The sequence below is a fragment of the Bacillus sp. WP8 genome (assembly GCF_000800825.1).
Classification (GTDB): Bacteria; Bacillota; Bacilli; order Bacillales; family Bacillaceae; genus Bacillus; species Bacillus safensis.
Map to the genome: position 1 here is coordinate 3,393,713 of NZ_CP010075.1, position 57,671 is coordinate 3,451,383.

The window sequence follows — 57,671 nt, forward strand, 5'->3', positions numbered from 1 at the left end:
CGCCTCTGATCTATCCAGCTATATGACTGGAAGTGTTGTCACAGCAGATGGCGGTTACACCGCTAGATAAAAAGGAGTGCTTTCATTGAGTAAAAAAACCGTACTTGTCATTGCTGACTTAGGAGGATGCCCGCCCCATATGTTTTATGAAAGCGTGGCGGCATCTTATCATATCGTTTCTTACATCCCGAGACCCTTTGCCATTACAAAGGGACACGCTGAACTAATAGAAAAATACTCCATTGCCGTCATCAAAGACCGTGATTATTTTGAGACACACCCTTCTTTTGAGCACCCTGATTCTATTTACTGGGCACATGATGATTATTTGAAATCAGAGGAAGAGGTGGTGGATGACCTAGTCCGTGTGGCTTCCTTTTTCAAAGCTGATGCCATCACCACCAATAATGAATTATTCATTGCACCAATGGCAAAAGCCGCCGAACGGCTGGGGCTGCGCGGCGCTGGGGTAAAAGCAGCTGAAATGGCGCGTGATAAAAGCCAAATGAGAGCTGCATTCAACGCTGCTGGTGTCAAAGCGGTGAAAACTCAGCCTGTCACCACTTTAGCTGATTTCCAGCAAGCTATTGAACATATCGGGACACCGCTTATTTTAAAGCCTACATATTTAGCAAGCTCGATTGGCGTGACCCTTTTTCATGACAGAGCCGGCAGTGATGATCTCTTTTTAAACGTACAGTCCTATTTGCAAACCATTCCCGTCCCAAACGCTGTGACATATGAAGCACCATTTGTCGCTGAAACGTACTTAGAGGGGGCTTACGAGGATTGGTATCAAGAGGGTGGCTATTCTGATTATGTCAGTGTAGAAGGGTTCGTCGTGGAGGGAGAATATATCCCTTTTGTCATACATGACAAGACCCCTCAAATCGGTTTTACAGAAACGGCTCATATTACTCCCTCGATCCTAGACAATGAAGCACAGCAAATCATCATTGAGGCAGTTAAGAAGGCAAATGAAGGGCTGGGACTTGAAAACTGTGCGACCCATACAGAGATCAAGCTCATGAAAAATCGAGAAACAGGACTGATCGAATCCGCAGCTAGATTTGCTGGCTGGAATATGATTCCGAATATCAAAAAAGTGTTTGGTGTGGATATGGCCAAGCTGCTGATCGATGTATTAGTCGATGGAAAAAAAGCGAATCTGCCAAAAGAGCTGCTTTCTGGACATACGCATTATATAGCAGACTGCCATTTATACCCTCAGCATTTCAAAGAAAGCGGACACATACCGGCAGAGGCCACACATATCACCATTGATCATGTCCATATTCCGCAGGATGCTTTAGTTGGAGATACTGTGATCGTCAGTGAATCCGTCCCATCTAAAGGCACCTTTGTGGATCTCTCTTTATTTGAAGCCTTTAATGGCATCGTGTCGCTTGAATTAAAAGGGTCATCCTCACAGGATGTTGCCGCATCCATCCGCAACTTACAGAAGCAAGCTGCCATTCAGTTAATGGATGAATTAGTGAAGGGATAGAAAGAGAGGGTAATGTGGTGAAGATCTTACCATCTAACGTGATTGAACGGCTGCCAGAACAGAAATTTGGAACCGTCTTTGAGAAAATTGCGCATAAAGCACAAAACGGGGCGAACATCATCAACCTTGGGCAGGGAAATCCTGATCTTCCGACTCCTGCACATATCGTAAGCGCGCTTCAAGAGGCAGCAGGCACTTTAGAGTTTCAGCAGTATGCACCTTTTAGAGGCTTCGACTTTTTCAAGCAAGCCATTGCAGATTTCTACAAAAAAGAATTCGAGACTGAGATAGACCCACAGAAAGAAGTGGCCCTTTTCAATGGGGGGAAAACAGGCCTTTATGTCATGAGTCAGTGTCTGCTTGACCCAGGGGACATTGCCCTCGTCCCCGATCCAGGATACCCAGAATATCATTCTGGGATCTTGATGGCAGACGCAAAGCCCTACTGCATCAAACTTGAAACGAAAAATGGCTATTTGCCGAATCTCTCTTCAATTGATCCGGAGGTGCTCAAAAAGGCAAAGGTTCTTTTCTTAAATTATCCGAATAACCCAACAGGTGCTGTGGCAAATGATGCATTTTTTGAAGAGGCTGCTGATTTTGCATCGGCTCACGGACTGCATGTCATTCATGATTTTGCCTATGGTTCATTTCATTATGAGCAAAAACCAGTAAGCTTTCTGAAAGCTCCTCTTGGAAAAAGTGTAGGAGTAGAATTATATTCTCTATCCAAAACATTTAATATGGCAGGATGGAGAGTCGCTTTTGCTGTAGGTAATGAGGACATCATCCAAGCCATTAACGCCTTCCAAGATCATGTGTTTGTCAGTATGTATGGCGGATTTCAACAAGCCGCAACCGTCGCCTTGCAAAGTGATGACCATCACATTCAATCATTAAAAGAGGTCTACCTTGAACGAATTCACTTCTTCATCCGTCAGGCAGAAAAGCAGCTAGGATGGTCCATCGAACGTCCAGCTGGCGCCTTTTATTTATGGGCTCCAATCCCTGATGAGTTTGAACATTCTCATGCATTTGCAGACTATTTACTCGAACATACCGATGTCGTTGTCACGCCCGGGGGGGTGTTTGGAGCACATGGAAAACGTCATGTCCGCATCTCAATGGTTGCTCCAATTGAACAGCTTGCCCTGTTTATCGACCGGCTTCGCATCCTTCCGATTCGCTTTAATCAAAAAACCCGCATCTAGCGGGTTTTTTTGATGCTATATACTTTTCATCGCTCCACCATCGACAGATATTTGTTGTCCTGTAAGATAGGAGGCTTCCTCTGATGCGATAAAAGCGGCCAATGAAGCCATTTCACTCGCTGAGCCCACTCGTTGCATTGGAATTCCTGACGCTACAGCCTGTACAGCTTCTTCCCGCGATAATGCCTGTTTACGCATCATGTTTCCGATAAATTGTTCATACCGATCTGTAGCAATAAAGCCTGGGTTTAAACAATTCACTGTGATCCCTGAAGATGCAAGCTGTGTGGCAGCATTTTTACTAGCATTGATAATCGCTGCATTCATCATACTGTTCGTAAACATTTGGTCACCAGGTTCCTTCCATAGGTTCCCGACAATTTGAATGATCCGGCCATATTCATGTCGTTTCATCATCGCTGCTGCACGCTTCATCGTATCAATGTACGCAATGGCTTTTTGAGAAAATGCTGCCATCATCTGCTCGCTCTCACATGAATCAAAGGTATCTGGCTTTCCCCCCGGAATGTTATTAATCAACACATCCAGTCTGCCAAACTCTTTTTCTATTTCCTCAAAAGCCTCAGCCCGCACCCCTTCATCTGACATGTCGCCACAGAAAAGAGCCACCGGCTCCTTTGTTTCTGCCATACGCCCAATGTCCTGCTGCGCTTCTTCTAGTGAGGATTGATTTCTAGAATTGATGATGATCTTTACATTATCTTGAGCGGCAAGCTTAATGGCGATGGCCTTTCCAATCCCTGTACTTGCTCCTGTTACAAATGCAATTCTTTTAGACAAACTCATCCACATCCCTTTTCTTATCAGCTTCGTATATATACATAAAATGACACATATAGAATGTATTTCAACAAAAAAAGACCTTTCTCCTGCGAAAGGCCCCTCGTTCTCTATTTAAATGTCGTTTCCCAATCAAACCCGATCATTTCGTCATTCCAGGCGATTCGCTTTTCATCTGGGTTTTTCGGGTCATACGATTCTGTTGTGAAATACACAATTTGCAGCGGCGTCTCACCTAATACACGGTAGCCATGCGCGACACCCTTTGGTATGAGAAGCAGCATCGGATTGTCTTCCCCCATATAATACACATCGGTTTGCCCCTTTGTGGAAGAGTCCTCACGCAAATCATATAACACGACCTGTGCATGACCTGCGGGGAAGAACCAAACGTCGTCTTGTTTTTCATGATAATGAAAGGCTTTGATCACGCCTGGAAAGCTTTTCGACCATGACGCCTGACCAAAGCGTTTCAGCATCGGTTCATCATCTCGAATGAGCTCTGCAAAAAAGCCGCGGTCATCACAATGTTTCATGAGTTTTTTCGTTTGAACACCATCAATCATGCTGATGCCATCTCCCTTCTTTCTGCAAGTATTCGTGAAGTGCATCCTTCCAATGCCTCGGCTGCCAGCCTGTGGCTTCAATCGCTTGAAGATCTAAGACAGAATAGGCCGGGCGTGGCGTTTGGAAGCCATACTCTTCCGTGGAAATCGGCTCAATTGTGGCGGACAAGCCGCTTTTCATCACAATTTCTGACGCAAAATCAAACCAGGAACAGCTTTCTCGGTTACTGACATGGTACACGCCTGCCTTCTGATCAAACAAATGAATCAGAGCCTCGGCTACATCCTTTGTATAAGTAGGAGACCCTATCTGATCGTTCACAATGCGTAAATGATCCTTCGTTTCAGCAAGCCGAAGAATGGTATTCACAAAATTACGCCCCTCATGTCCGTAAAGCCACGAGGTACGAATGATTTTCACTTCGTCTGATACAAGCTGAATCAATTCCTCACCAAGCTTTTTACTCTTTCCATAAATGGTTTGAGGATCTGCTTGTGCATCGATTTGGTAAGGGGTGTCCGCCTGCCCGTCAAACACATAATCTGTACTGACATGTAACACATCAGCCCCTGCGCGCTTTGCTTCTAATGCTGTATAGTAGGCGCCAATGCCATTCACAAGATACGCCTTTTCGGTTTCTGTTTCACATTGATCAACAGATGTATAGGCTGCTGCACTGACAACAATATCAGGCTGATAGTGTCTCATCGCATGTCTGACCGCTTGCTGGTCTGCGATATTGAGCATGTTCCTCGTTAAGGCAATGACGGTCATGTCTTTTTCCTTGAGCTGCCTGCTCAATTCTTTCCCTAATTGGCCGCCTGCACCGGTGATTAAAACTTTCATCCGTCACCCTTCTTCGCTCTGATCGTATTTGGCTCGATACCAATTGATCGTTTTTTCGATACCTTCTTCAAATGACGTCTCCTGCGTCCAGCCGAGCTCGCCTTTTAGCTTACTGGCATCAATGGCATACCGTCTGTCATGTCCTTTTCGATCCTGAATAAACGCAATTTGATCATGACTGATTCCGAGCTGCGATAAAATCGTTTTGGTCAAATCGAGATTTGTTTTCTCATTGCCGCCGCCAATATTGTATACCTGCCCCGCTGTGCCATTTTCGAGCACCTGCTTCACAGCTCTCGCATGGTCCTCTACATACAGCCAATCGCGAATTTGCTGGCCGTCTCCATAAATCGGGATGTTCTCTCCATTGACTGCTTTTCTAATAATGGTCGGGATTAATTTTTCCTCATGCTGATACGGTCCGTAATTGTTGCTGCATCGTGTAATCATCGCGGGTAATTGGTGAGTGTGGATATAGGATTTCACAAGCAGATCTGAACTCGCCTTGCTTGCTGAATAAGGATTATTCGGTGAAAGTGGTGTTTGTTCTGTGAAAGCAGGATCATCTGGCTCCAAATCTCCATATACTTCATCTGTTGAAATATGAATGAGCTTTTTCGCCTTTCCTTTTAAGACCGCTTCAAGCATACGATACGTTCCGAGGACATTTGTTTGAATAAAAGGCTCTGCTGATTCAATGCTGCGATCAACATGCGATTCTGCCGCAAAATGAATGATGGCATCATAGACTTCGTCAAATGCTTGATCCAGCTCATGCTGAAGGGTGATATCCCCTTGAATAAAACGAAAATGAGACAACTTTAATAATTCATCCATCTCCTCTGGATGGCTGGCATACGTTAATTTATCAAAAACGGTGAGCCGGACATCTGTATCCTGAAGCAGCAGCTTCACAAAATTCAGTCCGATAAAACCCGCTCCGCCTGTAATTAAATAAGACTTCGTCATTCGGATCCCTCTTTTTTCTTCATCGTTTCAAACATTTTCGCAGATGCTTGGTGGAGAGATTCATGTGTTCCTGCATCAATCCACCACCCTTTTAACATATCATAGGTCAGCTGGCTATTTGAGATATACAGATTGTTCACATCTGTAATCTCTAATTCGCCTCGATCTGACGGTGAGATTCTCTCAATATATTGAAAGACGTCCTGGTCATAAAAATAGATGCCCGTGACGCAGTAAGATGAGCGCGGATACTCCGGCTTTTCCTCTATTGATAAAATTCGTTGGCGCGAGGCATCAATTTCTGCAATGCCAAACCGCTTTGGATCTGCCACTTCTTTCAACAAAACCTTGGCTCCTCTTTCTTGCTGCTGAAAGGCTTCAACAAAAGGGTTTAGTGAATCCTCAAATACATTATCACCAAGCATCAGCACAAACTTCTCCCCTTCTACAAAGGGCTTTGCATAGGATAAACCGTCTGATATCCCAGACGCTTCAGGCTGTACCTGATATACGATGTTCATCCCCAGTTCCTGATCACTTTCAAGCAGCTTTTGAAACAGCGGGATTTGTTCTTCTTGTGATATGACCATCACATCTAAAATGCCTGCTTCCTTCAATTTGAACAATGACCAATAAATCATTGGATATGGACCAACCGGCAATAAATGTTTATTGAAAATCTTCGTTAAAGGCGCCAGTCGTGATCCCTTTCCTCCTGCTAAAATAACTCCCTTCACATCTACACATCCTTATGTTCTTTTTGGTGATAATTCATGAGGTGTATAAGAATGTTTTTCACTCGTTCAGTTCCTTTTCCATCTATGAGTGTCCGTCCATTGAGATGAATGCTTCTGCGGAGAAAATAGCTGCCGGACAGTCTTTCCACAGCACGCCGAATATCTTTTTCATCCACAAGTTCACCTAATCCAAGATGGTGACAGGCTCCCTTTTGCGCAAAACGAGCGGCTGTCACTGCTTGGTGGTCTACTTGTGAAAGGACAATGCTGGGCACTCCGATACAAACTGCCTCGTATAACGTCATCCCGCCAGCCACTATTGCCAGATCGGCTTCCGAGAGACGCGCAAGTAATTGATCTGTATGACGAATGAATTGAATATGCTCAGCCTCTATTTGTTCTTCAATGCGAGAGGCTTTTCCTGTAACCGCTAAAATGTGTAGGTGGTCAGCTTCGAGAAGTGCTGATACAGCCTTTGATAACAATCCGCGCGGGTCACTGCCCCCAAGGCTGATGACCACCTTTTTGCATTCTTTTCGAACCTCATATGTGTCTTTTAATCGGCTTATCTCTTGATCTAACAATAAATAAGGTGTTCCATCAAAATATGCTGTCCCATCTACTTGCATGTGATTTTCGTCCAAACCGCCATAAATGCCGTTCACGACAGCATCGGCAAGCTGACACGCTTCTGCTCTATTTTCTTCGAATAAAACCAGCCTTGCAGAGCCGGTGGATGCTTTGATCAATCGAAGAAATTGGAGATCACAATCAAGTACATCAATCAGCAAAAGATCAGGATTCAGCTCTTTTATGTCCGGTTCCATCTGAAGGAATGCCTTCGACTCCTGCACCAAATGAACGTGCCAATCTGGACCTGAGAGCATTTCTACACAGATCTGTTCATTTGTATAGAAATATAAGTCGTTTCCTTCTTGAAGCAGTTGATTTGCCAGCCGTTTCATTCTGACAACATGCCCCATTCCTCTTAAAAACCCGCCATACACAACAATCATGATTTTCTTGTTCATTCAGCATCCTTCTGTTTCACAAATTGATTCAATCGAACAATATCGGGGTCTTGTTCGCAAATGATGATGAGTTCAGCCGTAGGCACATCAATGGAGCCGCCAGCTTTCTCTAGTAAACGGGTCGCAAACTCATAATCTTCTTCTGTATCAATCGTGAATCGATAAGCAGGATATGCAAGTTCTTTGGGCGGTGTGAATAATTGCAGATGAAATTGCTCAGGATGCTTTCTGATATAGAGCGTGACATGCTCACGCTCTGGCTGCGTAAGGGGAAAATTGTCGATTTTACTTAAAATCTGTGCGTCGATCATTTCCCCGGAAATACCGAGTGGTGTGCCAGTCGTATACGTGTAATCAGCCTTCTCTTGTCTATGTTTTTCAAGCATTTTCGACAAAAGGGCCGGATCTATAAATGGGTTATCTCCTGTTAAACGCACAATGATTTGCGGTTCAAAATGACGGACAATCTGCGCAAATCGCTGCAATACATCTGTCTCACTGCCACGAAATACTTTATATCCCTTGGAGAGACAATAATGAGCTAGCAGATCATCTTCTGCCTCAACTGTTGTGGCGATCATGAGGTTCTGCGTTTTGTGATTGTAATGATCTGATTGCTTTACCCGTTCAACAATCAGGTCGATCAGGGCCATACCGCCGATCGGTTTCATCACCTTTTTTGGCAGCCTTGTTGAGCCCATTCTCGCCTGTATGACAAAGAGCACATCATTAATCATTTGGCGTCTCCTGCGTGAGTACATCTTTCCACGAAACTCCTGTATGGGCTGGGATATCTCTGACAGCCTTTGCGCCAAATAAAATCGCCATATACCGCGGATGCAGACCTTGGCTTTTTTGTCCTGGACGTAACACAGCTAGATTTTCTGCGGTCAATGTCTCGCCCTTCGCAATGCCTTTTGTCGTAAAAATGCCTCGATACGCAAATTCACGAATCTTGCCTTCAATAGCTGTTGTCGTTTTATAAGAACTGCCAAGGAGCTCTTCTGGCACTGAATGAGTGTCAGCTTCTTTTAGATTCCGCTGATTTTCTGCCGCTCGAATATGCTGAACCATTTCCTTCAATTCATCAGGATCAAGAGCAAAGGAATGATCAGCCCCAGGTAACGTTTTATCCACTGTAAAATGCTTTTCAATGATTGCTGCCCCAAGCTTCACAGCGGCCACTGGCGCTTCAGTCGGATGCTCACTATGATCAGAAAAGCCAATGACTGCATCGGGAAATGCCGCAGCTAATGTTTGAAGCACTCGCAGATTCGTGTAAGCTCTAGGTGCTGGATACTTTGCTACGCAATGCATGATAGCGACCTGCTGATTTTGCTCGCTTGTAATCGCCTCATATGCTTCATGGACATCTGAAATGGTTGCCCCGGCTGTTGAGAAAATAATGGGCTTTTGAAAAGATGCCGTGTGACGCATAAGCGGCAAATGATTGATTTCATAGGATGCCAGTTTGAAAGCCGGCGGATCAGTCTGATTCAATAGATCCGCAGATTCTTCGTCACACACTGTGCTTAAAAAAATCAGCCCTTTTTCCGCGCAGCGTGACAATAACACCGGAAGCCATTCTGGCGGCAGCTCCATTTGTTCTACTAAAGAAAAAATGGACACCTCTTCTCCCTTGGCTGTTTCATACAAACCCGGTTCCTTTTGATACATCCGACCAGCTTGAAACATTTGAAACTTCACCGCATCGGCACCTGCTTCTTTTGCCACATCAATTAAAGCAAGTGCCTGATCCAGCTTTCCATCATGGTTAATGCCTGCCTCTGCAATGATAAAGACAGGCGCACCATCCCCCACTTTGCGATCTCCGATATAGAAATGCGCCATCTTACCTCTCTCCTTTTTTCGGCCACACATGGTAATACAAGAAGGCATTTTTTGTTCTAAAGCCCAGCTTTTCGTACAGCTGAATCGCGGTTGTGTTATGCATCTGAGTACCGGCAGACATAAACCGGTGCCCTCTCTCATACGAGGCTTTTATCATCGCCATAACCAGCTTTTTTCCGATCCCTTTTCCTTGTACATCTGGTCTAATGGACAATAAATCAAGGATCAGTTCGTCGCCCTTTGTTACACCTTGAATCAATCCAATGACTTCACCGTTCACCTTTGCCGCGAGATTGATATCTGCACGTCCGAGTAAATTATTTCTCATCCATTCCTGAAAAAAATGCTGGACGACATTCTGATCTAGAAAAGGATCAAGTGCATACCGGCTTTTCCCAAAAGCCTGATGAGCAAGTGACACCGCCTCATCGTATTCCTTTTCATCTGGCAGACTGATGACCACATCTTCACCTGTTGATGGCATTTTCATTTGAACAGGCGGCGCCTCAAGACGAGTGAGCCCGCCTACATAGTACACATGTGACAGCCTTTGGACGATGCGGTTTTTTTCAAGATCAGACGCTTCAAGACGTAAAAAGAAAAAATCGCATTTTTCTGTTCTCATCCAATTGATGAAACGCTCCATCAATTCTTGAAAAGCTGACGCTGACTCCGCTTCTATAAACTTCACATGAAAAATATGCTGATCAAAAATGCCGCTTTCCCATTTTGACCATTCATATAACAGGACCGCTTTGAGCTGGGCGCCATTAACAAGAGCAAACTGCTTGAATTCGTTCATTTGTTCCGCTTGTTGGCCGTATTTCTCCAGCCAAGCCGCCAGCACCTGATCATCGATGGAATGAACGACCTTCATGATGATGCCTTCTGTTCTTTTAAAATAGACAGCACCGCTGTGATAACATCCTGCACATCTTCATCTGTCATACTTGGATAGAGCGGCAGTGAGAGCGTCTGCTTGTAGTATGCGAGTGACTCAGGGAAATCCTCTGGTGAATAGTGATATGTTTCTTGATAGTATGGGTGCAGGTGAACAGGGATAAAGTGAACACTCGTGCCGATTTTATATTCCTTTTGCAGCTGATCAATCAGTTCATCACGCGTGATGAATGCTTCTTTTGGATTTACTTGCAGTACATACAAATGCCATGCATGTCTTCCTTCTTGATGCACAGGCGGCAGGATCAGGCCCGCTTCTTTTTGAAAAGCCTGATTGTATTCTTTCGCAATCTGTTCTCTCCGTGCCTGCATGTCATCTAGTCGGCTTAGCTGAACAAGCCCTAACGATGCCTGCACGTCAAACATATTCATTTTATAACCAGGTTCCTCGACCTCGTAATACCACGTTCCTTTTTCTCCATAACGATTCCACGCTCCCTTGCTCATCCCATGGAGCGCTAGTCGTCTAATTCGAGCCGCAAGCGCATCATCATTTGTTGTCAGCATGCCGCCTTCACCAGTCGCTAGGTTTTTCGTTGCATAAAAGCTAAAAGCGGTCGCATCCCCAATCGATCCAACGGGCTGACCATGGTACGTTGTGTAAAGAGCATGGGCAGCATCTTCAAGTACAAATAGATCATACTTTTTGGCAATCGCTAAAATCCGGTCCATATCGCACGATTGACCAGCAAAGTGAACAGGGACAATTGCTTTTGTATGTGGTGTTATGGCCGCTTCTATTTTCTCTGCATCCAGATTGAGTGTTGCTGGATCAATATCGACAAATACAGGCGCTGCTCCCGTATGGATGATTGTATTTGCTGTTGCGCAGAATGTCAGAGGTGTTGTAATCACCTCATCCCCAGCCCCAATCCCTCTTGCCTTTAACGCTAAAAATAAAGCAGCCGTACATGAATTGACTGCGATCGCATGTTTTGCACCGGTCAGCTGCTGAAATTCTTCTTCAAACTGTCTTACTTTTGGTCCAGTTGACAGCCAGCCGGACTTTAATGTTCCGATGACTTCATCGATTTCTTCCTGTTCAATGAAAGGCAGAGCATAAGGAAGAAATTGTGCTCTCTTTTTTCCCATATCGCTTGCACACCCCTATCTTCATCTCTGAAAATCCACACCAGTTTTTGTTTTGAGCAGAGAAAGCAGAACATCGGTAGATCGCGCATGCGGATAGTGTTGTTTAATGAACTGAGCTCCTTGCTGCTTTGCCAGCTTCATCTCTTGTTCATCCGACAAAATACGAATGGCTTTCTCAGCTAGTTCAACAGGGTTTTCCATATGATAGCTGCCAAGCGACTCGTAATATGGGTATCTTCTGCCTTCTGTCATTTTCCCGATCAGCACACTCTTTTCAAAAAGCATGGCTTCAAGACCAACTGTTGATGTGAGCGTAATCACGATATCCACATATGGCAGCAGGTCATACAGGTCAATTTCTTTTTTAATCAACTTCACATGATTTCCCGCTCGTTCAATAGACACATAGTCGTTTAATCGATTTCGAGCAATTTCCCAAGGATGCGGCTTCATGATCAGCTGAATGTCTTTCCGTTTGGCAATCGTTTTAAGAACATCATCATAGAAGGCTTCAGAAAACGGCTGCGTTGCCACAAGCACGGTCTTTTTAGCCGGACTGAAGTTCAATTTACGAAAAATGAGATCCTGTTGAAGCGGTGTTCGCTCCTTCACCAAATCAAACCTCGGATGACCTGTGATTTCCACCTGTTCCGGCTGACAGCCTTTGTCTACATACCAGTCCTTTTCATACTTTCCAAACACCCCATGGCAAGTCGTGAAAATCGGTAAAAAGGCTTCGTCTCCCATAAGCGCGCCGTGCTGAAGACAGATACTCGTCAGCTGGCGTTTCACTGTTTGCAAAGCGAGTACGCGGCTGTAAGCATCCTCCGTCGTTCCAACAATAACAGCTGCAATCGGCTGCATTTGAAACAGCACTTCTATCTGGTCAATGACATCAATAAATTGCACAATGTCCTTCCGCAATTTTTCTCTAAAAAAGACATTGCCAAAGACAGGGTGGTGAGCGTAAGGTTTAAGGAGAGCATTTGCTTTTTCAATATATTCAGCGTGAGCTTCTTTATTAACCTCTCCAGTTAATTCCGGCTTACTGATAACAGGTAATCCGAAATAATCTGCCTTCTTCCAGCGAGCAAGCACCACCGTTTGGTTTGGATGGAACCGCTTGTAATTTTGTTCAGTAAAACGCAGGTGTTCAAAGTGAAGCAATACCTTTCCATTCGCCGGGCGATAAGCGATACGCTTGATCTGCTGCTTATGCTGATCAAAAAATGGCTGAATCTCTTCCGGTAATGGACAATCGGTTGTCAGTTCTTGACCAAATGCTTCATCTTCCATGCGTTCCCTCACTTCAGGACTGATATATTGATAGAAATTGCTGATCAACCCAAGAGGAATTTCCTTGTAGGACAAATCTTTCATCAGATTCACATACTCAAAGTACACCTGCCAATAATGATGAATATAGTGCGACATTTCAGGTCACCTCCCATATTTTTGTTTTAATATACTGCGGAGATCCCAGCAGGTAGACTGCTCGGGAAGTGCATGAATAAAGGCACTTTTCTCTTCTGCTGCCAGCTGATAATGAATCGACTGTTCTGTGATGTAATTTGTATCTAATATTTCATCAAAGGGATAAAACGGATAAAAATGATTTAATCGAAAAAAGAAGCGGGCATCCCCTATTCGATAAAAATGCGGACTCTCGTCCCAGTAGGACCCAAATTCATCATGAATTTTTGATAAGATGGATGCACGATGCACGACAGAGCAATGATCTATGGCGCAGGGAGCATTCCATTGCACTGTTTGCGCCGGCCGAATCATTTCCTTCACTGGCTCTTTTTTGCTATTTAAATAGATAACTTTAGAACTAGAATAGACAATATCTTTACCTGGATGGGCATCTAGATAATGAGTGAGCTTCTCTAAACGGTCCAGGGCGTAGACATTGTCATCTGTGGCATAGGAAATATACTCACCCTTTGCCAGTTCTAATGCCTGATTAATCAGCACGGCATAGCGAGTTTTCGCTGTTCTCTCTTCCAATGTTTTGACACCGCTTTGGATAAAGTGAACGCGTGGATCTTTGCGAAACGGTTCAATAGCAGCAAGGGTTTTTTCGTTTGATCCATCATCCATGATAAAAAGTTCAAAGTCTGACAGCGTCTGCTGCAGGACCGCTTCAATCGATCTGCCGACGTAAGCCGCCTTGTTGTAGCTCGTCATAATGACAGTTACTTTTGTCAAAATTATCACCTCGGTCTCTTTCAAACTATGTTTATCATATGTGTCTCCTCTTAAAGAGACTGTAGAGTGACCTATTTTTTATAAAATTGTATTTTTTTATTGATCTTTCTTTGAAAAACGTGAACTTTTTGGTAATATAAGTAATCATTTATGTGTATTAAAGGAGTAAAGAACATTGGAAGCTATGAAGAATGATCACTCCCAAGAAGAGGAAGTAAAAGGATTTTTTCGATTTTTTAAAATTTTCGTCGCGACAAAAACGATTATTCGCTCATATCGACATTCCAATATACCAATTTGGCTGATGATGCTCCTTGCAAGTATCGCCGGTACGGGCTGGATCTACGAAGGGTATTTTAGCGAGTATATGGGCAATCATATTCCATTCCCTTTTATTCTGTTACAAGGAGCGGGTTATGGTATTTTGGCAGGCAATATGATTCTATTTTTCGGTGCCCTCATCATCAAGTGGTTAGGGCGTCTCTTTTTCGGCTGTCAAACGGCGTATCGAGATATACTCAAGGCCTGCACACTGACGGTCTTTTTCCCTTCTGCTTTATTTGCACTTACTTGGATTTCCACTGTTGGGATGCTCGGTCCGTATACGTTTGTTAAAATCACACCATATTTAGATCAGCATTATGAAGTATGGTATTATATCGATCTTTTGACTCTTACGGATGTATATGCAAAGACGTGGATATTTGGAATGGCTGTTTTAGGCATTGTCGCTGTGATGAAGCTCAGATTATGGCAAGCCTTCATCATTGTGATCACACCGCTTGCCGCGTTTTTTCTCATCGTGACACTTTTATTTGATGTTCAGCACGCTGTAAACTGGATCATGTAAAAAGGACGAGTACCGATAGAAGGCGAAGGTTTGTCTAAACACTGAGGAATTGCGCAGCAGTTCCTTTTTTTCGTTCAATGTACATATTCTCCCCTCCTGTCTCATAGTGTGAAAGAGAGAAAGAATGCTATGGAAACAACAGGCGCCTAAACGCCTTCTGTTTAGAACACCATGAGGAAAGAGGAGGAACGTTATGAAATTGAAAAATCAATTTGGGCAAGGTTCGGGTTTCGAAGGTCAAGATTTCCGCCAGCAACAATTTGGAGCAAATCCGTATCCTGCGCAGCAGATGGGTTATTCAGTCCCTCCCCAAACGCAGGGTCAAATGCAAGGACAAATGCAGCAGGGGTTTTCACCAATGCCGTCTACCGGCACTTCACAAGGAGGCCAAGGAACGCAAGGCGGCGGTCAGCCATATCAAATTCCTTCTGGACCGATTTATCAGCAAAATGTCACCGGACAGCTGCCTCTTGAGCAGTCCTATATTGAAAATATTTTACGATTGAACCGCGGCAAGGTAGCCACGATTTATATGACGTTTGAGGCGAGTAAAGAATGGAATTCGAAGATTTTTAGAGGCGTCATTGAAGCTGCAGGACGTGACCACATTATCATTAGTGATAACAAAACAGGAACACGATACTTACTATTAACAATCTATCTTGATTACATTACGTTTGATGGAGAAATTCAGTACGACTATCCATATTCAATGTCAACATATTCTCCGAGATAACGACATACATGGCAAAAGCAAGGCTCAGGTGCCCTTGCTTTTTTCTTTTGTCTAGGTTTTTGTCACACCTCTGGGGCGCGGCTCATAAGATGCCTAGTAGTTTTTATCAAAAGCCTAGAGGTGACATCAATGACTGTTGAACTGGATTATACATCACCAAATGTGAAATTTTCATACGATCTGAATCAAAGCCCCCTTGTGAAATACGATCAGCATAACCTGATTAATGTGTTAGGAAAAAAACAATTAAACTCATTGGATCAAGTGTCCCTGCTGGATATATATTTGAGTAAAAGCAAAGTCGTAGAGCCTCATTATCATCAAAATGCCGCAGAGCTTGTTTATTGTATAGCCGGTTCTGCTGCCGTATCGATGCTGAATCCATTTACAAAAAAACTGCACACCTACACCATTACACCTGGACAGGTGGCAAACGTGCCTCAAGGCTGGTGGCACTATGAAGTCGCTCTCCAAGACAGAACTCATTTGTTAGCCATTTTTAACGCATCTACACCTGAAGTGATCCTAGGCTCAGACCTTCTCACCCTCACCCCTTCTCACATCATGGCCCATACTTATTGCATGAACGAAACACAATGGAAGCAGGCGACAAAGCCTGTGAAACCAAGCGTGTTTATCGGACCATTTTGCCACCGGGAGGAGGAGTCTCAAACGCACCCTGTCCCTCCTTCTCACTACGTCCCTTATTATCAAGCACCACCCAATTATACTCCTTACTGGAGTTAAGAAAAAAACCGATGCCCCTATGAGAGCATCGGTTTTTTACCTTATAAATTTTTTGCTGCTGCAATGACAAGCATGATCCAAGAGGCGATAAATGCTACTCCGCCAATGGGAGTAATGGCACCTAGAATCTTCACCTGAGTCAATGCCAGCACATAAAGGCTTCCTGAGAAGAAAAGGATGCCTGCAAGCATCACCCAGCCAGCGGCAGGAACCAAGGAGACACCTGACAGCTTATCTGCAAGAAAAGCGACAACAAATAAGCCAATGGCATGAAACATCTGATATTGAACACCTTTATTCCATATTTCTATATATTTTTCAGGGATTTTCCCTTCCAGACCGTGCGCACCGAAGGCTCCAAGGCCTACAGCAAGCATGGCGTTAATGGCACCTAAAATGAAAAATAGTTTCATTCGTCATTCTCCTTATTCGTCAATTATGTTTATCATAGCGCGGGTGAAGGGCGACATTCAACTTTCCCTTTACGTTGACACGAGATTGTCGGATTTCTTTTTCTTTCGTAACAAGACCTGATCGACAACAATCGCAATGAGCGTGCCTAGAACAAGACCGTTGCTTAATAATGAAATGAGCACAGGATGCATTCCTTTCAAAGCCCCCTGAGGCACAAACATCGCCCCTACGCCTGCTAAAACGGCAATCCCAAGAACAAAGCGAATCCGCGGAATTTCTTCTTTCTCATATTGATCAAACTCCGACATCGCAATCCCAATCATGGAAGAGAAGACCACAAAGTTTACAGCAAGCCCCACAGGTGATGGCAATGCAGAGAAAAAGCTCATGAGCAGCGGAAACAAACTAATGAGAACAATAAGCAGACTTCCTATGAAAAAAGGCTTTCTCGAAGGAATTTTGGTTGTCTGGATAAATCCTGCTGCCCCCGAAATAGGTACAGGCGCAATCGCACCGATCAGCCCGCTTAGTAAATGACCAAATGCTGCGACAAAACCGGCAGGACGTGCTCTCTTCCGCTCACGCAGTTCACCAAATGCCTTCACTGAGCTTTCCACAATGCGGATACTTGCCAGCATGTTCACAATGAGTAAAATCGTTATAAAAAAGGACGTGACAAGCAATCCACTGTCAAAGACCGGCATACCGAATGGAAACAGCTTCGGAAACTCGATGATTTTCTCTGGAATTCGAACTGGCTTCGCCAATCCGAGTAGAGCAAATAACAGCCATCCGCCTGCAAGTGCGAATAACACAGAAAACTGCCTCAAGTAATGCCATTTTGAGCGGCTGATCATGAAGGTGAGGATAATAATCAAGATCGATAAGCAAAAGACAAGCCCGTCTACTTGATTTCCTCGATACCCGATCCCCATCAGCCCTTTCATGATTGGCTGACTTAGCTGCACAACAAGCAGCAGCAGGTAAATGCCTGTGACGACTGGCGTAAATAAAGACGCGAGCCAATTGATGATTTTAAATAGACTAAAAATAAAAAAGAAAATAGCACTAAAAATTAAAGCCCCTTGTAATGCTTGCAAGGTTTCAGGATACGTCGCAAAGATTGTTCCTGTCATGCCGGCATAAAGGGTATACACACCCCACCAAAGCCCTGCTGGACTTTCATTGATCGGCAGCATATGGCCGCATAAACACTGCACCATCGCCACAAGACCAAGTGAAAAGAAAGTACTTTGAATCAGCTCTGCCGATTGTACTTGGTTCAATTCAAATGCTTGTGCAATCGCAATTGGTACGGCAATAGAAGCTGCGATAAAAAATGCCATCCACTGAATGGCGCCCAAAAATAGTTTCAAACCGATCACCTTCCCTTTGTCGTGACAAGACCATTAAAAATCAAAAATAGAGTCGCCGTTCCCGTCCTTCTCTTTTTGACCCTCATCATTTTGCTGAAATTTCTTCGCGCCACTTGTGCCCATGAGTTTCTCCAGCATGGCTTGATCTGTAGACACAGATGGCGCTGATGGTGTATGTATCGATGGAGGTGGTGAGATGACTGGCGACTGCGGCATTTGCACCTGTGATGGTGCGTCGAGAATGACATCACATAGTGAAGAAATCGCTGCCACTTGACGTTTCACCTCTTCATCATTTCCACTTTGTTTTGCTTTTTGAACCGCTTCCTCCATTTTTTGAAGCAGGCTTGATATATGAATATTCAAGGGTAGACCCTCCAATCTAAAAAAATCTCTTTTCAACATTATTTTACCAAATGAACAAACCAAATGGGTTCATTTTTTCAAAGCAGTGCGCTCACGCCTCTCTTAATTGACCCGTCACCTTTATTCACACATAATAAAAGAAACAAAATCGTCTATGAAAGGATTAAATCATGAACAAGCTCACAGATCTATTTCAGAAACAAAAAGTCTTTCAGAAGCCGGCAGTTAAAGAACGCATCCGCATTCTTCAAGACTTAAAAGCAGCAATCAAACAGCATGAGAAGGATATTTTACAGGCCTTAGCCCATGATTTACATAAATCCGAACAGGAAGCCTATACAACGGAGATCGGGATGGTGTATGAAGAAATCAATCATACCATCAAGCACCTTCACAAATGGGCGAAGCCAACACGCGCGAAAACACCGCTGACTCATATCGGATCGAAAAGCATGATCATCAAGGAGCCCTATGGAAGTGTGCTCATCATTGCTCCTTGGAACTATCCTTTCCAATTGGCCCTTTCTCCATTAGTCGGCGCGATTTCTGCGGGAAATGCCGTGATCTTAAAACCGTCTGAGCTGACCCCGGCAGTCTCACAAGTTATCAGCACTATCATCAAACGTGTATTTCAAGAAGACCATGCGGCTGTCGTAGAGGGCGGTGTCGATGTCAGTACAGAGCTGCTGAAGCTGCCCTTTGATTATATCTTCTTTACTGGTAGTGTGGCAGTCGGCAAAGTCGTCATGGAAGCCGCCGCAAAGCATTTGACCCCTGTCACACTTGAGCTTGGCGGAAAAAGCCCTTGCATCGTCATGCCTGATGCCGACATCAAGCTGGCAGCGAAGCGGATCACCTTTGGAAAATTCACTAATGCAGGGCAAACCTGCATTGCACCAGACTATTTGCTCGTTCATAAATCCATCAAAGAGAAACTTTTGCGAGAAATGACGGCCTGTATCCGTGACTTTTATGGTGAACATCCCGAAACACATCCGCACTTCGGAAAAAATGTCAGTCAGCGTCATTTTGACAGACTCACACAATTTCTCTTAAATGGAACGATCGTCACAGGTGGACAGCGCAATGAACAGGAGCTCAAAATCGCTCCGACCATTTTAGACGACATCACTTGGGAGGATCCCGTCATGCAGGAGGAAATTTTCGGGCCGATCCTGCCTGTCATGACCTTTGATTCTCTGCATGAGGCAGCGCATATGATCAAAGCAAGGCCAAAGCCGCTGGCGCTTTACTTATTTACAACAAATAAAGACACAGAATCGTATATTCTAGACAACCTCTCATTTGGCGGAGGATGTATCAATGACACGCTTATGCATGTCGCTACACCTTACCTGCCATTCGGAGGCGTCGGCGAAAGCGGCATGGGACGATATCATGGGAAGGAAAGCTTCTTTACTTTTACGCATGAAAAAAGCGTCCTGCGCCAAACGAACCGCTTCGATTTTTCCTTCCGTTACCCAAAAGCGAAAAACGGACTCGACTTGGTCCGCAAATTTTTAAAATAAACAGGACGAAGGGCTCTCCCCTCGTCCTATTTTCATTCAATATCCTTGATACACCAATTGATTTCTTCGAATCCCATTTGCTTTAAATACGTGTTTACCTTTGAAAACGGCCGACTGCCAAAAAAGCCGTTTCTTGCAGAAAAAGGACTTGGATGAGGTGACTCAATGATGTAATGCTTGTTTTGATCAATGCGTTCTTTCTTGTTTTGAGCATGTCTGCCCCATAACACAAAAACGACGGGCTGATCACGTTCATTCAGCACATCAATCACGCGGTCTGTCACACGTTCCCAGCCCTTGCCTTTATGCGAATTCGCCTCGCCCTTTCTCACAGTCAGTACAGTGTTTAAGAGCAGCACACCCTGCTCTGCCCAGCTGACAAGTGAGCCGTGGTTTGGAACAGGACAGCCAAGATCATCCTTTAGCTCCTGAAAAATATTTCTCAAAGATGGCGGGTGTTTGACGCCTGGCTGAACAGAAAAGCTTAATCCATGTGCCTGCCCTGGGCCATGATAAGGGTCTTGTCCTAAAATCACCACTTTGACCTTTTCATATGACGTCAAATGAAGGGCACGATACACGTCATCTGGTTTTGGAAAAACGGTCTGCGTGCGATATTCTTCCTTCATCCATTCACGTAATTCCTGATAATACGGCTGTTCAAATTCACTTTTCATCACAGCCCACCAGCTATCATTTAAAAATGGCTTCATTGTGGTTTTCCTCCTTCTACTTGCTGCGCTAGTCTGGAGATCATCGGTTTTCCATCCCACACAATCTCACTCTCTGATTCTCGCTTTTTCATCGCTGGTTCTTCTAATAATATAGCAAAGTTCGCTGTTGGCAGGTCGCCTAAATCATGCTTTTCACTTAAATCATCTAGGTAGTTCTTCCTTGTTTCACCAAGATCACTAGACTGATTTCCACCGCCGTCAAAAAACGCATAGATCACGCTGGCAGCTGGTACTCGTTTGACTCGGGCATGCTGTGATACACGCAAAAAGAAGTCCCAGTCCCAATAATGATGCATCGCTGGATCAAAATAGCCAATCTCATCGTGTATAGAGCGTTTGTACATACTGCCGGAAGGAACATATGTAGAAAAGACACGCATATCCTCAATGTCCGCTGTATAAGCAAACAAACGTCTCGACAACGGGAAACGGGTCGCGCCTTTTTCTTCAAATGACACAATTTCTGCATCAGAAAAGACAAAATCGGCATCTTCCAACGCCTTGCTCATGCGTTCGATATGACAAGGTGTGAAGTAATCATCGTCGTCACTCAGCATGATGACGTCGCCTGTCAGCTCCCGGACCCCCACATTTCTGGCATTCACATGCTGGACATTCTCATCTAAATGAATCAAGCGGATCGGAAGCTCAGGGTAAAGTTCCTGAATGATGTCGACTCGCTCTCCCGCATCATTGACGACGACAATTTCAAAAGGCTGTACGGTTTGTCTTGAAATGGATTCAAGCAGCTCACACAATGCACTGAGCCGGTTATGTGTCACAATTAATAAGGAAATCTTCATATGCAGCTTACTCCTTTAATAGATTCGTCTTTTTCCATTAAAACATAAATTGGGTTTCTTCTCATGATATAAAAGGCGGTTTGATTTGACGGGAAAATGGGAATTTTTGATGAAAAGGAGTGATGATCATGGAATATATCACGGCTGAGAATAGTAAAGAAGCGAAACAGGCCATCGACCACTTTCATTCATCGGGTTCAACAAAGGACGCTGTTTTTGTTTTTGCATACGACCCAGAACGCTCTGATACCGTAACGGAGTATACAGACGCCAAAAGCATGACTGCGGTCGATCAAGGGATTTTGGATCAAGTTGCCAATGTCATTCGCACCCGGGATGATGAACTGATGGCCAAAATGATGTCAGTTGGCGCCGATCAAGAGTTAGCTTTAACCCTTTTAGACGAACTGAAAAAAGGGAAATTGGTGATTTGTAAAAGGTAAGAAAGAGAGGCGTTCCGAAGAGAGGAACGCTTTTTTATGCCGTTTCATTGTGATAAATGGAAAAGCTGATTATAATAAGGGATAGAACAATAACTGTTACACATCACATTGGAGGTTCAGCAACTATGTCTATGAATAAAGCACTCACCATCGCAGGTTCGGATTCAAGCGGCGGTGCAGGTATCCAAGCAGATTTAAAAACGTTTCAAGAAAAAAACGTCTACGGGATGACAGCTTTAACCGTTGTCGTTGCAATGGACCCTCATAATCATTGGGATCATCAGGTGTTTCCAATTGATACGGCGACGATTCGCGCGCAGCTCTCTACCATTGTTGAAGGCATTGGTGTAGATGCACTGAAAACGGGTATGCTCCCAACCGTCGACGTGATCGAGCTTGCAGCTGACACCATCAAAACATACGACCTAAAAAATGTCGTCATTGATCCTGTTATGGTTTGTAAGGGTGCGAACGAAGTCCTTTACCCAGAGCACGCGGAAGCATTGCGCGAGAAGCTCACGCCACTGGCAACCGTTATTACACCTAACCTTTTCGAAGCAGGTCAATTAAGCGGAATCGGCGAGATCAAAACGATTGAACAAATGGAAGAAGCAGCAAAACGCATTCACGAACTTGGTGCAAAATATGTGGTCATCACTGGAGGCGGTAAGCTAAGCGAGGACAAAGCCATCGATTTGCTTTATGATGGACAAACCTTCGAACGCCTTGAAACAGATAAAATCGACACAGAATACACACACGGCGCAGGCTGCACATTCTCAGCAGCAGTCACAGCTGAACTAGCGAATGGATCAGACGTGAAAGAAGCCATTTATGCAGCAAAAGAATTCATCACTGCTGCCATCAAAGGCTCTTTCCAGCTAAACGAATACATCGGACCAACAAAGCATTCTGCTCATCGTTTTGACAAATAAAACAGAAAAAAACCGATTCGCCTTGTTAGTAGGTGAATCGGTTTTTTGTTTATCGAAAGCTGCGTCTCTGTGCAAACAGCCAATCGGTTAAGCCTGGCGTCTCATAAGCAGGCGTCCATGATGCATGGTCATATCCATACTTGCTTGCGTACTCCGTATAAAGCGGATTTCCGCCTGCTTTTTGAATAGCTTGAATTGTATTTCTCGCATAGCTGATAGGGATAATGGAATCATCTTCTGCATGAAATGCCCATATCGGCTTGTGTGCTAAAATTCCTGCCTTGCTTGGATCTGCACCCCCCGCAATAGGAATCATCGCTGCAAACAAACGAGGATATGTGATGTTCAACTGGTACGTGCCAAATCCACCTTGTGATAAACCCGTCGCATAAATCCTTTTCTGATCAATCTGATAAGAAGTTAACACATGCTGAAGGACATCATAAGCTTTGTGTAAATCCGGTGAAAATTGAAACACGTTTGTCAGATCGATTTCATTTTGCAAATTTCTTGTTAATGCAAAGCCTCCATCCACAGCATTTCGCGCCTGAGGGGCTAATACGTACGAAGGATGTTTCTTTTGGACTTCAGGGGAAGCCCATAAAACTGCACCATCATTCGCAAGTAACTGCTTTTGATTGTCTGTTCCCCTCTCACCGCCTCCATGTAAGAACAGGACGAGAGGATAGGCTTTACCCCTCTTACGATTTTTTGGAATATACAGCCGATAAGGCATTCCTTTGTATTCGAAAGATAAAAAAGATGTTGCTATGTCCTCTCGTGTGACAAACCGATAATTGTATGTAGACGTGGAAAGGCGGTGACTTTTCTTGTAAACGCTTACTTTTAAAGTCGTATCAGTTTCGATATGTATGGGCTTTTTGTACAACTGACTTTGAGTTGTCGGCTGGCTGCCATCTGTTGTGTAATAAAGAGAAGCTTTTTGAACGTGAGAATGCAGAGCTACCTCTTGTGAACGATAATATTGACCAGACGGGACTGAAGCAGTTGATGCAGCATACGACGTATGATTTCGGGCAGAAGAAATGGAAGGAAAAAGAAAACTCATAGAAAATAGGACAATCATAAAGGTGATCAGGCATTTCTTGGTTGTATGGTTCATATCGTTCCTCCTGTACATGCTCAGATGAATTTTTATTTATTATTTATCATGACAATAAAAATGTCAACGCTTTCATTTAAATTTCTGAATAATCTGACCGAAACAAAAAAGCATACCCGCAACCGAGTACACTCTTTTATCCATACATGAATGCCTATTTTTGCTGATCGGACTCTTTCGCCATTTTTCGAATAAAGGCTTCGATGGATTCAACAAATAAAGCATATTCTTTCATTTGTTTATACGTATCTGACAGCTTCTCTTTCACTTCTTCCTGCTCTAAAGAAGGTTCACCGAGAATAGATTGAACTTGAATGAGCAATTCTTTATATTCTTCACGTTTATCTTCAACATGATCTGCCATTGTCTCCAAGCGTTTTCTAGTCGTCGGCTGCTGTTTTGAATTCAAGTAAACAACCCCTTTTTTGTCCTACCGCATTTGGATAAACGTCAGCCTCAGCTGTATATATTTTAAAATGATACCATAATTCCACCTGTTATCATATATGTAAAACGTCATCAAACCGCTTATGGCCAACCTTGTATATACACGATATAGACCTTAAGATACAGGCTGATTTCACTAGAAAAAAGCAGATCATTGATCTGCTCAGATTGTAGACAAATTATTTTTCAAGCCGGATTTCCCCTATTTCCTTCTGACTCTTGAAGGCAGTTCTTTTTTGCTCAAATTTCATAGCTAATACTAATATGAAAGCTATTATTAAAATAATACTTAAGAAAATCAAACCGGCTTGCATTTTTCCTGTAGCATCTTTTAGCCATCCAACTGCATAAGGGCCAACAAAACCTCCTAGATTTCCAATTGAATTAATCACTGCAATTCCAACAGCTACTGTGGCCGGACTCAATATCATAGTGGGTAATGACCAAAAAGGACCTTTAAAACAATACATGGCTGCCAATGATATGGTGATGAAAATCATTGCAATAAATGGATTGGATACCATTCCTACACTGAGTAACGTTAAACCAGCTACGAGTAACGGTAAAGCTGTGTGCATACGTCTTTCACCAGTGCGATCTGAGCGTCTTGACCAGTAATTCATGACGATTGAAGCAATAATGTAAGGGATTGTAGCAATGAAGCCGATCTGGGTGTTTGATAAATAACTAGATAAGCCTTTAATAATTTGGGGCATCCAATATCCAACACCCAGTGTACCTGCAGTATATACAAAGTAAATTAAGGCGAGGTACCACAGTTTAGGATCAGTCAAGGCCGTCTTATGACTAGTTGTTTGTTGGCCTTTCTTTTCTCGTAGCTCCTCGTCCTTTCTTAATTCTGAAATCAACCAATTTTTTTCTTCGGCTGTTAGCCACTTTGCCTGTTCTGGCCGGTCTGTTAAGTAGAAATATGTAACAAACCCTAAAATAACAGCAGGGGCGCCTTCGATAATAAACATCCAACGCCATCCAGGCACATTCATCCAATGAATATGATCAATAATTAAAGTAGAAACGGGAGCCCCTATAATATAAGAAACGGCGATTGCTGTCATAAACATCGCAATTGTACTTGCTCTTTCTTTAGCTCGGAACCAATAAGTAAGGTATAGAATAATACCTGGAAATAGACCTGCCTCTGCTATTCCAAGAAGGAATCTAATGATATAGAGCTGGGTAGCATTCTGAGCAAACCCAGTTGCCATAGAAATAATTCCCCAAGTAAAGAGTATCCTAGTAATCCAAACTCTTGCCCCAAATTTTTGCATTAAAATATTACTTGGTACTTCAAAGAGAAAATAACCAATAAAAAAAATACCTGTCACAAGACCAAACATTTTACTTGTTAGTCCTAGTGCTTCATTCATTTCCAATGCAGCATATCCCACATTTGCCCTGTCTAGATAAGAAATAATATAGAGTAAAAATAGTAACGGGATAATTCTTCGTGTCACCTTTCGAATCGTCTTCTTTTCGAAATTCAATTGAGAATTTTCCAATCAAATTCCTCCTTTTAAAAAGAAATTTTGATAACGCTTACATTTATCTAAAAAATAAAGAGATACTCTTACGCTTCTGTAAGATGTCTAAGAGTATCTCCATTTACCCTTCTGTTGTTTCCTCAAGACAGCGAACAAAATGAAATATATCTTCTTTCATCGTGTCAAAACGTTTATTTCCAACTAGAAACGCTCTCAATATCTGGTATACCGTTAAATATTAAGTGTTTCGGTTGATAATTAATGTTACCTAACACCGTTTCTCCATCTACATCAGGAAAAGCAGTCTCAGTAGAAGTAGAATCCAGAACCACAAGGTTATTTGGAGTAAAAGTAAAATCGTCAATTCCTAACAATTTAGGAGCTGTTACCAGAACGGTTCTAAAAGCTTCATCTAGAGACAGTCCACCTACAATCATTTTAGAAATGATGTAGCTCATGTTATAAACAGGGTGTTTTCTCCATGACGCGCTTGTTAAATCTGAACTGATCGTATCTGGTTTAATTCCCTCAGCTAAGCATTTATAAAAAACATTCCAATTAAAGTGTTTTCTACCGTGACCGATATCTAATACTATCCCTCTTTCTACTGCAGCTAGAAATTCTTTTTTTACCTTCCCGGCAGTATTTAACACGTTTCCATCCCTTCCTTGAAATGGATGAGTGAGAATGTCCCCTTTATTAAAATATTGTGTTACCTCTTCAATATCTAGTTTAGTTTCAGTTAAATGAACCATCATTCGTAAATCAGTTCGATCGGCTGCTTCTCTTGCTAAGCGTAATAAAGACCGGTCAGTCGTTATATCTACCTGACCTAAGCGAATCTTAATTCCTAATAAACGATCATCAGCTAAAGATGCAACTTCAACAATTCGATCCAACGAAATACTTTCTGGCTTGGTTGGGTTAGGGTTGGGATGATTGGTTAGCCCTTCTGGTAAGGCTGATAACCAAGAACGAACTGTTAATGGGCTCTTTTCCCAATAACGATTTGCTTCCTCCCATCCGTCATAGCCAAAAGTACCTGCGTCCCCAACTGTCGTTACTCCTGAGGAGAGATATTGTTTATCTTTCACACCAATCTCCGCTCCAGGTGCCCATAAATGACAATGAAAATCGACTAGTCCTGGTACAATTACGCTAGATTCAGATAAATGAATATCCCTATCATCCTCATGAGTAACTGTTATTCTTGTAGACTTATTTGGAATGAATCCCTTTTCTGACCAAATAGAACCGCCTTTAAAATTCCATACTCCCATGCAAATACACCCCTTAACTTCATATTGATATAATAGATTCGTTTATTTATTTGTTAACAATAGCATCTTCTTTACATGCCTTGATAACATCCAACCACTGTGCTAAATCACTGACCAATATACACTTCTCTTCTTTTTGGGAAGTGGAACAATCAACTAAGTGGTTCATTTCCATACACAAACCAATAAGACAGCGCTTTCAAAAATAAAATGAATGACGCAACCCCAATCCCCAAAGGATTATCACGCACCTCAAAAAAATTTTTATGATTTATCCTATGTAATAAAAATTACTATTTTTTATATAAAAGTAATGTTTATTACCAACAATTTAAATGTATGTTATCACTCATACTTAATAAAGTAAATCTTTTTTATAAAGAACAGCAGATAAAGTAAAACGAACAGTGAAGCAAATGGGAAACGATCGTTTTCCGGAAAATATAATGGAATTGATGGCGAGGGATATATAGACGTTGTGATTACCATTGGTCCAAAAGCAAAAAAACAATGAAAATAAAAATTCCACTTATGACAGTGGAATAAAATGAGGATGCGGTATTGGGGTACCCAATTTCCCGCACCTCGCTTATCTGATAGAGAAATGTATTCATCAAACCTTTCTATCAATCGTGCAGACGGCTCTGAATCTCCTTTTTTTATATGACGTGCTGTTTTTGGTTACTTTTAATTTCAAAACATATTGATCATCACTTGTAGGGTTCGGATCAACGACCTGCTTCTTTTTGTAAATGCCATGTCTTCAATGTCAGCTTTGTTTCATTTCTTCCACTGATGGAGATTGATTTATTTCCCGGGGAAGGAAAGTAACGTGCAGTAAAAACTTCTCGGCCTCCGTTTACAAAAATCTCAATCGACGATGCATCAATAAAGATATGCAGGTCGTGTAATTCCTCTATGACCGCTTCACGAACTTCTTTTGATCGATCTTCAAATCGATCCCGTTCTAATGTCAGCTTCCCTTCCTCTTTATCATAGATGATCCGTGCAGCTGCACGGATACAGCATTCAAACCCTTTCTGTGTGTCAATTTGATCAATGAATACCTCTGCGCTCGTAATATCATCTACAGGGATAGAATGAACAGAACGTTTAATATGAAAAACATGCTCTTGTTCATTGGTCCGCATGGATTGAAGTTCACTTACTGGTTTTTGAATGAGATGTCCGTCATCATCTAAACGGAGCTCTCTCGGGATCGTGAGGCAGTGTATCCATTGATAAGAAATCGTCGGATGATGCTCTTCTCCTTGATCAGGCACCCCCATCCACCCGATTAAAAGACGTCTGCCTGATTCGTCTAAAAAGGTTTGCTGCGCGTAGAAGTCAAAGCCGCGATCCAGCTCCTCAAACGCTCCATGCGTATATTGATAAGTATGATCATCCAATCTCCCAACAAAATAACCTGATTGATGGGTATTGTGATATTTTAAACCATCCGGCTTGAGCCCTTGCGGTGATACAATCAATACATCTCGGCCGTCTAACTCAAACAGGTCTGGACATTCCCACATAAAGCCGAAATTGTCTAAACCATTCTTTCCACTGCCTGCAATCGTGCCTTGAAACGTCCACTTCTCTAACGTATCAGAGGTAAACAAAACAAGGTGTCCTTTCAGGTCTAAACTTTGTGCACCAAGAACCATGTACCACTGTCCATTCCTCTTCCATACCTTTGGATCTCTAAAATGGGCAGTGAAACCTTCCGGCAGCGTTGCCACGACACCTTTTTTCTGAAAGTGAATGCCATCCTCTGAAACAGCTAAACATTGATACGTCTCACGGTTCCCTTGTTCATCCCGAACGTTTCCAGTGTACATCACATGCATCTGCCCATCGTCTATAAATGCACTGCCAGAATAACAGCCGTTTTGATCAAACCAATCACTTGGGGCAAGAGCGGCTTCTTCGTGATGCCAATTCACTAGATCTGTCGATGTGTAATGACCCCAGAATTTTGCACCATGTCCCGTTTTGAATGGCTGCCACTGATAAAAAACATGATAAATTCCTTTCCACTGAATCAGTCCATTCGGATCATTTAAAAGACCGACTGGCGGCATTAAATGAAATTGCTGCCGGTACACATCCTTTTTAACCAAATGCTCATAGTTTCGAATACGTTCTGCTATCTTTTGACGAAGTGCTGCGTCAGTTGTTGTCATGACTGTGACCACCCCTTGATTATTTTTCGACTTCTTTTACTTTAAAAATGATGGTGAGAATAAATGAAACAGCAACAGCGATTAACATACCAATCACATAATTGACCACATTTTGAACACCGAATGGTGCTGCAATCGCAATCATCGGAATGCCTGTTAAACCATAAGCATTGGCGGCTACCTTCGTGAAAACGACAAATGCCCCGCCCAATGCGCCCCCGATCATCGCCGCAATAAATGGTTTACGGTAGCGAAGGTTTACACCGAATATAACAGGCTCGGTAATTCCTAAAAAAGCAGAGAAGGCAGCAGGAAGGGCAATTTCTTTTGTTTTTGCACGCTTGGCTAAGAAAAAGACAGCCAATCCTGCCCCGCCTTGCGCGACATTGGACATTGCCCAAATTGGCAGCAAATAGTTACGTCCAATATCATTCAGCAATCCTGCCTCAATCGCATGGAAGCTATGGTGAACCCCTGTGAGCACAATTAAAGAGTATGCACCGCCGAAAATGAGTCCTGCTAAGAACCCTGCATGGTCATAAATAAACGTCAGCGCATTCGAAATTCCTGTACCAAGCATTCTTCCAAGCGGGCCAACTGCAATAAACGTCACAAATCCAGTTACAATCACCGTCACAAATGGGGTCACAAGTAAATCAATACTGTTCGGAACGACCTTTCTTAAATTCTTCTCAACAAGACACATGATATATACGGTCAATAACACTGGAATAACCGTCCCTTGGTAACCAAGAAGAGCAATATCAACATTGAATAAATGCATATATTCTGGTTTTGCTTCCGTCAAACCCCACGGATTAAGCAGATTCGGGTGAATCATAATTCCCCCAATGACGGCTCCTAAATACGGATTTCCGCCAAACTCTTTCGCTGCACTGACCCCAATTAAAATCGGCAAAATGATAAAGGCTGCACTTGAGAACATATCAAGCATTTGGAAGACCGCAGAGCTTGGGTCAGCCCATTTGAAGGCTTTCATCATTCCTAAGAGACCCATTAATAAACCGCTTGCCACAATTGCTGGAATGATCGGTACAAAAATATTCGATAACGTCTTTGCAAAACGCGCAAGTGGATTCATTTTTTGTTTCACTGCTTCATCATGGCTGACAGGCTTTTGTTTCTCGTCGCCTGTCTCGAGACCAGTCTCACGAGCAAATGGTTCATACACTTTGTTGACAGATCCCGTTCCGAAAATGACCTGAAATTGTCCTGAACTTGAGAAAGCCCCCTTCACTCCTTCAAGTTCTTCAATAGCCTCTTTGTCAATCAAATCCTCATTTTTCACCACCAATCTGAGTCTTGTTGCACAATGTGTGGCACTGATGACATTTTCCTTGCCGCCTAACAGACTTGTTAATTCTTTGGCTGTTTTTTGATAATCCATGATGTCTCCTCCTTTTTTAAAGCAAAAAAGACCTAAAATTCACCAACGAGCAAAGGACATACACGTCCCCTCGTTACGCAAATTTTAGGTCTTGCCTGCCTGACAGTCACAATCCCGCGATATCAAATTTTGATGACGCTTTCATCATAGTATAAGACTGTGACATGCGTCAACCTCTTTTTTCAAATCCAATGACCCATATACACTAATAAGAGTAGTGTGCATAAAAAAAAGCCTGCATGCAGGCACGATCATTTTAAACCAATTCGGCTTCCTGCAGACGCTGGACATGCAGCGTGATGTAGCCGATCTCCGATTCAGGGAGATGAAGTCCATATTCATCTTTTAACAAATCAGCGAGTCCAAGTGCACACCGGTAAGCCGTATCATACTTTGTTTGGATAAAAATCAGCATGTCATCGTCCATGATTTGAAATGCCTCATTCGATTCCAACCTGCCTAATGCATACCTCAAATGTGTCACAAGCCGCTGATAGGAAATACTATCCTCATCAATTGAATGCTGAAAATAGCTTTCAATATGCTCGATCATTTCTTTGATCATCGTTGTATATTTTACGGTCTTTTTCATGGACTCCGTATTCATTTTGGCCGTATGAATATGAAGTGCCACATATCCTGCCTCATCGTCCGGCAGTTCGACCCCAAGCCGCTCCTTTACATAACGAATAGCATACTTTCCAATCTCATATTCCTGCTTATATAAGACTTTGATCTCACCAAGCAATTTATTATATAACACAATGCCTTTTTGAAGGCGTTCAATGGCGAAGGACAAATGATCAGTCAGTGATATGTGGATGTGATCACTGAGCGGCATCATAAGTTTACCTTCTGCATAACTGATGATATGCTCTGCCACCTCAATATGCGCTTCTGGCAATGTGGCAAGAATTTGTTTGAATTTCTCATTTTCTTCACGCACAACAAAGATTTTCTCTATTTTTTGAAGAGGAACGACGTCATTTTTCCCCTTCTGAAAAGCAATTCCGGGTCCCATCACAATTTTCTCCTGATCGCCCTCCTTTACAACCACTGCGTTGTTATTCAATATTTTATATATCTTCAAGGGGTATCCTCTCCCAGCAGATAACATTTCTTATGTGGGATTTTACCCTGTTTCACTTTTTCTGTAAAGGTAAGAGCGGACCAGCACGCGCCTCTCGCATCGTCTTCTCTTCAAGCATCATCAGACTTTGAGTCATCCGCTTCTCTGCCCTGCGTTTCTTCTTATGTTCTTCTGCCAGCTTCTCCAGCTCTCTCTCTTTCACTACTTGAAAGAATCCGGCATCCGCCGCGGCCACCTGAAACCCTTGCTGCTTCATCATCACACCAGGGTTCACAAGCACATTCATCATGAAACCAAACCATACGCTCAACCAGCTTTTTAATTTCTTCACTGAACATCCCTCCGCTTTTCTTAGAATCTAGCAACTCTATCAAAACAACTGCTCCTATCATATCCCGAGAAAAAAGAGAGGTTTGTCACAATCTGGGTGAAAAAACAAACTAGTTTTCAGAAGTTTTGTTGAAAAGTGCAGAAGATCATCATGTGCCTAGATGTTTCATTGAAAATTTTATGCACACGCTATCCCAAAGATAAGCACACCTTATCAACAGGGTTTATCCACATATCAACACCCTCTCACTAGATTTTGTGTATGTAAATTTTTTATTTTCCATATATGTATCTTAATAATCGAGTTATCAACAGACATTTGTGAATAAGTGCGACTTTATAAACAAAATAGTTCTTTGTAACTATGTAAAATAAGACCATTTTAGTAAAGGAATTGTTTTCAACATATTGAATACTTAATAACGGGCAGTGAATCTTTCCTATTTATCCACAAAAAGAAAGGCTATCTCCCTAAAAACACAGCTAGAAAGGGGAAAATTAATGAAAAAGGTCATATCTCGTTCTTCTGTTCTATTGTTCTCCACTATTTTTATTTTATCCACATTCTTTACCGGTCAACAGGCTGCTGCTGCTCCATCTAACAAAAAGGTGGAACTAGAAAAAGCAGAAATCTTCGGTGAAATCAATGTCAACTCGAAAAAACAAACCACTGTCATTGTTGAATTAAAGGAAAAATCCTTAGTTGAAGCTAAGCAAGACGGCGAAGCACAAACAAAAGCCTCCCTCAAAAAATCTCGAACAAAAGTAAAGAACGCAGCACTCAAAGAGGTAGATAAAGCGAGTGTTCGTCAAGAATATGAAAAAGTCTTCTCTGGTTTCTCTATGAAACTTCCTGCAAACGAAATCCCGAAGCTGCTCGCAGTTGATGGAGTAAAAGCTGTTTATCCGGATGTTACATATAAAACCGATGAAGTGAAAAAGGAAAGCATCCAGCTTCCAAACGAAGATGTCTCCCCGCTTATGGATAAGAGCGCTCCATTTATCGGTGCACCAAAAGCATGGGATGCCGGCTATTCTGGAAAAGGGGTCAAAGTCGCAGTCATTGATACTGGAGTAGACTATACCCACCCTGATTTAAAAGGAAACTTCGGTTTATACAAAGGCTATGATTTTGTTGATAATGATTATTCTCCGCAAGAGACACCTAAAGGAGATCCTAGAGGTGAATCCACAGATCACGGCACACACGTCGCAGGAACGATCGCTGCAAATGGACAAATTAAAGGTGTCGCAAAGGATGCCACACTTCTTGCATACCGTGTACTTGGACCAGGTGGATCTGGAACAACTGAGAACGTTCTTGCAGGCATCGACCGGGCGGTTACTGACGGAGCAGATGTCATGAACCTCTCTCTTGGAAACAGTGTCAATAACCCTGATTATGCAACGAGCATCGCTCTCGATTGGGCCATGTCTGAAGACGTTGTCGCTGTTACATCCAATGGAAACAGCGGTCCGAACAACTGGACAGTCGGTTCACCTGGCACATCAAGAGATGCTATTTCTGTCGGAGCAACTCAGCTTCCGTACAGCCTTTACAATGTGAAATTCCCGAACTATTCCACTGCAAAAGTCATGGGCTACTACCAAGAGAGTGATTTAAAAGCGCTTGACCAAAAACAAGTCACACTCGTCCAAGCTGGAATCGGTGACGAAAAGGCCTTTGAAGACATCGATGTTAAAGGAAAGGTGGCCGTGATTGAACGTGGTGCCATTGCTTTTGTGGATAAAGTCGACAATGCAAAAGCAGCTGGTGCAATCGGCGTTGTGATGTATAACAATACCGATGGAGAAATCCCAGTCGATGTACCAGGTCTCGCACTTCCTACAATTAAGCTGTCAAAAGCTGAAGGAACAGCGCTTATCAAAGCCATTGAGGCTGGAAACAATACAACAGCTTTCTCCATTCAATTTGTCAAAGAACTTAGTGAGCAAGTCGCTGACTTCTCGTCCCGCGGACCTGTTGTGGATACGTGGATGATAAAGCCTGATCTATCAGCACCCGGCGTCAGCATTGTGAGTACGATCCCAACGCATGATCCATCTCAGCCTTACGGATATGGTTCTAAGCAAGGAACAAGTATGGCTTCTCCGCATGTGGCAGGAGTTGCAGCGATCATCAAACAAGCAAAACCATCGTACTCAACTGGACAAATCAAAGCATTACTGATGAATACAGCAGAAAAACTGTTTGACGCAAATGGCAGCCCATTCCCTCATAACACACAAGGAACAGGCAGCGTTCGAATCATGGAATCACTTCAAGCGTCTTCTATCGTTTCTGATGCGAGCTATTCTTACGGCACTTTCTTAAAGGAAAAAGGCGTTCAAATCAAAACGAAGAAATTCAAGGTAGAAAACCTTTCAAAAGCACCGAAAACGTATACCATTGATTACAAATTCAATGGCAGCGGCATTAGTACAAACGGAACGAAAAAAATCACCGTCAAAGGGAATTCCACTGGATCCTTTACTTCCGCAGTACAGGTGAATTACGGAAAAACCAAAAAAGGGACGTACCAAGGCAGCATAACCATTCGCGAAAATGGCAGAAAGGTCACGGAAATCCCTACTTTATTGATTGTGAAAGAGCCAGATTATCCGCGCGTCACTTCTGTTTCCGTAGAGCCTGACAACCGTGCTGGAAGCTATGTCATCAGCAGCTACCTGCCTGGCGGTGCTGAGAACCTTGCATTCCTTGTCTACTCAACAGATGGAGAGTATTTAGGTGAAGCTGGTGTTTATCAACATGTTGATAAAGGAGAGCACCGCGTAAAATGGAAAGGCACAATCAATCAAGGCCAGAAGCTTGAAGCTGGTGAGTATACAATGCTTGCGTATGCGAGTTTGAAAGGAAAATCAGATACCGTACAAACGAAGGAACCTTTCGAAATTTACCCTGAATAAATGTGAATCACAAGAAAAGCCTTGTATGAGCGGATAAGCTCATCAAGGCTTTTCGATCATATATGGAGGAAAGAGAAACTCATGTTGATATGGCTATCGATCGTTTCTTTTTTTAATGCTTTTTTTCTGACGATCACCTTGGTTTATTTTCTAACCTTTTTACATACGAAGCAGCCTCGTCCTTTTCATCAAGCATGCGAGCTGACTGTTTATGCTTCCTGTATCTACCCGCTCAGCCTGCTGGTGTCAGCCGCCTTCTTCCTCACTATGATGCGGCTTTTCCCCTTTTACTGGCTGCGTGGACGATAAATATACATACGTTATGCATCAAAGGCTTCTTTTAATAAACGATACGATGTGAGCCGGTCTTGCATGTGATGTGTGATGGTCACAGCAATCAATTCATCTGTCCGATAAGCCTTGGCGAGTGTGGTCAGCTGCTTTTTCACAGATGCTGGTGTTCCAACGACCATCCTTTGACGATTGGCAGCCACTCGTTTTTGTTCATATGGACTGTAAGAATACGCCTGTGCCTCTTCATATGAAGGAAAGCCTTCAAGCTTCAGCCCCTGTTCATTGGCAAGTAAAGATAAATCTAAGCTGACAGCTAGTTTTTCTGCCTGCTCCTCTGTTTCAGCACATAAAACAAAGACTGCCAGACTGACACGCGGCTGATCACCGAATACTGAAGGTTCAAACCGATTGATATATTGCTCGACAGAATCTTCTCCGCCTTCACCATTAATAAAAAGAGCAAACGTGTAGCCTGCACCTGCTTTCGCCGCAAGCCTTGCACTCCCTCCAGAGGAACCAAGCATCCAAACTTCTGGCGCGGTCTCTACCTTCGGAGAAGCAGTCAAATGAGGCAGCGGGTAAAATTCATCCGCTAGATCGTGTAAATACACCTTCAATTCTTCTACTTGCTCAGGATATTGATCACCTAAACGCTTTCGCTCCCCATGATGAAGAGCAATAGATGAAATGGGCATACCACCAGGGGCACGTCCAATCCCAAGATCAATTCTGCCAGGAGCCAGCGCTTCGAGAACCCTGAAGTTCTCTGCTACTTTATAGGCGCTATAGTGGGGAAGCATGACGCCGCCCGAGCCAATGCGTATATGCGACGTAACGGCTGATAAATGGCCGAGAAGCACCTCTGGACTCGATCCTGCAAGCCGATTTGAAAAATGATGCTCTGATACCCAAAAACGGTGATAACCCCAATTTTCCGCCTGCTTCGCCAGTTCAACCGTCTGCTTCAAAGCCTCAGCAGGCGTAGCACCTCCTATCAAAGGAGATTGATCCAGTATACTTAATTTCATCATGCTGCACCTCTTACAGAAATCCCCCTCTCTCAAACGAAAGGGGGGATGTCTTATTTATTTTCGATTAAAGCCCTTCTCTTTCACAAATTCTCCAAGGAAGGCACGCTTTGGCTGACTAAAGCCTCGCAGCATCTGCTCAGACCAAGTATCTTTTCTCTCACCGTTTGTTCGTGCTTCATAATATGCGGAAATACGATCGTCGTATTCTTTTAAATAACGATCCACATGCGCTTCATCTTGCTGATATGAATTTTCATGATATATGAGTTCAACTGGCAGCCGTTCCTTTTGAGACGACTGATTAGCTGGATGGCCAACAGCCAGACCGAATAATGGCAGCACATAAGATGGCGTTTCAAGCACTTCAGAGACTTCTCTCAGCTGATTACGCAGTCCGCCAATATAGCAGATTCCAAGTCCCATTGATTCTGCGGCAACACTGACATTTTGTGCAGCCAATGCCGCATCAATGACGCTAATGAGAAAGGCTTCTGTATTCTCAAGCGCCTCCTGATGATTCTTCCCTGCTTTTTTTGCAATATGATCATGGCGTTTCAAGTCTGCACAGAAGACAAAGAAATGCCCATTCTTCTCAACGTAAGGCTGATTCCCAGCCAGTTCAGCAAGCTTGGCCTTCTTCTCCTGATCTGTTACACCAATAATACTATACGCCTGTACGTAGCTTGATGTTGAAGCAGCCTGTGCACTTTTGATCAGTGTCAGCACCTCTTCTTCTGTCAAACGCTCGTCTGTAAACGAACGAATGGATCGATGATTTAATATGGTTTCTATCGTTTTGTTCAACTCGAAGACCTCCTTGACTTCTTCTATCATAAAACAAAGACATAGGGCTTTTCAAAAATTAAAACTCGCAATAAAAAAAGACAGCCTATACTTAGACTGCCCTTACCCGTTTTATTTAAATAAATAACTTTGATATTTCGTTAATTGAACGCTTGCGTTATAGGCGATCCCGAATCCAATCAGAACGGACAAGACAGAGCTCCCTCCAAAACTGATAAATAAGAGTGGAATCCCTGTTACAGGCATCACGCCTATGTTCATTCCAATGTTCTGGAACGTATGGATCACAATCAAGGCTGTATATCCGACGCAGAAGAATGACGCAAATCGGCTATAAGGATGTATTCGGTCAATCAGTACGACCAGCCGGTAGATCAAGAAGAAGAACATGATCACAACAAACGCACAGCCGATAAAGCCAAAGGCTTCACCTATAATGGAGAAAATCATATCCGTTTGTGCTTCAGGAACATAGACCTTTAAGTTTTTAATGCCGTTCCCAAAAATCTGACCTGCACCAATGGCCATAATCGCCTGCTCTACTTGATATTTATCAGATCCAGATGCATCCTGCGTCTGTGCTTGGTTGGCTGCCGAAGAACTATCAGGCAGCCAAGCGGTAATACGGTTGATCTGGTACTGCTGAATGCCTATTGTTTTCGCAAAATCAGGGAATAAGATGATCACGGCTAAAATAGAGGCAACTAAAAGCACAACCACTGAGCCGATGAGTGAGATCAGTTTCCAATTGACCCCTGATAAAAACACCATCACCACAACAATAAACATACAAACAGCCGCAGTCCCTGCATCCTGCAAGAAGATCAGTCCAACTGGTACAGCTGACACCCCAGCAATTTTTAATAATAAAATAATATCATCTTCTAATGTTCGTTTTCCCCTAGGTGTAGACTTTCCAATGACAGAAGCAAGCATCATAATCAGACCAATTTTCATGAACTCTGACGGCTGAAGCGTCCCGATACCTGGAAGTATAAACCAACTTTTGGCTCCGTTTTTTATAGGGGCAAAGTCTTTCCCCCCAATCTGAGCTGGGCTCAATTTTAAAATAATTAGAAGAAGTATTCCACCTAGAAAAATGTATATACTCAACTTTTCAAGCTGTTCAAGGTCAAAATAATTAATGGCTACAATGCAAATTGCTCCAAGGAGATAATAAATAATTTGCCTTGACCATGCACCACTACCGTATTGTTCAAACTGACCAGCAGCATATATAGAAATGACACTGATGGCAAAGAAGGCTAAAAATATAAAAATCAAATCTCCTTGATAGTAAGGAGATGTATTCTGCTTGTTCATGAACTAACCACCCTTATTACAAAACATAAAAGCCCTTGTTTATATTAGATTGAAATTTTCACAAAATCAACTCACCTTAAATATGACGGAAGATACATCCGAAAGGTTCCATTCAATTTTCAAAAAATGAAATACTTTTCATCCTAACAATAGGAAAAAATTCCTCTATACACTTTTCATTCAACCGATCTCAAGTCCTTTAAAAAGTTTATTTTACAGATTTTAAGGGGAAAATTCAATGACCTATGTGGCGATATGACAAGTAAACATCAGATGAGATAGCTGCACTGAGGAATAAGGAATAAAACCATTTTGTATGGAATAAGGCCCATTTTCCAATTATTACGTTTACTTCAAAGTCAATTGTGGTATAATACCTGTAACAAAATGTTCACAATATCTCCTAAAAACAGACACAATTGCATCCTGACCTCTCATTTGATTTGAACATCAACTTACAAAGGAGTTGGATACGATGGATATGTTCTTTGCGTACCTATGTATTGCAACGGCTACACCCCTGTTTTTATGGCTGGAAAACAGAAAGATTGCATTAGCATCTATTCCACCCATTATGATTATGTGGATTTTCTTCGGTCTTTACATGACAAGCAGTTTATCTCCAGCAGGACATACCTTCATGATCGCATTCTTTGCCATTAACGTGATTTTGGCTCACATTGCAGCGTTCCTCATCTACGGACTTCCATTCATTCGCAAAAGATTCAGCAGCAGATAGATATCGCCCAACTATTGGAAGCGTTATCACCATTATGATAAAAACCACTCACCTTTAAGAGATGAGTGGTTTTTTTATTATTTCTCTGAATGCTCAGACTGCTTTGGTGCAGACGGTGAATAACCGTCTTTACTGTTCTCTCCGTGGCTGTAGTGAGCCGCAAAGATCCAAACAGATCCGATAACGAAGATAATCGCACAGAACAGACCAAACAAAGTATTTCCGACTTGAACAGTTCCGTTCTCGCTCTCTGTCATGTGCATAAACATGAACAGCTGCAAGAATGCTTGAATGAACGCAAAACCAAAGATAATCCATAGTTTTGCGGAACTGCCAATTTCAGCTCCAATGGCAATCCAGAATGCTAAAATTGTCAGCACAATGGATAGAATGAAGCCAACTACGTGTTTCCAAGGGAAGTGTTCGTGCTCTGCTGAGGAATGTGTTTTTCCAGCCATATCACAAAAGCCCCCCTAATCCGATCAAGTAAACAGCTGTGAAGATGAAAATCCATACAACATCAAGGAAATGCCAGTATAGACTTGAGATGAAAATCTTCGCTGCTGTTTGTGGAGTTAATCCACGTTTTTTAATTTGGAACAAGATTCCGGTAATCCAGAAGATACCGATCGATACGTGTAGTCCGTGAGTTCCTAAGAGTACAAAGAATGCAGACCAGTACGCACTTGTATGGATGCTCGCACCCTCATGTACATAATGGAAGAACTCAAAAATCTCAAATCCAACGAAGCCTGCACCTAGAAGCAGTGTGAGAATCGTCCAGATGACAACCCCTTTTGTACTTCCACGGCGCATTTCATGAACGGCAATCCCACATGTAAATGAACTAACCAATAGCAGGAATGTCATGATCAATACAAGTTTCATATCAAACAGCTCAGCTGGTAAAACGCCACCAGCTGTTCTGCCATGTAGAACAAAGTAGGTCGCAAAAAGTGTTGAGAATAACACGATTTCCGCGCCAAGGAATATCCAGAAACCAAGGATGTTTAAACGTCCGGTTTCAGAGCGATATTCAAGCGGTGCATTTGCATAGCTGCTATCATTATGTCCCATTACTTCTGCGCCTCCTTATTCTTTTTCTCTGTTTCGATTACTTCTTCAACAGGAATATAGTAGCCATCGTCATATTCGAATGAACGTAAAATCATCGTTGCGAATACACCGATTAAGCCAATAACGCCAATCCAGTACCATTCAAATACAAGACCGAATGCACCAAGTCCAAAGAATGCAGACATGATCAACGGTCTGCCTGAATTGTGCGGCATGTGAATTTTCTTAAATTCTTTTTCAGGATGAACGTCTACATTGTTTTGCTTCCAATGATGGAATGCATCTGGTGTTGTCACTTCTGGAAGTGCTGCAAAGTTATAATGCGGCGGAATTGCAGAAGATGTCGCCCAGTCAAGTGTACGCCCTTCTCCCCAGCTGTCTCCAGACACTTCACGTTTTGCGTGTCTCCAGCTGTAGTAAATGTTGTAGCAAAGGATGATGAATCCGATACCCATCATAAATGCACCAATTGTTGAAATAAAGTTTAGTGCAGTCCAGCCATCTTCTGGTCCATACGTATAAATACGTCTTGGCATTCCTTGCAGTCCTAAGAAGTACTGCGGGAAGAAACAGATGTTAAATCCGATCATGAATACCCAGAAGAACCATTTGCCGATTCTTTCGTTTAACTTGTAACCAAACATTTTTGGATACCAGAAAACAAGACCAGCAAAACAAGCAAATACAGTACCTGCGATTAATACATAGTGGAAGTGGGATACAAGGAAGTACGTGTTATGGTACTGGTAATCCGCAGCTGCCATCGCAAGCATAACCCCAGTTACACCACCGATTACGAAGTTCGGGATGAAACCAAGTGCCCAAAGCATTGGTGATGTAAAGCTGATACGGCCTCGATACATCGTAAAGAGCCAGTTAAAGATTTTCACACCTGTTGGTACAGAAATCGCCATTGTTGTAATCGAGAAGAATGAGTTAACCGCTGCACTGTTCCCCATTGTAAAGAAGTGGTGAACCCACACAAGGAAACTAAGAACAGAGATTGCCACAATCGAGACAACCATCGCTTTGTAACCAAACAACTGCTTTCTTGAGAACGTCGCAAAAATTTCTGAGAAAATACCGAAAGCCGGCAGGATAACAATATATACCTCAGGATGTCCCCAAATCCAGAATAGGTTCGCCCAAAGCATCGGCATACCGCCTGCTTCGAGTGTAAAGAATGCAGAACCGAATAAACGATCAAATGTCATAAGTGCTAAAGCAACTGTTAGTACAGGGAATGCAAAAACGATGATGACAGACGTAATCAATGTTGTCCATGTAAACATTGGCATACGCATAAGTGTCATACCTTTTGTACGCATTTTTAAGATGGTCACCATGAAGTTAATACCTGTCATAAGTGTACCAATACCTGCAATTTGGAGCCCGAGCAAGTAGTAGTTCTGTCCAGGTCCTGGTGAGAAATCATTTCCGGCGAGCGGCATGTAACTCGTCCAGCCTGCACTTGGTGATCCTCCAATAACGAAGGAAATGTTGAACAGCATTGCTCCGACCATGAATGTCCAGAAGCTAAGGTTGTTCAAATAAGGGAATGCAACGTCACGTGCACCAATTTGAAGAGGAACAACGACGTTGATTAAACCAATTAAAAATGGCATCGCCATGAATAGAATCATGATCGTACCATGCGTTGTAAAGATTTCATTATAGTGGTTTGAATCTAAAAACGTATTATTAGGAAGCGCCAGCTGCGCGCGCATCATCAGTCCGTCTACCCCACCGCGGAAGAACATAATCACAGCAGCAAGGATATACATGATACCAAGCTTTTTATGATCAACTGATGTCAGCCATTCTTTCCAGAGCCATTTCCACTTTTTAAAGTAGGTTAAAACAAACACGATGGCAATGGAGGTAAGAGCGATAGAAATTTGCGCACCAAGAATTAATGGGTCTCCAGTTACAAAAAACTCATCCCATTTTAAATGCATAACGGCCTCCTCCTTTCCTTAGTCAGTTTATTCTGTTTCTAATTTTCTTTTATAGTTCTTCACATTCTCGAAAGGATCTGTCTTGGAATGCGGAGAAACTGCTTGGTAACCTAAACGTTTGCGTGCTTGGAGTGCATATTCAGAATCCTCTCCGTGCTTCGCAAAGGATAAATGTGTTGATGAGAATGTCTGCACATCTGCAGCATCAGGAAGCATCAAGTAGTCATACGTTTTCTTCGTTAACTTCGGTGCTTCTTTCTTTGTTTTATTTACCCATTTATCATAGTCAGACTGCGTCATCGCATTGACTTTGAATTTTTGCTGAGCAAAGCCCTCGCCTGTGAAGTTGGCGTTTCTTCCTTGATATGTGCCAACTTGATCAGCTTGAAGGTATTGTTCCATCTCCATTCCAGCCATCGCATACTTCTCCCCGCCTAGCTGAGGAATCCATAGTGATGCCATTGTATCAGCGGAAGTGATTTTGAATAAAACCGGCTGATCTTTTGGAATGTTTAAGTAGTTCACTGTCTCAATATTTTCCTCTGGATAGCTAAAGATCCATTTCCAGTCAACAGCTGTCGCATAAACGACAAGAGGATCTTTATGGCTTGTTGCTTGAGGTGCCTCTTCCAAAGAGTAAATTGTTTTTACAGTTGGAACTGAAAGGGCAGCAACGATTAATATTGGGATCACTGTCCAGACAACTTCTAGAAGCGTGTTCCCGTGTAGTTCTGGGTTATAAGAGGCGTTTCCAACGTCCTTACGCTCACGGTATTTAACCAAAATGATGGTAAACATTACAAATACCGCACCAACGATAAAGAGCATAAATCCGATCGATAAAAGGATTAAGTCTTTTTGTTGTGCTGCGACTGGTCCTTTAGGATCTAAAACAGCGATATTGCTGCAACCTCCTAATACAAAAACACTCACGAGCATCGCTAATAAAAGCATAGGTTTAATGGCTCTGAACAAGAAGATCACCATCCTTCCTTAGATAATGTATAAATTGCTGAATAATTGTGAAAAGCCATCTGCCTTCGAAAACTTTTCTTCCCTTTGTAATGCTATCAAAATCTGTTAGAGTTAGCTTCCCTTTTTTCAAAAGTTCATTTATTTTTCAACAGATTTCTTTTAAAATGTCATAAATTCGACATAAATTTATATTATTGCACACACAATAAATTTCTAGGATTTTGAAAAGTTGAGAGTTGAAGGCAAAGGACAAACAATCAAGAACTTTGTCAAATTTAGGTTTACCACAATAAAAAAGTTTGGTCAAATTTCAATTTAACTTAATGAAATTTTATCTAGGTAAACAATTTCAAAATAGGTATCCCCACATTTAACAAAAACCTTACTTATTTTAACGCAAGTTGATAAGAAAAGAAAGTATCGATCCTCTGACTATACGCTGTAAGAATTGGTAATCATGTTGAATATGTGGAATCCCACTTAATGACTTCCAGCAAAAAACCGGCTTAGCGCCGGCATTCTGCAATTATTCATCTCTTACTAAAATATCAGGGCGCCTATAGATGTCCCCTTCATGTTCAACGTCAATGTATGTCCACTTGCCTGTATAGGTTAAAAAGCGGTTCCCCTCTTTCTCTACGACCATCGTATCCTCTGATTTCAATCCAGGCAATGAAGGGTTCCATGTAAACACTTGCTGCAGCTGAATTTCTTCCTTCGATGAAGGCACTGCAATTATTTCTCTAGATACAAAGCCCGTTTTCCCTCCTTGATGAAGCTTTTTCCAGCTTTCAGGGAAGCCCTCTTTTTCATACTGAGCAATACCTGCTTTCAACACATCTCCCAAAGTCTTACCGGGGCGCGTAGCGGCATTCATGACCGTGTCAATTCGTGCCAGCCGCTCTTTGTTCACTTCAAGCTCCTGTGGAAGCTGACCGAAGTAAACAGACCTTGTGACATTCGCCACGAGTCCATGCCGTTCAGCGCAAAGGACAACAAGCGCATGCTTTTGAAGTTTTTTGTCTGTTGGAATTGGATGACGGTATTGATGAATCCGGTCATCTGTTGCTACAAGCAGCACTTCAATCGTCATTCCCTGCGCGATCGCTTTTTGAGCCGCAAGCGAAGCGATTTCGTGCTCCGTCTGTCCTGGAACGATTTCTTTACAGACACTCTCTACAATGACCGCTGTTTCATGACAAAGTGTTTCATATTGGCGGAGCTGTGATGCAGAAAGAATGGATCGAACTTGCGACAAATCCGGCTCAACCCATTCGAATCCAGCCATTTGAATGTCTGACCCGATTCGTTTGTCTTTTGTGAGTGTTTGAATGTGTGCCGTATCATCCTCAAACCAATCCATCGTCACCACTTGAAATGGGTGATCGATATACGCCATCTCTTCTTCAATGATCCGCTTTTCTTCCATTTGATTCACAATGAGGACGATGTCGTCTTTTAACACAAGCAGCTTGCACACGCCCTCTGGTGTATTTAACACAATGTGATTTCTTCTTCCTCCTGTCAGCCAGGAGAAGTTATTTCGCTTGTGAATCAAGACACCGTCGAGCTGTTTTTCTTCCATTATTGTTCTTACTTGTTCAATCATCTAATCACCTGCCTATATGAGTGTATGAATGAAACGTTTAAAAGCTGTTTTCCCTTGCTCGGTTCTTTTAAACACACCCGCCTGTGAGAGAATTCGAGAAAAAATCATGCCGACTTCTTTTTGTAAAATGGCTTCTGTATTCTCCTCTGTAAAGGTGTTCTCTTCAAGCAGACGCTTTGCCCATGCTTCATGTTTCGTGATAGCAGGACGGGCTTTGATTTCTACAAGGGGATTTTGGGATAACAGCGCTTCTTTTAATTGGCTTAATTCCTCTGCTAATCTACCAGGAAGAACTGCAAGACCCATCACTTCAATTAATCCGATATTCTCTTTTTTAATATGATGGACTTCTTCGTGCGGATGGAAAATTCCGTCCGGGTGCTGCTTGTTTGTACGATTATTACGCAGCACTAGATCTAATTCATAGTCATCTCCATGTCGGCGTGCAATTGGTGTAATGGTATTATGCGGCGTCTCTCCTGTATGAGCTAGCAGCTCCACTTCTTCATCTGAATACATTTTCCACTCGTTTAAGATAAAGTCAGCGGCGTCTGCAAGCGTCTGCCTATCGCTGCTTCGAAGGCGGATCACAGACATCGGCCATTTCACAATCCCGGCCCTCACATTCGGAAAGGCACTCAGAGTAAAAACATCTTCAAGCTTCGCTTTCGCCATCGGAAATTCATGCGCACCGCCCTGAAAATGGTCATGGCTTAATATACTGCCCCCGACAATCGGAAGGTCAGCGTTCGATCCGATGAAATAATGCGGGTATATATATATGAAAGAAAGCAATCGTTCAAAGGTCTTTTTGGTGATACTCATCGGCTCATGTTCGCCTTTGAACACAATGCAGTGCTCGTTGTAGTACACATAAGGTGAAAATTGTAGAAACCAAGATTCATCTGTGAGTGTCACAGGAATAATCCGGTGATTCTGTCTCGCTGGATGGTTGATCCGTCCCCCAAACCCAACGTTTTCTTTACAAAGCAGACAAAGAGGATATTGCTTTTGACTAAGTTTTTTGGCTTCAGCGATTGCTTTTGGGTCCTTTTCCGGCTTCGATAAATTAATTGTGATCTCCAGCTCGCCATCATCTGTTGGTGTAAACCACTGCACATTTTTGGCGATTCTGCCTGTATGAATATAGTGTGCGTGCTGCTGCATTTCATAGAACCAGCTTGTAGCCGCCTCTGGCCCTTCATGCTGGCGTTTCTCTTCAAACTTCGCGTAGATGACACTTGGAGGCGCCACCAAGCATCCCATGATTTTCGCATCTAGTAAATCGCGATACGTATCCGTCCCCTCAGGGATAAGGCCAATCTCTACTGCCCAATCCAGTATTGGCATTAAGATGTCTTCAAGTTCCGCATCCCCTGAGACTGTTCTTGCCTCAGCTTCATCCAGCCCAAGCACCTCAAGCAGCCGATTTCTCGTATAATCGATATCTAGTGGTGTAATCAGCTCTTGATTAACTCCGTATTGAATCAACTGTTCCAGTTTTTCAAAAATATCAACCGCCATTCTCTCTGTCCCCTCTCTTGCCTGCCTGTTACGCGTTATTTACTCTGGTAACCGTCTGGATGCTTCTGAAACCAATCCCACGCACTTTGAATAATGGTGTGAAGGTCAGCATATTGAGGTGTCCACCCTAATTCCTGCAGCGCTTTTTCAGAAGAAGCAATCAGCTTTGCTGGATCTCCCGCGCGTCTGTCAGCCACCTGTGCTGGAATCGCATGCCCCGTGACGTTTCTTACAGCATCTACTACCTGCTTCACGGAGAAACCTGTGCCATTCCCTAAGTTATATGTTGCACTTCCTTTTCCAGCACGCAGACGATCAACTGCTAAGATGTGCGCCTCTACTAAATCCATGACATGAATGTAATCTCTAATACACGTGCCGTCCTCTGTCTCATAATCATCACCGTAAATCATGATCTGATCTCGTTTTCCTAAAGCCACTTGCAGAATGATCGGAATGAGGTGTGTCTCAGGCTGATGATCCTCTCCGACAAGTCCATCTGTATGAGCGCCAGCTACATTAAAGTAGCGAAGCACGACGTATTTCATTCCATATGCCTGCTCAGACCACTTCAGCATTTTTTCAATCGCAAGTTTTGTTTCTCCATAAGGATTGGTTGGGTTCGTCTCATCCGTTTCAACGATCGGCACACGCTTTGGTTCACCATACGCAGCTGCGGTTGAAGAGAAAACGATGTGTTTCACATCAAATTCATTCATCACCTGAAGTAAAGCTGTTGCTCCCCCAACGTTGTTGTCATAGTACTTTAGCGGGTTTGTTACACTCTCACCTACAAGTGAATCTGCGGCAAAGTGCATAACCGCTTCTATTTGATGCGTTTTGAAAACCTGTCTTAAAAAATCTTGATCTCGTAAATCTCCCTCTTCTAAAACAGCTCCCTCCAAAACAGCTTCTTTGTGGCCTGTCTGCAAATTATCCACTACTACTACTTGTTCACCTTTCGCTAAAAGAGCCGCTACAGCATGACTGCCAATGTACCCTGCTCCTCCGCACACTAAAATCGTCATTACACTTCCTCCTTCGTGAGTTCTCTTGCGCCGCCTCCAATTCCAGCTGTGTAAAAAGAGGCTTCAATACCTGTCTTCTCTTGATAAATCGCACCCGTTTCTTCTATAAATGATACCAGCTGCTTTTCTTTCACAATACTGATCGTGCAGCCGCCAAAACCCGCGCCCGTCATACGGGAGCCAAGCGTCCCAGGATGGAGCCAAGCGGCTTCTGCCAGTGTATCTAGTTCAAAGCCAGTCACTTCATAATCATTCTTTAAAGAGAGATGAGATGCCTTCATGAGGGCGCCTAGCTTTTCAATTTTATCATCTTTCAAAAAATTTATCGCTCTCATCGTCCGCTCGTTTTCTGTCACCACGTGCCTTGCACGTTTGCGGCATGTTTCATCCTGAATCAAGTGGGCATGCTCAGCAAATTCATCAGCCGTGAGCTCACATAAGTGGACAAGATCGATTTCTTTTCGCAAATCGTTTAAGGCTGATTGACACTCTGACCGGCGTTCGTTGTATTTGGAGTCTGCCAGTGTCCGCTTTTTGTTTGTATTGGCAATGACAAGCGCCAGCCCCTCTTGCCGAAACGGACTGTATTCAAAATCAAGGGTATCGCAATTGAGCAAGATGGCGTGATCTTCTTTTCCAAGAGCGATTGAAAACTGATCCATGATGCCGCAATTGACACCAATAAATTCATTTTCTGCACGCTGCGAAAGGAGGGCAAGACGGGCATTTGAAACGCCGAATGAATGCCATTCATTGATAAAGACAGCGGTGACAAGCTCAATGGAGGCAGAGGAAGACAAGCCTGCACCATTGGGAACATTGCCGCCGTATACTATGTCAAAGCCTTCTTCTATCTTCATTCCTGCTTCGATAAACTGATGGAACACGCCCTTCGGATAATTCGCCCAGCCGTCTGACTCCAAGTAAGCGATTTCAAAAAGGTCGAATTCTTTCACACCATCGCCATCAAAGTTCAAGGAATACATTCTCACGCGGCCATCTGACCGCTTGGCACATGCTGCATATGTACCGAGAGTGAGCGCACAAGGGAATACATGACCTCCATTGTAATCTGTATGTTCACCAATCAGGTTCACTCTTCCCGGGGCAAAAAAATAGCGAAGTTCTTCTTCTCTATCCCCAAATTGCTGGTGAAATGCCGTGCGTAACATATCGATCATATCCATTCCCCTTTTCTCTTCTGATACTCTTATTTTAGTTGCCTGAACTGAGTAAGTTCAATGGTAAAAAAATCGTTAAAAAATACCCTTTTTTTGCTGTGAATGGTACGATGTGATATGAGGTGTACCATGATTCAAAATAGAAAAAGGTTGTTTTTTGCTGTGAAGGAGGTTTTCCAATTTGAAGAAGGAAGCATTTGCATTTCGTTTTCACCATTCTGATGTTACATTGCCGGCACAAATATGGTCTGTTGGCTGGGAGGTTCAATCATCTTCGTTATACAGCTGGAATGGCGTGGAGCGGAAGGATCAGGGCAAGTGCATCTTTCAGCTCACACTGTCTGGACACGGCATGATTGAAATCGGACAGAAGCGGTTCAAAGTCTTGCCAGGGCAGGCCTTTCTTGTGAAAAGCCCAAGTGCCTATCAATATTATTTTCCAGAAGACAGTGAGCATTGGGAATTTCTCTATTTGACGCTTTATGGGGACGCCTGCGATCTTTGCTTTGACCAATTTATAGACCAAGGAAAGCAGGTCATGCGTTTTCATCCTAATTCAAAACCGATCCGCCTGCTGAAGAAAATTTATGATGAAGCCAGTGAAAGACGGATTACCAATCCATTTGAGGGGTCTAGCCTTGCTTATCAATTTGTCATGGAATTGTATTCATATTTGCCAAAGCTTGAGGGACAAATGGAGAAATGGCCTGAGCCCATCGTTCAAGCGGCCTTGTTTGCCAGCCATCATTTTCACGAGGAAATTGGCCCAGACGATATGGCAGCTGCGGCACGTTTATCCAAAAGTCATTTTACGAGGGAATTCAAAAAGGCCACTGGCTTCACACCTATTCACTACTTAACCAATATCCGGTTAGAGAAGGCGGAAACATTACTAAAAACAACGAAATACTCGATTGAAGAAATTGCCATACAGTGCGGCTACCGAAATGCGAATTACTTGAATAAAGTCTTTCGAAAGAAAATCGGCATGTCTCCAAAGCAAATGCGGGAAACAAGCGATGCATAATAAAAAGCAGCCGCTTTATCATTGGCTGCTTCTTTTACGCTTTTGACAGGTCAACATGAATTCTCCCTTGTCTTAAAACAATGGTCATTTGCGTATCAGGGGTCATTAAATTTTCTAAAATGTCCGTTGCCGTTTGAAGCGCAATGTCCATTCGGTTGATCTTTTCCTTTTCTTGTTCCGAAAACGCTTCTGGATGTGCGGTCATTTCTTTGACTAGCCTCAGCACTTGTTCATGCTGCTTTTCTGTTTGTTGATATATGGCATCATATAAGTCGTCTGACCTGCTGCTCATTTCACATCACCTATCTTTTTTATGTGTTAAATCGCATCTTCTTTTGTTTTCTTGAAGACGAACCATTTACTGGCGACATAATTGACCACCACAATCACAAAGTTGACGAGAATTTTTGCGACGGTTTCATTGAGCGCCATTTGGCTCACAAATAAAATCATCAGCCCCAGATCTACACCTAGAGACATGAGACGAACACTAAAAAATGAAGAAAGTTCACGCATGAGGCTTTTTGTGTCACGAGCCTTTTGCTTGAAGACATACTTCTTATTGGTGATATAAGCAAAGAGAACAGCAAATACCCATGAAACAACCGTAGCTGTTTTGTAATCCATGGAAAACATCTCAACGAATAAATAGAAGCTGACGATATTGACAATGGTTGTACACACACCCATCACAAGATACATGACAACTTCTCGATACTTTTGAAAAAGGCTATACATGTCTTTCTTCATTCCTTCTTGGTGGTTTCTGTTTCTTTTAGAATACCATCTTAAGAAGAACTTCCCAAACGAACAATATGTACGTCCTGCAAAGATGAAATTTGTTCTACTCGATGGCAAATGTCAACACAATTGGTTTATATGAGTCAAATGTTTTAGGTCTTTTTCATTATTTTAATTTATAATCTTTCAACTGACATAACAATTGTTTATTATTAGAAGTAAGATTTCAATATTTATGGGTTTTTTAGTCATTTTTTTAGGAACGTGGTAGGTGATAGATTTTACAAAATAGGTTAAATGTCATCATTTTTCGACAAAAATTTATTTTGTGCTGTTTTCAACCACACGTACAGTTACTAGACGGTTTGTTCAAGTCATTGGTTGCAGTGAATATGTCTTATTGAACTGGAGGATATTATGGATACGCAAGTGAAAAGAAGAGTTGACGAAGAGTGGGTTTATTTGATTCAGGAAGCGAAAAAAATTGGACTAGGCATCGAAGAAATACAAGCTTTTTTAACATCCAACGGTGATCAGAAGATGATAAACAAACCGTAAATCAACGCCGTTATCCTTTGTCTTTCAGACTGCTTTGGCTAAAAGTTCTGACCTGTCAATTGACCTTTTGAAAATCCTTTCATGACGATACGCTACAATAATTGAACACCTCTCCATACCAATCCCTTCACTCAATGGGGTTCTGTCTTTCTATATTAGGAGGACAGTCCACTTCCCGTTCTCTATATGATCCCTTTTTAGTTGCATTCATGAAAATTGTCCTTCTCTCGTTATAAAACCAAGCTGCCCACCCATATATTAACCATGAAAACAATGAGAAAGCAGAAAGGTGGGTAGAGCGTGAGTTCAGATTCCCTTTCGTATTATCACCAAAAAAAGGATCAGTATTATCATGGGGTAAACCCGGTCATCGTCAGTCGTATTCGCGCGGAATGGACGTCTTTATTGGATATCGGATGCGGCACAGGCAAGCTTGGAAAAGTCCTGAAACAAAAGGGCCGAACCATCTATGGCATTGAGTCATTTGAGGACGCAGCAAAAGAGGCTGAGCAAGAGCTGGATCATGTTCTCTGCGGAAATATTGAACAGATGGCTCTCCCTTATGACCATGAACAATTTGACTGCATTATTTTCGGAGATGTCCTCGAGCATTTATTGGACCCTTGGGCCGTTTTAAAAAAGGTGAAACCCTTCCTTAAAAAAGAGGGTGCCATCTTGTCATCTATTCCAAATATCGGCCACATTTCAACGGTTTTAGAATTACTAGCCGGCAGATTTACTTATACAGATGCAGGGTTAATGGATCAAACCCATTTACGCTTCTTCACGCTTCACGAAATACATGCACTCTTTCATTCAGCGGGTTTTCGCATTCGCGAATTCGAGGCTATTCGCGTACAGCATCCTTCCTATGCAGGCGTGTTGAATGATCTACATGAATTACTCATGAAACACGGCATTCGTTCTGATTTTCACGAGGCCGCTACAACCTATCAATATGTAGTCGAGGCGGTTCCATTTCATGAGTAATCCGACCATCCTGTTTGTTTTATGTGTAAATGATGAATCGATGTTTCAGGCTTGTTTCCGGCAGCTCGCTTCGCTTCCGGCTCCTCATGGATACCATGTGGAGGTCTTACCAATCAGACAGGCATCAAGTATGACCTCTGCCTACAATGAAGCCATCACTCATCCAGCTCAGTTTAAAATTTATCTTCATCAGGATACCTTGATTGTCAAACAGCATATGCTGCTTGAGCTCATCCCCCTTTTTTTACAAAATCCATCACTTGGCATGGTGGGCGTGATTGGAGCAGAAAACGTGCCTGACAATGGAATTTGGTGGGAGAGTGCTGATTGCAGGGGTAAAGTCATTGAATATCGCCACGACACCTATCAGTTGCTTTCCTTTGAAAGAGGCCGTCAGCAGCCCGAAGTACAAGATTATATCAAAGCGGCGGCTATTGATGGTCTATTCATGGCAACACAATACGATGTGAGGTGGCGTGAGGACCTCTTTGATGGCTTTCATTTTTATGATGTCTCGCAGTCCTTTGAATTCACTCACAAGGGCTATGAAGTTGGAATTGCAAATCAAGAAGAGCCTTGGTGTATTCATAAATGCGGAGATCATTTTGATGCAGAAGCATATGAAAAAGCGAGAGAACAATTTCTTGCAAATTATCGATAGAAAGCACCCTTTTCGGGTGCCTTTTTTATGATATACTGTCATAAACAGCCAGATCGTCTCATATGCATTGGAGTACCTTGTCCCTAATTCGTACAAAGGAGGAAACAATGGCAGACAAAAAAGTTCATTATAAGAAGGTTGCCGCTTCAGAGGATTTCCGAAAACTTCTTGAGGAAAAACGCAGATTTATCGTACCGATGACGATTTTCTTTTTTCTCTTTTACTTTTCACTTCCGGTTGCTACATCCTACTTCACCTTTTTGAACACGCCGGCAATTGGCGCGATCTCATGGGCTTGGTTATTCGCCCTCACACAATTTGTCATGACCTGGGTTTTATGTGGACTTTATGCAAAAAAAGCAGCTAAGTTCGACAATTATGTAAGCGCTTTAAAAACTGAATCAAGAGGTGATGACGAATGAGCATGACCGCTTTTATTTTGTTCGTAGCGATCGTAGGTCTCACATTGGTCATCACATATTTTGCTGCAAAAAAAACAAGCAATGCGAGTGATTTTTACACAGCAGGCGGAGGTTTGACCGGGTTTCAAAACGGCCTTGCCATTGCTGGCGACTATATGTCTGCTGCATCCTTTTTAGGGATTGCTGGAATGATCGCGTTAAACGGATTTGACGGCTTTTTCTATAGCATTGGTTTTCTAGTAGCGTATCTTGTCGTTCTTTACGTTGTGGCTGAACCGCTACGAAATCTAGGGAAATATACGATGGCAGACATGATCGCTGCACGATTTAAGCGCCCTGCCATTCGAGGGGTTGCCGCCTTTAATACCATTACAGTCTCCACTTTTTATATGATTGCACAGCTTGTTGGAGCAGGTGCGTTAATCAAGTTGCTTCTTGGCATTGATTACTGGATCGCAGTGCTGATCGTGGGTGTTCTGATGACCATTTATGTCGTGTTTGGCGGCATGATTGCGACCAGCTGGGTACAGATCACAAAGGCTGTGCTTCTCATGCTTGGGACGCTCATTATTTCTCTGCTTGTGTTTGCAAAGTTTGATTTTAGTCTGCTAAAGATGTTTGAACAGATGAAAACTGCAACCCCGCTTGGTGAATCGTTTCTTCATCCGGGAAATAAATATGATGTGCCTTTAGAAACCTTGTCTCTTAACCTCGCCTTAGTGCTTGGGACAGCAGGTCTGCCGCACATTTTGATTCGTTTTTATACAGTAAAGGATGCGATTTCTGCGCGAAAATCGGTTCTTTCTGCTACTTGGATCATCGGGATTTTTTATTTAATGACGGTTTTCCTCGGCTTTGGCGCTGCTGCCTTTGTTGGCACAGAAGCGATCACAGCAGCAGATGCAGCAGGAAATATGGCCGCACCTCTTCTGGCACAAGCCCTTGGAGGAGATTTATTATTTGCCTTTGTTTCCGCTATCGCCTTTGCGACCATATTGGCAGTGGTGACTGGTCTTGTTTTATCCGCCGCGTCAGCTTTTGCCCATGACTTTTATAGTCAGATTATCCGCAAAGGAAAAGCGAGTGAGCGGGAGCAGGTGAAGGCGGCACGCTTTGCTTCAATCGGCGTGGCGATCCTCTCCATCATTCTTGCATTATTTGCCCAGTCGTTAAACGTCGCTTTTCTTGTGTCTCTTGCCTTCGCAGTCGCAGCGAGTGCGAATTTACCTTTGATTATCTTCACTGTTTTTTGGAAACGATTTAACTCTACGGGTGCTATCGCCGGAAGCTTAACAGGCCTTCTAAGCGCACTGATTATCGTCTCGCTCAGCCCAAGCGTCTGGGACCCATCAGGAGCAGCCATTTTCACAGGAGAGCCGCTCATCCCGCTGTCGAACCCTGGGATCATCTCGATTCCACTCGGATTCCTTGCCGCATACTTAGGCACGATATTCTCGTCTGAAAAAGCAGATGAAGACACCTTTACGGAAATTCAAGTAAAGGCACATACAGGCATGCATATGGATACTGATTCATAAGGAAAAGCCGGCTGCTCAGCCGGCTTTTTTTGTGTTCTTCTGTTCAAATCTCAGTAAGGTATAAATTGGCTTTTCAACTTATTTTTATACTTCTCTAATCTGGCAACCCTTCTAAACGTGATGAGAGAGCAGCATGTAATGAGGATTAACAGAATTTCATGAACTTCCCCTATGTTATCAACCACATTCTTCATCTCTATCCCTCCCCGTAATGAATCTATTTATCGTTATGAATTCCCTGCAAGATGTCATTCCTATGTTATCATGTTATACACATACTGGAAATTATTTAAATCGACACGAAAGAAGTGGGATGACGTATGCAAAGGATTTATTCTGCAAAATTATTATTCGAATCCATCTCATCACCAAGCAGTATACCCGATAAAATCTTTGAAGAACGAATCGTCTTGGTAAAAGCTAAGAACCAACTGCAAGTGAAGGAAATAGTCAAACAAGGCTTCCCAGAGGAAACCTATGATAATGCAGAAGGTGGCCAAACTAACATAAAATTAGCAGCCATTCTAGATATTTTTGAGCTTGTCGATCACTAGAGCAAAAATCACTACACTTGAGTGAAGTGTACAGCCGCCACCTTATTTTTGATGAAGAAACTTCTGTTCAAGAAGCCATCGAGGCCTATTCTTTAGACAAATAAAAAAGCCGGCTGCTCAACCGGCTTTTTAATAGCGCTGGAATAACTCTGGGTTTTTCGGAACGTTTTCTAAATAAACGATCTTCCCATGGTCGTCCAGCTCTGCGATATCAATTCCTTCTGCTGTATAGACACGGCCATCCGATAGCTTTCCGCACACAGCCCAGTTTGTTTCATACTTTCCATCTTCTCTTTTAATCCATCCATCCCACATATGCTTAATGTCATCATGTACGTGGAAAAATGTGTTCAAAAATTGTGTGAATGCTTGGATTCCAGGCCTCCGGGCGCCATTTAAGACAATCATGACATCGTCAGAAAACAATGCCAGCAATTCATCCAGCTGCTCCTGCCCTTTTCCTGCTTCATCGTATCGGCGAAAATACGTATCGAGCACTTCCATGTTCATTCTCCTTTATTTACCTGTCATTTCGAAAACAATCGAACTATATAATTGTACACAATTGTTTCTCGCCTGTCTATTTTCCCCGACATAAGAAAAGACATGAATTGATTCAATCCATGTCTCCCTCAGATCAAAGAGATGCTTTTTCTGCTTCAACAAGTGATTTCAGCTTTTCTGCTGCTTTTTTTGGATCGGCGCTCTGGCTAATAGCACTAATGATGCTTACACCATCTGCTCCAGCTTGTATGACTGGTGCAGCGTTGTCGTATGTGATCCCTCCGATACCCACAATCGGAATTTGAAGGCCATGCCGGCGGACTTCAGTGATCAAAGACACTCCCTGGACACTGCGTGTATCCTTTTTCGTTTCCGTTGGATAGACTGGGCCCATCCCGACATAATCTGCTCCGTCTTTCATAGCCTGTTTCACTTCATCTAAGTTATGCGTCGATACGCCTAATATTTTATTCCCGATCCTTTGTCTGACGTCTTTTGCGTTTGTGTCTTCCTGTCCAACATGAACGCCATCTGCATCAAGATCAATCGCTAGCTGTACATCATCATTCACAATAAAAGGAACATTTGCTTCTTGGCAAAGCGCTTGAATTTGACGAGCCAATTGTTTCTTCTCTTCACCCTGCAAGGCTTTTTCACCCTTTTCACGAAATTGAAACATGGTGATTCCGCCTTGAATGGCCTCGTTCACAACATCAAGCGGCTGTCTCGTTGAATTTGCTGTTCCCATAATAAAATAAACCGATAATTGCTGTTTGATTTGCTCTTGATCAGCCTTTGTCATGTGAAACTCCCCCTAATTTCCCTAATGTCAGCACATCATCGCCGGTTGTGTGTGATAGTGCGTTTAACAATTCCATTTGAAAGGTCCCCGGTCCTTTATCCTTTGTTTGCAGAGCTGCCTTTTCAGCTGCCACACCATAAAACAGCAATGCAGCGGCCGACGCATGAAGCGGCCTTTCACCTGCTGCACAAAATGCTCCTATGATAGATGTCAGCAAACAGCCGGTTCCTGTCACCTTGGTGAGCCATTCATGTCCATTATGAATGGACAGTACTTCATTTCCATCTGACACCACATCGACTTTTCCTGTGATCACCACTATTGTCTGAAGTACAATGGACGCTTGTTTGGCTAATGCCGATACATCTCCATTCGCCGCTTTCACATCAACGCCTTTTGATTCCCAGCCGTCCACTCCAAGTAAATGAGCCACCTCAGCAGCATTTCCTCTGACCACGGTCATTTTCACATTCTCTAACAGCTGTTTAGCTGCATTCGCTCGAAACGTTGTCGCACCGACGCCGACAGGATCTAACAAAACAGGTACACCTTTTTCATTGGCGGCTTGTCCAGCGAGAATCATGGCTTCCACCGTCTCCTTGGTCAGTGTGCCAATATTAAGCACAAGTGCATCCGCTAATTGCGCCATTTCAGCCACTTCTTCTTTGGCGTTTGCCATGACTGGCGAAGCACCTAAAGCAAGCAGTCCATTCGCTGTGAAATTCGTCACGACTTGATTCGTGATATTATGAACGAGTGGATTTTCCTCTCGAACCTTCTCCAATAATTGAGACGAGCGGCTTGTTTTCATCTGTATCATCCTCCCTTTTACTCTGCATCCCACACGTAAGATTTCGTATGCTTTAACCATTCTCTTGCCGCAAACGACAAATAACGGTCTTTTCGCCAAATGACACCTAAATGCCACGGGATTGATGGGTTTAGGGAAATGACCTTTACCTTTTCAGGATCAAGATCACGGCAGATTCGTTCTGGCAGAAGTCCAATCCCTAAGTTTTCAGCTACCATTTCACTAATGAAATCCCACTGAGACGTTTCATAAATGACATTTGGCCGGAATCCCGCATTCATACATTCATTTAAAATCCGGCTGTGCAGAACAAAATCTTCTCTAAAGAAAATAAACGACTCTTCCCTTAAATCAGCTAAATGTACCTCCTCACGACCGGCCATCGGATGGGATGGATGCGTCACGAGCTTCATGTTCTCTTTAATAATGGTGTACGTATGAAAAATTTTATCATTTGCAGGCAGAACAATGACACCAATATCTAACGACCCATCCTCGACCCCTTCCTCT

60 protein-coding genes (2 of these 60 running past the window's edge) are annotated in these 57,671 nt (G+C 42.9%); 18 read left to right on the plus strand and 42 right to left on the minus strand.

Features of this window, described 5'->3' with window-relative positions:
* The 3 genes in view from QR42_RS17170 to QR42_RS17180 are tightly spaced (at most 17 nt apart) and all read left to right on the plus strand, a layout consistent with a single transcriptional unit that may run on beyond the window.
* Window positions 1–70: the 3' end of a glucose 1-dehydrogenase gene (locus QR42_RS17170; RefSeq protein ID WP_039182279.1), read on the plus strand. The gene continues 692 nt to the left of window position 1, outside the view; only the last 70 of its 762 coding nucleotides appear in the window; its start codon lies off the left edge, out of view; its stop codon occupies window positions 68–70.
* A gap of 15 nt (window positions 71–85) precedes the next feature.
* Entirely contained in the window at window positions 86–1,507 is a 1,422-nt protein-coding gene (locus QR42_RS17175) for an alanine--anticapsin ligase (protein WP_039182282.1), read from the plus strand.
* A gap of 17 nt (window positions 1,508–1,524) precedes the next feature.
* A complete protein-coding gene (locus tag QR42_RS17180) occupies window positions 1,525–2,718 on the plus strand; it encodes a pyridoxal phosphate-dependent aminotransferase (protein ID WP_039183362.1) in 1,194 nt (397 codons plus the stop codon).
* A gap of 15 nt (window positions 2,719–2,733) precedes the next feature.
* On the opposite strand, the gene QR42_RS17185 is transcribed toward QR42_RS17180, so the two are convergent.
* The 12 genes from QR42_RS17185 to QR42_RS17240 all read right to left on the minus strand — a co-directional run bounded on the left by QR42_RS17185 (window position 2,734) and on the right by QR42_RS17240 (window position 13,783).
* A complete protein-coding gene (locus tag QR42_RS17185; RefSeq protein WP_326996190.1) occupies window positions 2,734–3,525 on the minus strand; it encodes an SDR family oxidoreductase in 792 nt (263 codons plus the stop codon).
* Between the two features lie 104 nt (window positions 3,526–3,629).
* Window positions 3,630–4,085, minus strand: a complete 456-nt coding sequence (locus tag QR42_RS17190) for a dTDP-4-dehydrorhamnose 3,5-epimerase family protein (RefSeq protein ID WP_039182286.1) — start codon at window positions 4,083–4,085, stop codon at window positions 3,630–3,632.
* Window positions 4,078–4,932, minus strand: coding sequence for a dTDP-4-dehydrorhamnose reductase (gene rfbD / locus QR42_RS17195; protein ID WP_039182289.1), 855 nt, complete (start codon window positions 4,930–4,932; stop codon window positions 4,078–4,080). The genes QR42_RS17190 and rfbD overlap by 8 nt, the downstream gene beginning before the upstream one ends.
* A 3-nt stretch (window positions 4,933–4,935) precedes the next feature.
* The gene (gene rfbB / locus QR42_RS17200) at window positions 4,936–5,901 is read right to left on the minus strand and encodes a dTDP-glucose 4,6-dehydratase (RefSeq protein ID WP_039182292.1); all 966 of its coding nucleotides are present in this window, start codon (window positions 5,899–5,901) and stop codon (window positions 4,936–4,938) included.
* Window positions 5,898–6,638: a sugar phosphate nucleotidyltransferase gene (locus tag QR42_RS17205; protein ID WP_039182295.1), complete on the minus strand. Its 741-nt coding sequence runs from the start codon at window positions 6,636–6,638 to the stop codon at window positions 5,898–5,900. The genes rfbB and QR42_RS17205 overlap by 4 nt, the downstream gene beginning before the upstream one ends.
* A gap of 2 nt (window positions 6,639–6,640) precedes the next feature.
* The gene (locus QR42_RS17210) at window positions 6,641–7,669 is read right to left on the minus strand and encodes a PseG/SpsG family protein (protein WP_039182298.1); all 1,029 of its coding nucleotides are present in this window, start codon (window positions 7,667–7,669) and stop codon (window positions 6,641–6,643) included.
* On the minus strand, window positions 7,666–8,406 hold the full coding sequence (locus QR42_RS17215; protein WP_039182300.1) for a cytidylyltransferase domain-containing protein: 741 nt from the start codon (window positions 8,404–8,406) through the stop codon (window positions 7,666–7,668). The genes QR42_RS17210 and QR42_RS17215 overlap by 4 nt, the downstream gene beginning before the upstream one ends.
* Window positions 8,399–9,520 (minus strand): N-acetylneuraminate synthase family protein, encoded by a 1,122-nt coding sequence (locus QR42_RS17220; RefSeq protein ID WP_039182302.1) that lies wholly within the window; start codon window positions 9,518–9,520, stop codon window positions 8,399–8,401. The genes QR42_RS17215 and QR42_RS17220 overlap by 8 nt, the downstream gene beginning before the upstream one ends.
* 1 nt (window position 9,521) lies before the next feature.
* On the minus strand, window positions 9,522–10,397 hold the full coding sequence (locus QR42_RS17225; protein ID WP_039182304.1) for a GNAT family N-acetyltransferase: 876 nt from the start codon (window positions 10,395–10,397) through the stop codon (window positions 9,522–9,524).
* A complete protein-coding gene (locus QR42_RS17230) occupies window positions 10,394–11,572 on the minus strand; it encodes a DegT/DnrJ/EryC1/StrS family aminotransferase (RefSeq protein WP_039182306.1) in 1,179 nt (392 codons plus the stop codon). The genes QR42_RS17225 and QR42_RS17230 overlap by 4 nt, the downstream gene beginning before the upstream one ends.
* 21 nt (window positions 11,573–11,593) lie before the next feature.
* Window positions 11,594–13,006: a capsular polysaccharide export protein, LipB/KpsS family gene (locus QR42_RS17235; protein WP_039182308.1), complete on the minus strand. Its 1,413-nt coding sequence runs from the start codon at window positions 13,004–13,006 to the stop codon at window positions 11,594–11,596.
* A 6-nt stretch (window positions 13,007–13,012) separates the two neighbouring features.
* Entirely contained in the window at window positions 13,013–13,783 is a 771-nt protein-coding gene (locus tag QR42_RS17240; protein ID WP_039183368.1) for a glycosyltransferase family 2 protein, read from the minus strand.
* 184 nt (window positions 13,784–13,967) lie between these two features.
* Between QR42_RS17240 and QR42_RS17245 the strand changes: the two genes are divergently transcribed.
* The 3 genes from QR42_RS17245 to QR42_RS17255 all read left to right on the plus strand — a co-directional run bounded on the left by QR42_RS17245 (window position 13,968) and on the right by QR42_RS17255 (window position 16,116).
* Window positions 13,968–14,633, plus strand: coding sequence for a YIP1 family protein (locus QR42_RS17245; protein WP_231730911.1), 666 nt, complete (start codon window positions 13,968–13,970; stop codon window positions 14,631–14,633).
* Between the two features lie 193 nt (window positions 14,634–14,826).
* On the plus strand, window positions 14,827–15,369 hold the full coding sequence (gene gerQ / locus QR42_RS17250; RefSeq protein WP_039182313.1) for a spore coat protein GerQ: 543 nt from the start codon (window positions 14,827–14,829) through the stop codon (window positions 15,367–15,369).
* Window positions 15,370–15,498: 129 nt separating this feature from the next.
* Complete coding sequence (locus tag QR42_RS17255) at window positions 15,499–16,116, plus strand: cupin domain-containing protein (RefSeq protein WP_039182316.1); 618 nt, start codon at window positions 15,499–15,501, stop codon at window positions 16,114–16,116.
* 41 nt (window positions 16,117–16,157) lie between these two features.
* On the opposite strand, the gene QR42_RS17260 is transcribed toward QR42_RS17255, so the two are convergent.
* From QR42_RS17260 to QR42_RS17270, 3 genes are all read right to left on the minus strand, one after another.
* On the minus strand, window positions 16,158–16,529 hold the full coding sequence (locus QR42_RS17260; protein ID WP_025093833.1) for a DUF423 domain-containing protein: 372 nt from the start codon (window positions 16,527–16,529) through the stop codon (window positions 16,158–16,160).
* 69 nt (window positions 16,530–16,598) lie between these two features.
* Entirely contained in the window at window positions 16,599–17,906 is a 1,308-nt protein-coding gene (locus tag QR42_RS17265; protein WP_039182319.1) for a purine/pyrimidine permease, read from the minus strand.
* Window positions 17,907–17,939: 33 nt separating this feature from the next.
* Complete coding sequence (locus QR42_RS17270; RefSeq protein ID WP_039182322.1) at window positions 17,940–18,272, minus strand: YwdI family protein; 333 nt, start codon at window positions 18,270–18,272, stop codon at window positions 17,940–17,942.
* 170 nt (window positions 18,273–18,442) lie between these two features.
* Between QR42_RS17270 and QR42_RS17275 the strand changes: the two genes are divergently transcribed.
* Complete coding sequence (locus tag QR42_RS17275) at window positions 18,443–19,801, plus strand: aldehyde dehydrogenase (protein WP_039182325.1); 1,359 nt, start codon at window positions 18,443–18,445, stop codon at window positions 19,799–19,801.
* A 32-nt stretch (window positions 19,802–19,833) separates the two neighbouring features.
* On the opposite strand, the gene QR42_RS17280 is transcribed toward QR42_RS17275, so the two are convergent.
* Together QR42_RS17280 and QR42_RS17285 are read right to left on the minus strand one after the other, a co-directional pair.
* Window positions 19,834–20,514 (minus strand): uracil-DNA glycosylase, encoded by a 681-nt coding sequence (locus QR42_RS17280; RefSeq protein ID WP_039182328.1) that lies wholly within the window; start codon window positions 20,512–20,514, stop codon window positions 19,834–19,836.
* The gene (locus QR42_RS17285; protein WP_039182330.1) at window positions 20,511–21,338 is read right to left on the minus strand and encodes a glycosyltransferase family 2 protein; all 828 of its coding nucleotides are present in this window, start codon (window positions 21,336–21,338) and stop codon (window positions 20,511–20,513) included. The genes QR42_RS17280 and QR42_RS17285 overlap by 4 nt, the downstream gene beginning before the upstream one ends.
* Window positions 21,339–21,466: 128 nt before the next feature.
* On the opposite strand from QR42_RS17285, the gene QR42_RS17290 reads away from it, so the two are divergent.
* Together QR42_RS17290 and QR42_RS17295 are read left to right on the plus strand one after the other, a co-directional pair.
* Window positions 21,467–21,781, plus strand: coding sequence for a YflT domain-containing protein (locus QR42_RS17290; RefSeq protein ID WP_039182334.1), 315 nt, complete (start codon window positions 21,467–21,469; stop codon window positions 21,779–21,781).
* Between the two features lie 125 nt (window positions 21,782–21,906).
* Window positions 21,907–22,716 (plus strand): bifunctional hydroxymethylpyrimidine kinase/phosphomethylpyrimidine kinase, encoded by an 810-nt coding sequence (locus QR42_RS17295; protein WP_024426411.1) that lies wholly within the window; start codon window positions 21,907–21,909, stop codon window positions 22,714–22,716.
* Between the two features lie 49 nt (window positions 22,717–22,765).
* On the opposite strand, the gene QR42_RS17300 is transcribed toward QR42_RS17295, so the two are convergent.
* From QR42_RS17300 to QR42_RS17335, 8 genes are all read right to left on the minus strand, one after another.
* Entirely contained in the window at window positions 22,766–23,839 is a 1,074-nt protein-coding gene (locus tag QR42_RS17300) for a chitobiase/beta-hexosaminidase C-terminal domain-containing protein (protein WP_039182338.1), read from the minus strand.
* 154 nt (window positions 23,840–23,993) lie between these two features.
* Window positions 23,994–24,248 (minus strand): hypothetical protein, encoded by a 255-nt coding sequence (locus QR42_RS17305; protein WP_024423823.1) that lies wholly within the window; start codon window positions 24,246–24,248, stop codon window positions 23,994–23,996.
* A gap of 217 nt (window positions 24,249–24,465) precedes the next feature.
* A complete protein-coding gene (locus QR42_RS17310; protein WP_039182343.1) occupies window positions 24,466–25,806 on the minus strand; it encodes an MFS transporter in 1,341 nt (446 codons plus the stop codon).
* 173 nt (window positions 25,807–25,979) lie between these two features.
* A complete protein-coding gene (locus QR42_RS17315) occupies window positions 25,980–27,068 on the minus strand; it encodes an amidohydrolase family protein (RefSeq protein WP_039182346.1) in 1,089 nt (362 codons plus the stop codon).
* Window positions 27,069–27,796: 728 nt separating this feature from the next.
* Window positions 27,797–29,254, minus strand: a complete 1,458-nt coding sequence (locus QR42_RS17320) for a glycoside hydrolase family 32 protein (RefSeq protein ID WP_039182348.1) — start codon at window positions 29,252–29,254, stop codon at window positions 27,797–27,799.
* A 19-nt stretch (window positions 29,255–29,273) separates the two neighbouring features.
* On the minus strand, window positions 29,274–30,662 hold the full coding sequence (locus QR42_RS17325) for a sucrose-specific PTS transporter subunit IIBC (RefSeq protein ID WP_039182351.1): 1,389 nt from the start codon (window positions 30,660–30,662) through the stop codon (window positions 29,274–29,276).
* Between the two features lie 256 nt (window positions 30,663–30,918).
* Window positions 30,919–31,752 carry a PRD domain-containing protein gene (locus QR42_RS17330; RefSeq protein ID WP_039182354.1) on the minus strand — a complete coding sequence of 278 codons (834 nt, stop codon included), beginning with the start codon at window positions 31,750–31,752 and terminating at the stop codon, window positions 30,919–30,921.
* Between the two features lie 52 nt (window positions 31,753–31,804).
* Window positions 31,805–32,083: a hypothetical protein gene (locus QR42_RS17335; RefSeq protein ID WP_039182357.1), complete on the minus strand. Its 279-nt coding sequence runs from the start codon at window positions 32,081–32,083 to the stop codon at window positions 31,805–31,807.
* A gap of 500 nt (window positions 32,084–32,583) precedes the next feature.
* Between QR42_RS17335 and QR42_RS17340 the strand changes: the two genes are divergently transcribed.
* Window positions 32,584–35,010: a S8 family peptidase gene (locus tag QR42_RS17340; protein ID WP_039182360.1), complete on the plus strand. Its 2,427-nt coding sequence runs from the start codon at window positions 32,584–32,586 to the stop codon at window positions 35,008–35,010.
* A 320-nt stretch (window positions 35,011–35,330) separates the two neighbouring features.
* Here QR42_RS17340 and QR42_RS17345 read toward each other — a convergent pair whose 3' ends face one another.
* The 3 genes from QR42_RS17345 to QR42_RS17355 form a co-directional block, all read right to left on the minus strand.
* Window positions 35,331–36,335, minus strand: coding sequence for an LLM class flavin-dependent oxidoreductase (locus QR42_RS17345; protein ID WP_039182363.1), 1,005 nt, complete (start codon window positions 36,333–36,335; stop codon window positions 35,331–35,333).
* 54 nt (window positions 36,336–36,389) lie between these two features.
* Complete coding sequence (gene nfsA / locus QR42_RS17350; protein ID WP_039182366.1) at window positions 36,390–37,139, minus strand: oxygen-insensitive NADPH nitroreductase; 750 nt, start codon at window positions 37,137–37,139, stop codon at window positions 36,390–36,392.
* Between the two features lie 111 nt (window positions 37,140–37,250).
* A complete protein-coding gene (locus QR42_RS17355) occupies window positions 37,251–38,462 on the minus strand; it encodes an FtsW/RodA/SpoVE family cell cycle protein (RefSeq protein ID WP_039182368.1) in 1,212 nt (403 codons plus the stop codon).
* 475 nt (window positions 38,463–38,937) lie between these two features.
* On the opposite strand from QR42_RS17355, the gene QR42_RS17360 reads away from it, so the two are divergent.
* Window positions 38,938–39,201, plus strand: coding sequence for a spore morphogenesis/germination protein YwcE (locus QR42_RS17360; protein WP_008345491.1), 264 nt, complete (start codon window positions 38,938–38,940; stop codon window positions 39,199–39,201).
* Window positions 39,202–39,278: 77 nt separating this feature from the next.
* On the opposite strand, the gene qoxD is transcribed toward QR42_RS17360, so the two are convergent.
* From qoxD to QR42_RS17400, 8 genes are all read right to left on the minus strand, one after another.
* On the minus strand, window positions 39,279–39,659 hold the full coding sequence (gene qoxD / locus QR42_RS17365) for a cytochrome aa3 quinol oxidase subunit IV (RefSeq protein ID WP_007497818.1): 381 nt from the start codon (window positions 39,657–39,659) through the stop codon (window positions 39,279–39,281).
* A gap of 1 nt (window position 39,660) precedes the next feature.
* Window positions 39,661–40,278, minus strand: a complete 618-nt coding sequence (qoxC, locus tag QR42_RS17370; RefSeq protein WP_039182371.1) for a cytochrome aa3 quinol oxidase subunit III — start codon at window positions 40,276–40,278, stop codon at window positions 39,661–39,663.
* A complete protein-coding gene (gene qoxB, locus QR42_RS17375; RefSeq protein WP_007497822.1) occupies window positions 40,278–42,236 on the minus strand; it encodes a cytochrome aa3 quinol oxidase subunit I in 1,959 nt (652 codons plus the stop codon). Before qoxB ends, qoxC begins: the two co-directional genes overlap by 1 nt.
* A gap of 27 nt (window positions 42,237–42,263) precedes the next feature.
* A complete protein-coding gene (gene qoxA, locus QR42_RS17380) occupies window positions 42,264–43,220 on the minus strand; it encodes a cytochrome aa3 quinol oxidase subunit II (RefSeq protein ID WP_099663814.1) in 957 nt (318 codons plus the stop codon).
* Window positions 43,221–43,737: 517 nt separating this feature from the next.
* On the minus strand, window positions 43,738–44,820 hold the full coding sequence (locus QR42_RS17385) for a M24 family metallopeptidase (RefSeq protein WP_039182377.1): 1,083 nt from the start codon (window positions 44,818–44,820) through the stop codon (window positions 43,738–43,740).
* Window positions 44,821–44,832: 12 nt separating this feature from the next.
* Window positions 44,833–46,344 carry a UDP-glucose--hexose-1-phosphate uridylyltransferase gene (gene galT / locus QR42_RS17390; protein ID WP_039182380.1) on the minus strand — a complete coding sequence of 504 codons (1,512 nt, stop codon included), beginning with the start codon at window positions 46,342–46,344 and terminating at the stop codon, window positions 44,833–44,835.
* A 35-nt stretch (window positions 46,345–46,379) separates the two neighbouring features.
* Window positions 46,380–47,372, minus strand: a complete 993-nt coding sequence (gene galE / locus QR42_RS17395; protein ID WP_039182383.1) for a UDP-glucose 4-epimerase GalE — start codon at window positions 47,370–47,372, stop codon at window positions 46,380–46,382.
* Window positions 47,372–48,553, minus strand: coding sequence for a galactokinase (locus tag QR42_RS17400; RefSeq protein WP_039183371.1), 1,182 nt, complete (start codon window positions 48,551–48,553; stop codon window positions 47,372–47,374). Before QR42_RS17400 ends, galE begins: the two co-directional genes overlap by 1 nt.
* 181 nt (window positions 48,554–48,734) lie before the next feature.
* Between QR42_RS17400 and QR42_RS17405 the strand changes: the two genes are divergently transcribed.
* Window positions 48,735–49,580 (plus strand): AraC family transcriptional regulator, encoded by an 846-nt coding sequence (locus tag QR42_RS17405; RefSeq protein WP_039182386.1) that lies wholly within the window; start codon window positions 48,735–48,737, stop codon window positions 49,578–49,580.
* A 34-nt stretch (window positions 49,581–49,614) separates the two neighbouring features.
* Here the strand turns inward: QR42_RS17405 and QR42_RS17410 are convergent, their stop codons facing one another.
* Together QR42_RS17410 and QR42_RS17415 are read right to left on the minus strand one after the other, a co-directional pair.
* Window positions 49,615–49,872 (minus strand): hypothetical protein, encoded by a 258-nt coding sequence (locus tag QR42_RS17410; RefSeq protein WP_039182389.1) that lies wholly within the window; start codon window positions 49,870–49,872, stop codon window positions 49,615–49,617.
* Between the two features lie 26 nt (window positions 49,873–49,898).
* Entirely contained in the window at window positions 49,899–50,330 is a 432-nt protein-coding gene (locus QR42_RS17415; protein WP_039182392.1) for a GtrA family protein, read from the minus strand.
* Window positions 50,331–50,738: 408 nt separating this feature from the next.
* Between QR42_RS17415 and QR42_RS17420 the strand changes: the two genes are divergently transcribed.
* From QR42_RS17420 to QR42_RS17445, 6 genes are all read left to right on the plus strand, one after another.
* Window positions 50,739–50,879, plus strand: coding sequence for an anti-repressor SinI family protein (locus QR42_RS17420; RefSeq protein ID WP_008345506.1), 141 nt, complete (start codon window positions 50,739–50,741; stop codon window positions 50,877–50,879).
* Between the two features lie 300 nt (window positions 50,880–51,179).
* The gene (locus tag QR42_RS17425) at window positions 51,180–51,869 is read left to right on the plus strand and encodes a class I SAM-dependent methyltransferase (protein WP_039182396.1); all 690 of its coding nucleotides are present in this window, start codon (window positions 51,180–51,182) and stop codon (window positions 51,867–51,869) included.
* Window positions 51,862–52,530, plus strand: a complete 669-nt coding sequence (locus QR42_RS17430) for a glycosyltransferase family protein (RefSeq protein WP_039182399.1) — start codon at window positions 51,862–51,864, stop codon at window positions 52,528–52,530. The genes QR42_RS17425 and QR42_RS17430 overlap by 8 nt, the downstream gene beginning before the upstream one ends.
* Window positions 52,531–52,637: 107 nt before the next feature.
* Complete coding sequence (locus tag QR42_RS17435) at window positions 52,638–52,952, plus strand: DUF485 domain-containing protein (RefSeq protein ID WP_024423845.1); 315 nt, start codon at window positions 52,638–52,640, stop codon at window positions 52,950–52,952.
* The gene (locus QR42_RS17440) at window positions 52,949–54,490 is read left to right on the plus strand and encodes a solute symporter family protein (protein ID WP_024423846.1); all 1,542 of its coding nucleotides are present in this window, start codon (window positions 52,949–52,951) and stop codon (window positions 54,488–54,490) included. The genes QR42_RS17435 and QR42_RS17440 overlap by 4 nt, the downstream gene beginning before the upstream one ends.
* 320 nt (window positions 54,491–54,810) lie before the next feature.
* Entirely contained in the window at window positions 54,811–55,044 is a 234-nt protein-coding gene (locus QR42_RS17445; protein WP_235354779.1) for a DUF4288 domain-containing protein, read from the plus strand.
* A 129-nt stretch (window positions 55,045–55,173) separates the two neighbouring features.
* On the opposite strand, the gene QR42_RS17450 is transcribed toward QR42_RS17445, so the two are convergent.
* From QR42_RS17450 to cidR, 4 genes are all read right to left on the minus strand, one after another.
* Complete coding sequence (locus tag QR42_RS17450; protein ID WP_039182402.1) at window positions 55,174–55,548, minus strand: nuclear transport factor 2 family protein; 375 nt, start codon at window positions 55,546–55,548, stop codon at window positions 55,174–55,176.
* Between the two features lie 133 nt (window positions 55,549–55,681).
* Window positions 55,682–56,350 carry a thiamine phosphate synthase gene (gene thiE, locus QR42_RS17455; protein WP_039182405.1) on the minus strand — a complete coding sequence of 223 codons (669 nt, stop codon included), beginning with the start codon at window positions 56,348–56,350 and terminating at the stop codon, window positions 55,682–55,684.
* Window positions 56,337–57,161: a hydroxyethylthiazole kinase gene (thiM, locus tag QR42_RS17460; RefSeq protein ID WP_039182408.1), complete on the minus strand. Its 825-nt coding sequence runs from the start codon at window positions 57,159–57,161 to the stop codon at window positions 56,337–56,339. Before thiM ends, thiE begins: the two co-directional genes overlap by 14 nt.
* A 17-nt stretch (window positions 57,162–57,178) precedes the next feature.
* Window positions 57,179–57,671: the 3' portion of a cidABC operon transcriptional activator CidR gene (cidR, locus tag QR42_RS17465; protein ID WP_039182411.1), read on the minus strand. 395 nt of this gene lie beyond the right edge of the window; only the last 493 of its 888 coding nucleotides appear in the window; the start codon falls outside the window, past its right edge; the stop codon is at window positions 57,179–57,181.

Bases quoted from the DNA above. Each gene is read 5' to 3' on its own strand.
- QR42_RS17185 (WP_326996190.1), bottom strand. From the start codon at position 3,525: ATGAGTTTGTCTAAAAGAATTGCATTTGTAACAGGAGCAAGTACAGGG.
- QR42_RS17190 (WP_039182286.1), bottom strand. From the start codon at position 4,085: ATGATTGATGGTGTTCAAACGAAAAAACTCATGAAACATTGTGATGAC.
- rfbD (WP_039182289.1), bottom strand. From the start codon at position 4,932: ATGAAAGTTTTAATCACCGGTGCAGGCGGCCAATTAGGGAAAGAATTG.
- rfbB (WP_039182292.1), bottom strand. From the start codon at position 5,901: ATGACGAAGTCTTATTTAATTACAGGCGGAGCGGGTTTTATCGGACTG.
- QR42_RS17210 (WP_039182298.1), bottom strand. From the start codon at position 7,669: ATGAACAAGAAAATCATGATTGTTGTGTATGGCGGGTTTTTAAGAGGA.
- QR42_RS17215 (WP_039182300.1), bottom strand. From the start codon at position 8,406: ATGATTAATGATGTGCTCTTTGTCATACAGGCGAGAATGGGCTCAACA.
- QR42_RS17220 (WP_039182302.1), bottom strand. From the start codon at position 9,520: ATGGCGCATTTCTATATCGGAGATCGCAAAGTGGGGGATGGTGCGCCT.
- QR42_RS17225 (WP_039182304.1), bottom strand. From the start codon at position 10,397: ATGAAGGTCGTTCATTCCATCGATGATCAGGTGCTGGCGGCTTGGCTG.
- QR42_RS17230 (WP_039182306.1), bottom strand. From the start codon at position 11,572: ATGGGAAAAAAGAGAGCACAATTTCTTCCTTATGCTCTGCCTTTCATT.
- QR42_RS17235 (WP_039182308.1), bottom strand. From the start codon at position 13,006: ATGTCGCACTATATTCATCATTATTGGCAGGTGTACTTTGAGTATGTG.
- QR42_RS17245 (WP_231730911.1), top strand. From the start codon at position 13,968: ATGAAGAATGATCACTCCCAAGAAGAGGAAGTAAAAGGATTTTTTCGA.
- gerQ (WP_039182313.1), top strand. From the start codon at position 14,827: ATGAAATTGAAAAATCAATTTGGGCAAGGTTCGGGTTTCGAAGGTCAA.
- QR42_RS17255 (WP_039182316.1), top strand. From the start codon at position 15,499: ATGACTGTTGAACTGGATTATACATCACCAAATGTGAAATTTTCATAC.
- QR42_RS17260 (WP_025093833.1), bottom strand. From the start codon at position 16,529: ATGAAACTATTTTTCATTTTAGGTGCCATTAACGCCATGCTTGCTGTA.
- QR42_RS17275 (WP_039182325.1), top strand. From the start codon at position 18,443: ATGAACAAGCTCACAGATCTATTTCAGAAACAAAAAGTCTTTCAGAAG.
- QR42_RS17280 (WP_039182328.1), bottom strand. From the start codon at position 20,514: ATGAAGCCATTTTTAAATGATAGCTGGTGGGCTGTGATGAAAAGTGAA.
- QR42_RS17285 (WP_039182330.1), bottom strand. From the start codon at position 21,338: ATGAAGATTTCCTTATTAATTGTGACACATAACCGGCTCAGTGCATTG.
- QR42_RS17290 (WP_039182334.1), top strand. From the start codon at position 21,467: ATGGAATATATCACGGCTGAGAATAGTAAAGAAGCGAAACAGGCCATC.
- QR42_RS17295 (WP_024426411.1), top strand. From the start codon at position 21,907: ATGTCTATGAATAAAGCACTCACCATCGCAGGTTCGGATTCAAGCGGC.
- QR42_RS17300 (WP_039182338.1), bottom strand. From the start codon at position 23,839: ATGAACCATACAACCAAGAAATGCCTGATCACCTTTATGATTGTCCTA.
- QR42_RS17315 (WP_039182346.1), bottom strand. From the start codon at position 27,068: ATGGGAGTATGGAATTTTAAAGGCGGTTCTATTTGGTCAGAAAAGGGA.
- QR42_RS17320 (WP_039182348.1), bottom strand. From the start codon at position 29,254: ATGACAACAACTGACGCAGCACTTCGTCAAAAGATAGCAGAACGTATT.
- QR42_RS17325 (WP_039182351.1), bottom strand. From the start codon at position 30,662: ATGGATTATCAAAAAACAGCCAAAGAATTAACAAGTCTGTTAGGCGGC.
- QR42_RS17340 (WP_039182360.1), top strand. From the start codon at position 32,584: ATGAAAAAGGTCATATCTCGTTCTTCTGTTCTATTGTTCTCCACTATT.
- QR42_RS17345 (WP_039182363.1), bottom strand. From the start codon at position 36,335: ATGATGAAATTAAGTATACTGGATCAATCTCCTTTGATAGGAGGTGCT.
- QR42_RS17355 (WP_039182368.1), bottom strand. From the start codon at position 38,462: ATGAACAAGCAGAATACATCTCCTTACTATCAAGGAGATTTGATTTTT.
- QR42_RS17360 (WP_008345491.1), top strand. From the start codon at position 38,938: ATGGATATGTTCTTTGCGTACCTATGTATTGCAACGGCTACACCCCTG.
- qoxD (WP_007497818.1), bottom strand. From the start codon at position 39,659: ATGGCTGGAAAAACACATTCCTCAGCAGAGCACGAACACTTCCCTTGG.
- qoxC (WP_039182371.1), bottom strand. From the start codon at position 40,278: ATGGGACATAATGATAGCAGCTATGCAAATGCACCGCTTGAATATCGC.
- qoxB (WP_007497822.1), bottom strand. From the start codon at position 42,236: ATGCATTTAAAATGGGATGAGTTTTTTGTAACTGGAGACCCATTAATT.
- QR42_RS17385 (WP_039182377.1), bottom strand. From the start codon at position 44,820: ATGATTGAACAAGTAAGAACAATAATGGAAGAAAAACAGCTCGACGGT.
- galT (WP_039182380.1), bottom strand. From the start codon at position 46,344: ATGGCGGTTGATATTTTTGAAAAACTGGAACAGTTGATTCAATACGGA.
- galE (WP_039182383.1), bottom strand. From the start codon at position 47,372: ATGACGATTTTAGTGTGCGGAGGAGCAGGGTACATTGGCAGTCATGCT.
- QR42_RS17400 (WP_039183371.1), bottom strand. From the start codon at position 48,553: ATGATCGATATGTTACGCACGGCATTTCACCAGCAATTTGGGGATAGA.
- QR42_RS17410 (WP_039182389.1), bottom strand. From the start codon at position 49,872: ATGAGCAGCAGGTCAGACGACTTATATGATGCCATATATCAACAAACA.
- QR42_RS17415 (WP_039182392.1), bottom strand. From the start codon at position 50,330: ATGAAGAAAGACATGTATAGCCTTTTTCAAAAGTATCGAGAAGTTGTC.
- QR42_RS17420 (WP_008345506.1), top strand. From the start codon at position 50,739: ATGGATACGCAAGTGAAAAGAAGAGTTGACGAAGAGTGGGTTTATTTG.
- QR42_RS17430 (WP_039182399.1), top strand. From the start codon at position 51,862: ATGAGTAATCCGACCATCCTGTTTGTTTTATGTGTAAATGATGAATCG.
- QR42_RS17435 (WP_024423845.1), top strand. From the start codon at position 52,638: ATGGCAGACAAAAAAGTTCATTATAAGAAGGTTGCCGCTTCAGAGGAT.
- QR42_RS17440 (WP_024423846.1), top strand. From the start codon at position 52,949: ATGAGCATGACCGCTTTTATTTTGTTCGTAGCGATCGTAGGTCTCACA.
- QR42_RS17445 (WP_235354779.1), top strand. From the start codon at position 54,811: ATGCAAAGGATTTATTCTGCAAAATTATTATTCGAATCCATCTCATCA.
- QR42_RS17450 (WP_039182402.1), bottom strand. From the start codon at position 55,548: ATGGAAGTGCTCGATACGTATTTTCGCCGATACGATGAAGCAGGAAAA.
- thiE (WP_039182405.1), bottom strand. From the start codon at position 56,350: ATGACAAAGGCTGATCAAGAGCAAATCAAACAGCAATTATCGGTTTAT.
- thiM (WP_039182408.1), bottom strand. From the start codon at position 57,161: ATGAAAACAAGCCGCTCGTCTCAATTATTGGAGAAGGTTCGAGAGGAA.